Source organism: Mycobacterium sp. NPDC050441 (assembly GCF_040655355.1).
In the GTDB taxonomy this organism is placed as follows: domain Bacteria; phylum Actinomycetota; class Actinomycetes; order Mycobacteriales; family Mycobacteriaceae; genus Mycobacterium.
Genome location: NZ_JBFAJS010000011.1, coordinates 112251 through 169128 on the forward strand (window position 1 = coordinate 112251; position 56878 = coordinate 169128).

The 56878-nt window shown below is 67.7% G+C and carries 54 protein-coding genes (2 of these 54 only partly in view); 29 read left to right on the top strand and 25 right to left on the bottom strand.

All coding sequences use genetic code 11. The features are described 5' to 3' along the window. Positions 1-102, bottom strand: partial view of a helix-turn-helix domain-containing protein gene (locus tag AB0I14_RS27770; RefSeq protein WP_358029041.1) — the 5' end (the start) only. It extends 675 nt beyond the left edge of the window; 102 of the gene's 777 nt are visible here — the first part of the coding sequence; it begins with the start codon at positions 100-102; its stop codon lies beyond the left edge, outside the window. Between the two features lie 65 nt (positions 103-167). Here AB0I14_RS27770 and AB0I14_RS27775 point away from each other — a divergent pair, with 65 nt between their 5' ends. Genes AB0I14_RS27775 through AB0I14_RS27785 form a run of 3 tightly spaced genes read left to right on the top strand, consistent with a single transcriptional unit; the run spans position 168 to position 1539 of the window. Continuing rightward, positions 168-638: a VOC family protein gene (locus tag AB0I14_RS27775; RefSeq protein ID WP_358028773.1), complete on the top strand. Its 471-nt coding sequence runs from the start codon at positions 168-170 to the stop codon at positions 636-638. Positions 639-647: 9 nt separating this feature from the next. Further along, positions 648-1085: an HIT family protein gene (locus AB0I14_RS27780; RefSeq protein ID WP_358028776.1), complete on the top strand. Its 438-nt coding sequence runs from the start codon at positions 648-650 to the stop codon at positions 1083-1085. 4 nt (positions 1086-1089) lie between these two features. Beyond that, a complete protein-coding gene (locus AB0I14_RS27785) occupies positions 1090-1539 on the top strand; it encodes a nitroreductase family deazaflavin-dependent oxidoreductase (protein WP_358028778.1) in 450 nt (149 codons plus the stop codon). 10 nt (positions 1540-1549) lie between these two features. Here the strand turns inward: AB0I14_RS27785 and AB0I14_RS27790 are convergent, their stop codons facing one another. Further along, entirely contained in the window at positions 1550-2599 is a 1050-nt protein-coding gene (locus AB0I14_RS27790) for an LLM class flavin-dependent oxidoreductase (RefSeq protein ID WP_358028780.1), read from the bottom strand. Positions 2600-2612: 13 nt separating this feature from the next. Beyond that, positions 2613-3461: a uracil-DNA glycosylase gene (locus tag AB0I14_RS27795; protein WP_358028782.1), complete on the bottom strand. Its 849-nt coding sequence runs from the start codon at positions 3459-3461 to the stop codon at positions 2613-2615. 68 nt (positions 3462-3529) lie between these two features. Between AB0I14_RS27795 and AB0I14_RS27800 the strand changes: the two genes are divergently transcribed. Together AB0I14_RS27800 and AB0I14_RS27805 are read left to right on the top strand one after the other, a co-directional pair. Continuing rightward, positions 3530-4759 (top strand): MFS transporter, encoded by a 1230-nt coding sequence (locus AB0I14_RS27800; RefSeq protein ID WP_358028785.1) that lies wholly within the window; start codon positions 3530-3532, stop codon positions 4757-4759. A gap of 17 nt (positions 4760-4776) precedes the next feature. Continuing rightward, the gene (locus AB0I14_RS27805) at positions 4777-6123 is read left to right on the top strand and encodes an FAD-linked oxidase C-terminal domain-containing protein (protein WP_358029044.1); all 1347 of its coding nucleotides are present in this window, start codon (positions 4777-4779) and stop codon (positions 6121-6123) included. 7 nt (positions 6124-6130) lie between these two features. Here AB0I14_RS27805 and AB0I14_RS27810 read toward each other — a convergent pair whose 3' ends face one another. Further along, on the bottom strand, positions 6131-7003 hold the full coding sequence (locus AB0I14_RS27810) for a rhomboid family intramembrane serine protease (RefSeq protein ID WP_358028787.1): 873 nt from the start codon (positions 7001-7003) through the stop codon (positions 6131-6133). A gap of 94 nt (positions 7004-7097) precedes the next feature. Here AB0I14_RS27810 and AB0I14_RS27815 point away from each other — a divergent pair, with 94 nt between their 5' ends. From AB0I14_RS27815 to AB0I14_RS27825, 3 genes are read left to right on the top strand one after another with little or no spacing between them, the layout of a single operon-like run. After that, positions 7098-8336: a cytochrome P450 gene (locus AB0I14_RS27815; RefSeq protein WP_358028791.1), complete on the top strand. Its 1239-nt coding sequence runs from the start codon at positions 7098-7100 to the stop codon at positions 8334-8336. Continuing rightward, complete coding sequence (locus AB0I14_RS27820) at positions 8336-8926, top strand: TetR/AcrR family transcriptional regulator (RefSeq protein ID WP_358028792.1); 591 nt, start codon at positions 8336-8338, stop codon at positions 8924-8926. The genes AB0I14_RS27815 and AB0I14_RS27820 overlap by 1 nt, the downstream gene beginning before the upstream one ends. 45 nt (positions 8927-8971) lie before the next feature. Beyond that, positions 8972-9808 (top strand): DUF5995 family protein, encoded by an 837-nt coding sequence (locus AB0I14_RS27825; protein ID WP_358028795.1) that lies wholly within the window; start codon positions 8972-8974, stop codon positions 9806-9808. A gap of 19 nt (positions 9809-9827) precedes the next feature. Here the strand turns inward: AB0I14_RS27825 and AB0I14_RS27830 are convergent, their stop codons facing one another. From AB0I14_RS27830 to AB0I14_RS27840, 3 genes are read right to left on the bottom strand one after another with little or no spacing between them, the layout of a single operon-like run. Continuing rightward, on the bottom strand, positions 9828-10538 hold the full coding sequence (locus AB0I14_RS27830; RefSeq protein ID WP_358028798.1) for a siderophore-interacting protein: 711 nt from the start codon (positions 10536-10538) through the stop codon (positions 9828-9830). 49 nt (positions 10539-10587) lie between these two features. Beyond that, positions 10588-11757 (bottom strand): acyltransferase, encoded by a 1170-nt coding sequence (locus AB0I14_RS27835; RefSeq protein WP_358028801.1) that lies wholly within the window; start codon positions 11755-11757, stop codon positions 10588-10590. Next, positions 11754-13532, bottom strand: a complete 1779-nt coding sequence (locus AB0I14_RS27840; protein ID WP_358028804.1) for a DEAD/DEAH box helicase — start codon at positions 13530-13532, stop codon at positions 11754-11756. The genes AB0I14_RS27835 and AB0I14_RS27840 overlap by 4 nt, the downstream gene beginning before the upstream one ends. 156 nt (positions 13533-13688) lie before the next feature. Between AB0I14_RS27840 and AB0I14_RS27845 the strand changes: the two genes are divergently transcribed. Beyond that, complete coding sequence (locus AB0I14_RS27845; RefSeq protein WP_358029047.1) at positions 13689-14195, top strand: LppP/LprE family lipoprotein; 507 nt, start codon at positions 13689-13691, stop codon at positions 14193-14195. A 15-nt stretch (positions 14196-14210) separates the two neighbouring features. Here AB0I14_RS27845 and AB0I14_RS27850 read toward each other — a convergent pair whose 3' ends face one another. Further along, positions 14211-14948, bottom strand: coding sequence for an SDR family oxidoreductase (locus AB0I14_RS27850; RefSeq protein ID WP_358028807.1), 738 nt, complete (start codon positions 14946-14948; stop codon positions 14211-14213). A gap of 14 nt (positions 14949-14962) precedes the next feature. Then, a complete protein-coding gene (locus tag AB0I14_RS27855) occupies positions 14963-15703 on the bottom strand; it encodes an SDR family oxidoreductase (RefSeq protein WP_358028810.1) in 741 nt (246 codons plus the stop codon). A 118-nt stretch (positions 15704-15821) separates the two neighbouring features. On the opposite strand from AB0I14_RS27855, the gene AB0I14_RS27860 reads away from it, so the two are divergent. The 3 genes from AB0I14_RS27860 to AB0I14_RS27870 are packed head-to-tail and all read left to right on the top strand — an operon-like array spanning position 15822 to position 21563. Continuing rightward, complete coding sequence (locus AB0I14_RS27860) at positions 15822-16718, top strand: LysR substrate-binding domain-containing protein (RefSeq protein WP_358028813.1); 897 nt, start codon at positions 15822-15824, stop codon at positions 16716-16718. A 30-nt stretch (positions 16719-16748) separates the two neighbouring features. Continuing rightward, on the top strand, positions 16749-20183 hold the full coding sequence (locus AB0I14_RS27865; RefSeq protein WP_358028816.1) for a TM0106 family RecB-like putative nuclease: 3435 nt from the start codon (positions 16749-16751) through the stop codon (positions 20181-20183). 12 nt (positions 20184-20195) lie between these two features. Then, positions 20196-21563: an FAD-binding oxidoreductase gene (locus tag AB0I14_RS27870; RefSeq protein ID WP_358028819.1), complete on the top strand. Its 1368-nt coding sequence runs from the start codon at positions 20196-20198 to the stop codon at positions 21561-21563. Here AB0I14_RS27870 and AB0I14_RS27875 read toward each other — a convergent pair. Both AB0I14_RS27875 and AB0I14_RS27880 read right to left on the bottom strand, forming a co-directional pair. Then, complete coding sequence (locus AB0I14_RS27875) at positions 21523-23232, bottom strand: DHA2 family efflux MFS transporter permease subunit (protein ID WP_358028822.1); 1710 nt, start codon at positions 23230-23232, stop codon at positions 21523-21525. The two genes, AB0I14_RS27870 and AB0I14_RS27875, sit on opposite strands and share 41 nt — an antisense overlap. Before the next feature lie 80 nt (positions 23233-23312). Continuing rightward, positions 23313-24611, bottom strand: a complete 1299-nt coding sequence (locus AB0I14_RS27880) for a multidrug effflux MFS transporter (RefSeq protein ID WP_358028825.1) — start codon at positions 24609-24611, stop codon at positions 23313-23315. Positions 24612-24733: 122 nt separating this feature from the next. Here AB0I14_RS27880 and AB0I14_RS27885 point away from each other — a divergent pair, with 122 nt between their 5' ends. The 3 genes from AB0I14_RS27885 to AB0I14_RS27895 all read left to right on the top strand — a co-directional run bounded on the left by AB0I14_RS27885 (position 24734) and on the right by AB0I14_RS27895 (position 30853). Then, positions 24734-25504 (top strand): hypothetical protein, encoded by a 771-nt coding sequence (locus AB0I14_RS27885; protein ID WP_358028828.1) that lies wholly within the window; start codon positions 24734-24736, stop codon positions 25502-25504. A gap of 142 nt (positions 25505-25646) precedes the next feature. Continuing rightward, entirely contained in the window at positions 25647-29342 is a 3696-nt protein-coding gene (locus AB0I14_RS27890) for a multifunctional oxoglutarate decarboxylase/oxoglutarate dehydrogenase thiamine pyrophosphate-binding subunit/dihydrolipoyllysine-residue succinyltransferase subunit (protein WP_358028831.1), read from the top strand. Positions 29343-29533: 191 nt separating this feature from the next. After that, positions 29534-30853 carry an MFS transporter gene (locus AB0I14_RS27895; protein ID WP_358028834.1) on the top strand — a complete coding sequence of 440 codons (1320 nt, stop codon included), beginning with the start codon at positions 29534-29536 and terminating at the stop codon, positions 30851-30853. 16 nt (positions 30854-30869) lie between these two features. On the opposite strand, the gene map is transcribed toward AB0I14_RS27895, so the two are convergent. Further along, positions 30870-31631 carry a type I methionyl aminopeptidase gene (map, locus tag AB0I14_RS27900; protein WP_358028837.1) on the bottom strand — a complete coding sequence of 254 codons (762 nt, stop codon included), beginning with the start codon at positions 31629-31631 and terminating at the stop codon, positions 30870-30872. Between the two features lie 69 nt (positions 31632-31700). Here map and AB0I14_RS27905 point away from each other — a divergent pair, with 69 nt between their 5' ends. From AB0I14_RS27905 to AB0I14_RS27915, 3 genes are read left to right on the top strand one after another with little or no spacing between them, the layout of a single operon-like run. Beyond that, complete coding sequence (locus AB0I14_RS27905; protein WP_358028840.1) at positions 31701-31961, top strand: helix-turn-helix transcriptional regulator; 261 nt, start codon at positions 31701-31703, stop codon at positions 31959-31961. 38 nt (positions 31962-31999) lie between these two features. After that, positions 32000-32770, top strand: coding sequence for a class I SAM-dependent methyltransferase (locus tag AB0I14_RS27910; RefSeq protein WP_358028843.1), 771 nt, complete (start codon positions 32000-32002; stop codon positions 32768-32770). Positions 32771-32806: 36 nt separating this feature from the next. Continuing rightward, the gene (locus AB0I14_RS27915) at positions 32807-33631 is read left to right on the top strand and encodes an SDR family NAD(P)-dependent oxidoreductase (RefSeq protein ID WP_358028846.1); all 825 of its coding nucleotides are present in this window, start codon (positions 32807-32809) and stop codon (positions 33629-33631) included. A 7-nt stretch (positions 33632-33638) separates the two neighbouring features. Here the strand turns inward: AB0I14_RS27915 and AB0I14_RS27920 are convergent, their stop codons facing one another. Further along, positions 33639-34490, bottom strand: coding sequence for a glycine betaine ABC transporter substrate-binding protein (locus AB0I14_RS27920; RefSeq protein WP_358028849.1), 852 nt, complete (start codon positions 34488-34490; stop codon positions 33639-33641). An 8-nt stretch (positions 34491-34498) separates the two neighbouring features. Further along, positions 34499-35710 carry an NADP-dependent malic enzyme gene (locus AB0I14_RS27925; RefSeq protein WP_358028851.1) on the bottom strand — a complete coding sequence of 404 codons (1212 nt, stop codon included), beginning with the start codon at positions 35708-35710 and terminating at the stop codon, positions 34499-34501. Positions 35711-35843: 133 nt separating this feature from the next. On the opposite strand from AB0I14_RS27925, the gene corA reads away from it, so the two are divergent. Next, positions 35844-36947, top strand: coding sequence for a magnesium/cobalt transporter CorA (gene corA / locus AB0I14_RS27930; RefSeq protein WP_358028854.1), 1104 nt, complete (start codon positions 35844-35846; stop codon positions 36945-36947). Here the strand turns inward: corA and AB0I14_RS27935 are convergent. The 6 genes from AB0I14_RS27935 to AB0I14_RS27960 form a co-directional block, all read right to left on the bottom strand. Further along, a complete protein-coding gene (locus AB0I14_RS27935) occupies positions 36944-37555 on the bottom strand; it encodes a suppressor of fused domain protein (protein ID WP_358028857.1) in 612 nt (203 codons plus the stop codon). The genes corA and AB0I14_RS27935 overlap by 4 nt on opposite strands. Then, positions 37552-38823 carry a sn-glycerol-3-phosphate ABC transporter ATP-binding protein UgpC gene (gene ugpC / locus AB0I14_RS27940; RefSeq protein ID WP_358028859.1) on the bottom strand — a complete coding sequence of 424 codons (1272 nt, stop codon included), beginning with the start codon at positions 38821-38823 and terminating at the stop codon, positions 37552-37554. Before ugpC ends, AB0I14_RS27935 begins: the two co-directional genes overlap by 4 nt. Before the next feature lie 4 nt (positions 38824-38827). Then, positions 38828-39652: a carbohydrate ABC transporter permease gene (locus tag AB0I14_RS27945; RefSeq protein WP_358029050.1), complete on the bottom strand. Its 825-nt coding sequence runs from the start codon at positions 39650-39652 to the stop codon at positions 38828-38830. Between the two features lie 37 nt (positions 39653-39689). Then, entirely contained in the window at positions 39690-40586 is an 897-nt protein-coding gene (locus tag AB0I14_RS27950; protein WP_358028861.1) for a sugar ABC transporter permease, read from the bottom strand. Then, positions 40583-41980, bottom strand: a complete 1398-nt coding sequence (locus AB0I14_RS27955; RefSeq protein ID WP_358028864.1) for an ABC transporter substrate-binding protein — start codon at positions 41978-41980, stop codon at positions 40583-40585. Before AB0I14_RS27955 ends, AB0I14_RS27950 begins: the two co-directional genes overlap by 4 nt. A gap of 181 nt (positions 41981-42161) precedes the next feature. Beyond that, positions 42162-42668 carry a general stress protein gene (locus AB0I14_RS27960; protein ID WP_358028866.1) on the bottom strand — a complete coding sequence of 169 codons (507 nt, stop codon included), beginning with the start codon at positions 42666-42668 and terminating at the stop codon, positions 42162-42164. 127 nt (positions 42669-42795) lie between these two features. On the opposite strand from AB0I14_RS27960, the gene AB0I14_RS27965 reads away from it, so the two are divergent. Next, the gene (locus AB0I14_RS27965) at positions 42796-43491 is read left to right on the top strand and encodes a DUF4190 domain-containing protein (RefSeq protein ID WP_358028868.1); all 696 of its coding nucleotides are present in this window, start codon (positions 42796-42798) and stop codon (positions 43489-43491) included. A 43-nt stretch (positions 43492-43534) separates the two neighbouring features. On the opposite strand, the gene AB0I14_RS27970 is transcribed toward AB0I14_RS27965, so the two are convergent. Further along, complete coding sequence (locus tag AB0I14_RS27970) at positions 43535-44491, bottom strand: CoA ester lyase (protein ID WP_358028872.1); 957 nt, start codon at positions 44489-44491, stop codon at positions 43535-43537. A 25-nt stretch (positions 44492-44516) separates the two neighbouring features. Here AB0I14_RS27970 and AB0I14_RS27975 point away from each other — a divergent pair, with 25 nt between their 5' ends. The 4 genes from AB0I14_RS27975 to AB0I14_RS27990 all read left to right on the top strand — a co-directional run bounded on the left by AB0I14_RS27975 (position 44517) and on the right by AB0I14_RS27990 (position 48970). Further along, positions 44517-45803: a CBS domain-containing protein gene (locus tag AB0I14_RS27975; RefSeq protein ID WP_358028874.1), complete on the top strand. Its 1287-nt coding sequence runs from the start codon at positions 44517-44519 to the stop codon at positions 45801-45803. Further along, a complete protein-coding gene (locus AB0I14_RS27980) occupies positions 45800-46345 on the top strand; it encodes a DUF1003 domain-containing protein (protein WP_358028877.1) in 546 nt (181 codons plus the stop codon). Before AB0I14_RS27975 ends, AB0I14_RS27980 begins: the two co-directional genes overlap by 4 nt. A 146-nt stretch (positions 46346-46491) precedes the next feature. After that, entirely contained in the window at positions 46492-47778 is a 1287-nt protein-coding gene (locus AB0I14_RS27985) for a lytic murein transglycosylase (protein WP_358029053.1), read from the top strand. A 49-nt stretch (positions 47779-47827) separates the two neighbouring features. Next, positions 47828-48970 carry a P-loop NTPase gene (locus AB0I14_RS27990; protein WP_358028880.1) on the top strand — a complete coding sequence of 381 codons (1143 nt, stop codon included), beginning with the start codon at positions 47828-47830 and terminating at the stop codon, positions 48968-48970. Positions 48971-48974: 4 nt separating this feature from the next. On the opposite strand, the gene tatB is transcribed toward AB0I14_RS27990, so the two are convergent. From tatB to sigE, 4 genes are all read right to left on the bottom strand, one after another. Further along, complete coding sequence (gene tatB, locus AB0I14_RS27995) at positions 48975-49379, bottom strand: Sec-independent protein translocase protein TatB (RefSeq protein ID WP_358028883.1); 405 nt, start codon at positions 49377-49379, stop codon at positions 48975-48977. A gap of 2 nt (positions 49380-49381) precedes the next feature. Continuing rightward, entirely contained in the window at positions 49382-50878 is a 1497-nt protein-coding gene (locus tag AB0I14_RS28000) for a trypsin-like peptidase domain-containing protein (RefSeq protein ID WP_358028885.1), read from the bottom strand. Between the two features lie 78 nt (positions 50879-50956). Continuing rightward, a complete protein-coding gene (gene rseA, locus AB0I14_RS28005; protein ID WP_166905835.1) occupies positions 50957-51355 on the bottom strand; it encodes an anti-sigma E factor RseA in 399 nt (132 codons plus the stop codon). A gap of 77 nt (positions 51356-51432) precedes the next feature. Continuing rightward, positions 51433-52212, bottom strand: coding sequence for an RNA polymerase sigma factor SigE (sigE, locus tag AB0I14_RS28010; protein WP_358028889.1), 780 nt, complete (start codon positions 52210-52212; stop codon positions 51433-51435). Between the two features lie 174 nt (positions 52213-52386). Here sigE and AB0I14_RS28015 point away from each other — a divergent pair, with 174 nt between their 5' ends. The 5 genes from AB0I14_RS28015 to AB0I14_RS28035 form a co-directional block, all read left to right on the top strand. Then, positions 52387-53031 (top strand): O-methyltransferase, encoded by a 645-nt coding sequence (locus AB0I14_RS28015; RefSeq protein WP_358028892.1) that lies wholly within the window; start codon positions 52387-52389, stop codon positions 53029-53031. Positions 53032-53148: 117 nt separating this feature from the next. Continuing rightward, positions 53149-53835, top strand: a complete 687-nt coding sequence (locus AB0I14_RS28020) for a TetR family transcriptional regulator (protein WP_358028894.1) — start codon at positions 53149-53151, stop codon at positions 53833-53835. Next, on the top strand, positions 53832-54725 hold the full coding sequence (locus AB0I14_RS28025; protein WP_358028896.1) for an ABC transporter ATP-binding protein: 894 nt from the start codon (positions 53832-53834) through the stop codon (positions 54723-54725). The genes AB0I14_RS28020 and AB0I14_RS28025 overlap by 4 nt, the downstream gene beginning before the upstream one ends. Beyond that, positions 54722-56341 (top strand): ABC transporter, encoded by a 1620-nt coding sequence (locus AB0I14_RS28030; protein WP_358028899.1) that lies wholly within the window; start codon positions 54722-54724, stop codon positions 56339-56341. The genes AB0I14_RS28025 and AB0I14_RS28030 overlap by 4 nt, the downstream gene beginning before the upstream one ends. 19 nt (positions 56342-56360) lie before the next feature. After that, positions 56361-56878 carry the 5' portion of an isoprenylcysteine carboxylmethyltransferase family protein gene (locus AB0I14_RS28035; protein ID WP_358028901.1) on the top strand. The gene runs 157 nt beyond the window's last position, so only the first 518 of its 675 coding nucleotides appear in the window; its start codon is at positions 56361-56363; the stop codon falls past the right edge of the window.

Here is a 56878-nt window from a genome sequence, read left to right on the forward strand (position 1 = left end):
CGACCAGAAGTGCTCGACGAAGGTCGCGGCCTCCTCCGACGGCGCCCACCGGTGGAGGTCGAACGCCGCGGCACTGCCTGCACGGCCGACCACTCCGCGCATCGGCGCGTTCTGCTCTGGCGCGTTTTTACAAGCGGCCACGACCCCAGCCTACGAAACTGGCAGATATGAATGTCACACCGATTCCGGAGGGCTACACCAGCCTGACCCCGTTCATCTGCGTCGACGGCGCTGCCGAGGCGATCGCCTTCTACCAGAACGTGTTCGGTGCCACGGTCATCGAGCGGATGGACGGCGCGAACGGCACCGTCTCGCACGCCGAGCTGGATTTCGGCAACGGCCGGCTGCAACTCGGAGATCCGCAGGAAGCGTTTCAGATCGCCGCTCCCCCGCCAGGCGCCCCGGCGACGTATTCGATGGGGCTGTACTGCCCCGATGTCGACGACGTGGTGGCCCGTGCGGAGAAGGCGGGTGCGACGATCCGCGAGCCCGCACAGACCTTCGTCACCGGTGATCGGTTCGCGTCCGTCCTCGACCCGTTCGGTCTGCGCTGGACAGTGATGACCCGCGTCGAGAACCTCACGCCGGCCGAACGTGAACGACGCGTCGCCGAATGGGCGGCCACCGCCGGCGGCTAACGTGGCGGGATGTCTTGCGTGTTCTGCGCCATCGTCGCAGGTGTTGCCCCCGCGATCCGCATCTACGAGGACGACGACTACCTGGGCATCCTCGACATCAGGCCGTTCACCCGCGGACACACGCTGGTGATCCCGAAGCGGCACAGTGTCGACCTGACCGACACGCCGCCGGAGACCGTGGCCGCGATGGCCGGCATCGGCCAGCGCATCGCGCGTGCGGCCCGGCAGTCCGGGCTGCACGCCGACGGCAACAACATCGTCATCAACGACGGCAAAGCCGCCTTCCAGAGCGTGTTCCACATCCATCTGCACGTGGTGCCGCGCCGCAGCGGCGACAAGTTGTCGTTCGCCAAGGGCATGGTGCTGCGCCGTGACCCGGACCGCGAGGAATCGGGACGTCTGTTACGTGCAGCGCTGGCGCAGCTCGACGAATCCGCGCAGGATTGACCCCATGAGCATGCCCTGGTGGGAGCGCTACATCGGCCTCCCGATGCTGTTGTTGCACGACAAGATCTACAAGGCCACCGACGGCCGGATCGGCCACACGATCCCCGGTGGCCCGTCGACGCTGATCCTGCATACCGTCGGCGCCAAAACCGGTCAGCAGCGCGCGAACTCGCTGGCCTATGCGAAGGACGGCGCCGACTACCTCGTGGTGGCATCCAAAGGTGGCGAGCCCACATCTCCGGGCTGGTACCACAATCTGAAGGCCAAACCGCAGGTCGAGATCAACGTCGGCCCCAAGCGGTTCGGCGTCACGGCCAAGCCGGTTCTACCCGGAGACCCCGACTACCCGCGGCTGTGGGACATCGTGAACGACATGAAGGGCAACAAGGACCGCTACATCGGCTACCAGAAGCGGACAACGCGCCCGATTCCGGTGGTCGTGCTGACGCCTTAGAACTGACGCCCTAGAACAACTCCTTGGCCAGCAGTTCCAGGGTGGTGTCGCGCGCCGTCGCGGTGGCCGGGTCGGCGCCGCGACGGGCCGAGGCCACCGGGTTGACCATGACCTCGTCGACGTCGAACTCTTCGGCCAGGGCCCGGACCTGGTCGGCCGCCTCGGTGGGCGAGCCGACCACTGCGCGCGCAAACCCGGAGGCCACGATGGCCTGGGCCTGCGGGGTGAGGGTCGTCGCCTCCGCATCCTCGACGAGATCGAGGGCACCGAGCGGCTGGCCGGTACGCAACCGGCCCATCATCTGCAGCTGGGGCAGGAGTAACGCCTTGGCCTCCTCGGTGGTCTCCGCCACCGAGGCGTTCACGGTCAGGAAGGTCACCGGCTCGGACGCCAGATCGCTGGGCTGGAACTCGTCGCGGTAGACGGCCAGCGCTTCAGCAGTGCCCTGCCCGGAGAAGTGGTGGGCGAACACGTACGGCAGCCCCTTGGCCGCGGCCAGGTGTGCCGAATACATCGACGAGCCGAGCAGCCACATCCGCGGTTCGCTGACCGCCGCCGGCGTCGCCTTGAGCACGTAGTTCTCCCGCATCAGATCGCGCGGCAACGGGACCCGCACGCCGCGCGCACCCATCAGCGCCACCACGTCGTCGAGGTACTGCGGGAACGCCTCGATATCGCGATCATCGCGCCCGGCGGCACCGCGCAGGGCCAGCGAGGTGACCGGATCCGAGCCCGGCGCCCGACCGATGCCGAGGTCGATGCGGCCGGGATGGGCGGCCTCCAGCAGCGCGAACTGCTCGGCCACCGCCAGCGGCGCATGGTTGGGCAGCATCACCCCGCCCGACCCCAGCCGCAGCTGCGTGGTGTGCGCGGCGAGATGCGCGATCAGCACCGGCGGGCTGGTGGCGGCCACCGCCGGCATGTTGTGGTGCTCGGCGAGCCAGTAGCGGGTGTATCCCAGCCGGTCGGCGGTCTGCGCCAGGTGAGTCGTGGCAGTCAGGGCATCGGCAGTGGACTGGTCGGTGCGTACCGGGACGAGGTCGAGGACAGAAAGCCGCATGACAGCGTCAACGTCACGAGCCGTCCAGTTCGTTCCCGCCCGACTCGGCCACCAGGTGCTTGGCGGTGGTGAAGATGTCGTCGAGCATGGCGTCGGTGAGCCGGCCGGTGAAGGTGTTCTGCTGGCTGGGGTGAAAGCAACCGAGCAGGGTGATCGGGCCGAACGCCGAGGTCAGCACCGCCGTCGCACCGTGGCCGAACTTGGGTGCCGGTTTGACGTTCGAGCCGATCAACTCCAGCGCGGCTCGCCACGCGAACCCACCCAACGCGATGACCACTCGTACCGACGACCCCACCAACCGCCATTCGGCCTGCAGCCAGGGCGCACACGTGGCCCGCTCGGCCGGGGTGGGCGCATTGGCCGGCGGTGCGCAGCGCACCGCCGCGGCCATCCGGGTGTCGATCAGCCGCATGCCGTCGGCGGCGTCGACGCACACCGCCTGGTTGGCCAGCCCGGCCCGGTGCAATGCGGCGAACAGGAAATCCCCGGACCGGTCCCCGGTGAACACGCGGCCCGTGCGGTTGGCGCCGTGGGCGGCCGGGGCCAGCCCGACGATCATGATGCCGGGGTGCTCTGCACCGAACCCAGCGGCCGGTCGACCCCAATACGGTTGATCGGCAAAGGATTTCCGCTTGGCCACCGCCACCTCTTCGCGCCAGGTGACCAGCCGCGGGCAGGCCCGGCACACCGAGACCAGCGCGTCCAGCTCGTCCACCGTGGCAGCCCGGGCCGCCAGCCGCCGGACCTGCGCGGCGGTCTTGGCCACGGGCGTCGTCGCATCCGCCGAATCACCGGGCCACCCCGACCCGGGCGGCACCGGCGAGGTGAACAACTCGCCGGTCCGCGGATGAGGTAATTCCATCGCCTCACTGTGCCGGAAATTTCGTCGCGGCGGGTATGGGCACGCTGTTAGATTCGGCCGCGATACCCATGACGAACACCAAGCGCGGCCCACTGCTGCTGATCCTGTTCTCCGCGCTGATGGCGGGGGCGGGCAACGGCATCACGATTGTCGCGTTCCCGTGGCTGGTGTTGCAACGCAACGGATCCGCGCTCGACGCATCGATCGTCGCGATGGCCGGCACACTGCCACTGTTGGTGGCCACTCTGATCGCCGGGGCGGCTGTCGACTATCTGGGCCGCCGACGCGTCTCGATGATCTCGGATCTGCTGTCGGCCCTGTCGGTCGCCGCGGTTCCGATGCTGGCCCTGATATTCGGGGTGGACGCGGTCAATGTCGCGGTGCTCGCGGGCCTGGCCGCGCTCGGTGCCTTCTTCGATCCGGCCGGGATGACCGCACGCGAAACCATGCTGCCCGAGGCCGCCGGCCGGGCCGGCTGGACGCTGGACCACGCGAACAGCGTGTACGAGGCGGTGTTCAACCTGGCCTACATCGTCGGGCCCGGCATCGGCGGCCTGTTGATCGCGACCCTCGGCGGGATCAACACCATGTGGGTGACGGCTGGGCTGTTCTGCTGCTCGATCCTCGCCATCTCGGTGCTGCGACTGGAAGGCGCGGGCACCCCGGACCGCTCGATGCTGACCGAGGGCGTCCTCGCGGGCATCGTCGAAGGGCTGCGATTCGTCTGGCACACACCGGTATTGCGCACGCTGGCGATCGTCGACCTGGTGGCCACCGGTCTATATATGCCCATGGAGTCGGTTCTTTTCCCGAAATACTTCACGGACCGCAACGAGCCCACCGAACTGGGCTGGGTGCTGATGGCGCTCAGCATCGGCGGGCTGCTGGGTGCGCTCGGCTACGCCGTGATGTCCAAGTACATGAGTCGGCGGGCCACCATGCTGACCGCGGTGATCACGCTCGGGGTGGCGATGACGGTGATCGCGTTCCTGCCGCCGCTGCCGCTGATCCTGGTGCTGTGCGCGATCGTCGGGTTCGTCTACGGACCGATTGCGCCGATCTACAACTACGTCATGCAGACGACCGCCCCGCCGCATCTGCGGGGGCGCGTGGTCGGGGTGATGGGGTCGCTGGCCTATGCGGCAGGACCGCTGGGTCTGATCCTGGCCGGGCCGCTCGCCGACGCCGCAGGCCTGCACGTGACGTTCCTGGCCCTGTCCCTGCCGATGCTGCTGCTCGGCCTGGTCGCGGTGTTCCTGTCGGCGCTGCGTGAGCTGGACCTAGCATCGAAGCCGTGAATGCCGCAGCGCTGCCGATGCTGATCAGCGAACTCCCCGAAGGTGTCGTCGTCACCGACCCTGACATCCTGGCCTCCTATCGCCAGGATCGGGCCGCCGATCCGGCAGCCGGCACCCCCCTGGCGGTGGTCCGTCCCACCCGCACCGAGGAAGTTCAGACCGTGCTGCGCTGGGCCGGCGAGCACCAGGTGGCCGTGGTACCCCGTGGCGCAGGGACCGGGTTGTCGGGCGGCGCGACCGCACTGAACGGCGGGATCGTGTTGTCCACCGAAAGGATGCGTGACATCACCGTCGACCCGGTCACCCGCACCGCAGTGGTGCAGCCCGGCCTGCTCAACGCCGAGGTGAAGAAAGCCGTTGCCGCACAAGGACTCTGGTACCCACCCGACCCGTCGTCGTATGAGATCTGCAGCATCGGCGGCAATGTCGCCACCAACGCGGGCGGGCTGTGCTGCGTCAAATACGGCGTCACCACCGACTACGTGCTCGGTCTGCAGGTGGTGCTGGCCGACGGCACCGCGGTACGGCTGGGCGGTCCGCGGTTGAAAGACGTTGCGGGCCTGAGCCTGACGAAGTTGTTCGTCGGCAGCGAGGGCACCCTGGGCGTGGTCACCGAGGCGACGCTGCGGTTGCTGCCGCCACAGCACGCGCCGTGCACCGTGGTTGCGACGTTCGACTCGGTAGAGGCCGCCTCGAATTCCGTCGTCAAGATCACCGGCAGGATCCGGCCGTCGATGCTGGAGTTCATGGACTCCGTGGCGATCAACGCCGTCGAGGACAAGCTCAAGATGGGCCTGGACCGCAACGCCGCGGCGATGATGGTGGCCGCCTCTGACGATCGCGGTGCCGCCGGTGCCGACGACGCGGCCTTCATGGCGCAGGTGTTCACCGAATGCGGTGCCACCGAAGTGTTTTCCACCGCTGATCCGGACGAGGGCGAGGCCTTCGTGGCGGCCCGCCGCTTCGCCATCCCGGCCGTCGAGGCCAAGGGCTCACTGCTGCTGGAGGATGTCGGTGTGCCGTTGCCCGCACTGGCCGAACTGGTCGGCGGGGTGGCCGAGATCGCGGCCCATCGAGATCTGCTGATCTCGGTGATCGCCCACGCCGGTGACGGCAACACCCACCCGCTGATCGTGTTCGACCCGGCCGACCCCGACGAGGCACAGCGGGCCCAGCTGGCGTTCGGCGAGATCATGGACCTGGCAATCGGCCTGGGCGGCACCATCACCGGCGAACACGGCGTGGGCCGGCTCAAGCAGCCGTGGCTGGCCGGTCAGATCGGTCCGGATGCAATGGAACTCAATCACCGGATCAAGCGGGCGCTGGATCCGCAGAACATCCTCAATCCCGGCGCGGCGATCTAGGCACGGCTCAGGCCATCCCCCACATGACCAGCAGATGGCTTGAGCGCCAGGCGATCAACGCAAGGAAGGCCAGCAGCACCGCCACCGAGACCCCGGCCTGGACGGCATTTCGACGCGCGCTCGGGGCATACACGTAAGCCGCGGCGATCCCCGCGCCGGTGATCAGGCCGCCGACGTGGCCCTGCCAGCTGATCGCCCCGGTTCCCAGCGCAGGCCCGGCGAACGTGAACACCAGGTTGATGACGACCACCGCAGCGATCATGCGGACGTCGAGGTTGAGTTTGCGGGCGACGACGAAGATCGCGCCGAACAGACCGAAGATCGCACCGGAGGCGCCGGCCGTCGCGCTGTTCAACGGGGACAGCAGATAGACCAGCACCGAGCCGCCGAGTCCGCTGAGCGCGTACAACGCCCCGAACCGCAGCCGGCCCAGCCACTGCTCCAGCGGCGGCCCCACGACGTAGAGCGCCCACATGTTGAACAGCAGATGCATGGCGCCGTAGTGCAGGAACATCGAGGTCACCAGGCGGTAGTACTGGTCGTGCGCGGCGATGCCCGGCGCCCACAGGGTGAGCTCCTGCTCCAGATTTCCCGAGACCATCTGCAGCACGAACATCACGACGTTCACCGCGATCAGTGCGTAGGTCAGGATCGGCGCCCCGGCACGGGCCACCCCGCCGAACTGGGTGCGCGGCGCCCGCACCGACTTGGCGCCCTCGTTGACACAGTCCAGGCACTGATGGCCCACCGCCGCCGAGCGCATGCACTCCGGACACACGGGGCGCTGGCAGCGAGTGCAGCGCACATAGGTGGGACGGTCCGGATGCCGGTAACACGTCGGCGTCTGGGCAGGTAGCTGCGGCGCGTCAGGGGTACTCATCACGCCCGAGCCTAATGCGGGGCCGCAGGTTGCCGGTCACAGCCCAGACAACCCGCCATTGACATAGGTGAGCCGAATGTCGTACGAATAAGACATGGCAGCGACTTTGTCTCACAGCCCCGCCCGGTTCCAGCCCGCCGACGCCGACACCTGGCCCAACCCTTGGCCGATGTATGCCGCGCTGCGCGACCACGATCCGGTGCACCACGTGGTGCCCGAAGAGTCTCCGGAGCACGACTACTACGTGCTGTCCCGGCACGCCGACATCTGGGCGGCCGCCCGTGACCACGGCACCTTCTCCTCCGCACAGGGCCTGACGATCACCTACGGCGAGCTGGACATGATCGGGCTGGCCGACAACCCGCCGTTTGTCATGCAGGACCCACCGGTGCACACCGAGTTCCGCAAGCTGGTCTCGCGCGGGTTCACCCCGCGCCAGGTGGAAGCCGTGGAACCGAAGGTGCGGGAGTTCGTCATCGAGCGCCTCGAGGGGTTGCGCTCGAATGGCGGCGGGGATATCGCCGCCGAGTTGTTCAAGCCACTGCCCTCGATGGTCGTCGCGCACTATCTCGGGGTGCCCGAGGCCGACCGGGACCAGTTCGACGGCTGGACCGACGCCATCGTCGCGGCCAACAGCTCGGCCGGCGGCATTACCGCGGCGATGGGCACCGCCGGCGCCGCAGTGGCGTCGATGATGGGCTACTTCTCCGAGCTCATCGAGCGGCGTCGCCGCGAGCCCGGGGACGACACCATCTCGCATCTGGTGGCTGCGGGTGTCGGCGCGGACGGCGACATCGCCGGCGTACTGTCGATCCTCGCGTTCACCTTCACCATGGTCACCGGCGGTAACGACACCACGACCGGAATGCTCGGCGGCACAGTGCAACTCCTACAGCAGCGGCCGGATCAGCGCCGGCTCCTGATCGACGATCCCGAGCTGATCCCGGAGGCGATCGACGAGTTCCTGCGGCTGACCTCCCCGGTCCAGGGCCTGGCCCGCACCACCACCCGCGACGTCACCATCGGCGACACCACCATTCCGGCCGGGCGCAAGACTCTGCTGCTGTACGGCTCGGGCAACCGCGACGAGCGTGAATTCGGCGACAACGCAGCCGAACTCGATGTGCGACGTGCGCCGCGCAATATCCTAACCTTCAGCCACGGCGCACACTTCTGCCTCGGCGCGGCCGCCGCCCGGATGCAGTCCCGGGTGGCGCTGACCGAATTGCTCTCGCGCTACCCCGATTTCGAGGTCGATCTGGACTCGGTGGAGTGGGCCGGCGGCAGCTACGTGCGGCGACCGTTGTCGGTGCCGTTCCGAGCAGGGACCTGATGCCCCGCGACTGGTTGTCGGCCCGGCGGTCCGAAGTGGCCGCCGACCACATCCTCGACGCCGCCGACTCACTGTTTACCCGGCAGGATGCGGCGACCGTCGGCATGCACGAGATCGCGGCGGCCGCAGGCTGTTCGCGCGCCACGGTGTACCGCTATTTCGAGAATCGCGATGCGCTCTACACCGCCTATGTGCACCGGGAGGCACGGCGACTGTACGAAGAGGTCAGCGAGCAGGTGGCCGCAGTCACCGATCCGGCGCAACGCCTGATCGAGGGGGTGGTCACCGCACTGAACGCAGTGCGCGACAGCCCGGCACTGTCCTCGTGGTTCGCCACCGCGCAGCGGCCGATCGGTGGCGAGATGGCCGAACACTCCGAGGTGATCAGCGCGCTGGTGGAGGGCTTCGTGCGTTCGCTGGCCGGCAACACGGCGCAAGCCGACGACCAGGTGGGCCGGCAAGCCCGGTGGCTGGTGCGGGTCATGGTGTCGCTGCTGGTCTTCCCCGGCGGCAACGAGGCCGACGAGCGCACCATGCTGGCCGAGTTCGTCGCCCCGCTGCTCATCCCGGCACAAACGCCCGTCGAGTAGCCGATTGCCGGGCGGGACGGGCTGACCTGCCCCATACTTTCGAGTATGGCCAGCCACCCGACGCCACTGCCGCCGCTACCGGCGGTCACCAGCATCGCCGAGGTTGTCTCGGCCATCGACACGATCACCGACTGGGCCGTGGAAAACTCAAGCCGGCTGGGCTATTTCGCCGCGCTGTACAAGCGGATCACCATCGCGGTCGGCACCGCCGTCGAGGACGGGGCATTCGAGGACGGGCCTCGGATGGACCGGCTCGACGCCGCGTTCGCGTCGCGGTACTTCGATGCGCTGAACGGCCACTTCCATCCCGACCGCTACCCGAAACCCACCCGATCCTGGCGGGCCACATTCGAGTGGGCCGACAAGCCCGCGCCGATCCTGGTGCAGCACATGCTCGCCGGGGTCACCGCCCACATCGTGCTCGACCTCGGCATCGCGGTGCAGGGCCTCGTCGGCGCGGGCCGACTCCCCTCGCTGCACAAGGATTTCGACACCATCAACGCGGTGCTGGCGAGCCAGATCGCCGGGGTGGTCAATGACATCAACGAACTCTCACCAGCGCTGGCCGATATCTATGCCGTGCTCCAACAGCATCAGATCTTCGTCCTCAATGAGGCGATCCGCTCCCTGCGCGACAGCGCATGGCGGTTCGCCACCGTGCTGGCCCTGGAACCGGGATTCACGCGGCCACCGACGATCTGGGCACGAGACCTACAGGTGAGCCAGCAGGCGCAGGCAGTGTTCGACCCACCCAGCCTGGTCGGCGCCTTCGATCTGGCGATCAAGGAGATCGCCGCGCGCGAGAGTCGCGATGTGGCCAGAAACGTCCAGGTGCTCGACGAGATCGCCGCGACGCCCGCCCCGATTCAGACCGTGCTTTGAGGCTGCGACGCCGGTGGGGTCAGGCCACCCAGTAGGCCTGCGCCTTGATGGATTTGCGCGGGATCCCGTACTCCTCGCGGAAGACGCGCGCCACCGCCCGGGTGGTGCGGTTGTTGCAGGCGACCCAGCCGAAGTGATCGGAGGCGTCGAACGCCGACGCGCTGACGGCCTCGAGCAGGCCCTCCTCGGTCCGGTCGACCCAGGTGACCTCGGCATCGCCGGTGACCGGGAGTTCACGGTCGTCGTCGTGCCCGGCTTCCAGGAAGACGCGGGCCCGAGCGTCGCCGATCGCGTCCAGCAGAGAGTTGATGGCCGGCAACGAAGCCGTGTCGCCGACGATGACGTATCCGGCCGGCGCCGGCTCGGGCAGTGTGAAGCTGCTGCCGAGGACCGTCACCTCCAGGACGTCGCCGGGCCGGGCCGCCGCGGCCCAGCCAGTGGCGATGCCGTCGTGCATGGCGAAATCGATATCGACGGTTCCGGCCTGCGGATCGGGGTTGACCAACGTGTAGCCCCGCTGATGAGCCTTGCCGCCGGCGGGAAACCAGCCCCGCACCCACATCGTCGGGTGCACCCGCTGCTCGGCCAGCAGGCGCTGAGCGCGGAAATGCACTCTCAGGTAGTTCGGCGTGAACTCGGAACAGCCGGTCACCGTCAGTTCGTAGTCGCCGCCGCGCCAGAGTTTGACCAGGGCTCCTTCCAGCCCGCGCGACGCCTTCTGCTCACTCATGCGCACCCCTTCATCATCTTTGTTAGGTAAGCATACCCTAACTAAATAATCAGGAGCGGACGCGCGTGAACCGGTGCAGCAGCCAGGCCGCCGGGATGGTGAACACCATGGTGAGGACGAACAGGTTGAACATCGACCCCGTGTAGACCGGGTCGCGCATCACCTCGACCATCACCAGTTCCATGACCATCAGGTGGATCAGGAAAATCTCGTAGGAAATCTCACCGAGGAAGACCATCGGCCGGGAAGCCAGGAACCGGTTGTACCAACCGCGGTCGCCCAGCGCCGGCGGCGCCACCAACAAGGCCGCGATCACCGCGTAGAAGAACGTCTTGACCAACGCCTCGCTCAACTTGGCCGGTGACGTGGTCGGCTCCCCCGCGAGCGGCGTCGAGGCGATGAAGTAACACACCACGGCCAACGGCACGCACACCATCCCGTAGCCGCGCACCTTGAGCTGGCCCAGCACGGTCAGCGCCATACCCGCCACGAACCACGCCATGTACGTGGGCAACCACAACCGGGCGCCGTCGGGCAGGCCGGTCGAAACGTGCACGATCGTCAGCCACACGGGCGACACGGCAGCCAGGAGCGCCAGGCCGAAGAACAACAGCCCCGGCCGCCAACGCCGCCGGCACAACACCACCAGCAGCAGGTAGGCCACCAGCGGCAACGCGACGTAGAACGCCGCCTCCACCGCCAGGCTCCACATCTGTGTCAGGCCCTGATGCAGATAGGAGAACAGGTAGTCGTCCGTATAGATCTGGGACAGCGTCAGATTGCGGAACAGGCCCATCCAGGTGTGGCCGGGATTCGGGCCCGCGGTACGGAAGTGGTAGAGCAGGTAGGCGAGCAGCACCGTGACCACGTACGCCGGCATGATCCGTCGGACCCGGTGCCAGGCGTAGCGGCGGACGGACGGCGCCTGTCCCTCTGTCGCCGCGGCCTTCACCCACGGCCGGAACAACAGGAAACCGCTGAGCACGAAGAAGATCGGCACACCGATCTCGGCCCGTGAATACACCAGCCCCAGATAGCCCTGCCCGTACTTGCCGGTCGTGTAGGCCGCGTGTGTCAGCACCACCAGAATGGCGGCCACCGCGCGGATCCCGGTCAGTGACGCGACCCGCGCGGACCCGGAAGCCCCCGAGGCCACTGCGTCTACCGACTCAAGGCCACCCTGATCCGACGGCCCCTTCACGCTTCTGGAGACCGTCACTTGGTCTTCCGGTGCGGCTTCCCCGAGCGGTCGCGGTAATCAGAACGGTCTTTGTTCTCGGAACGGCCCTTGTGATCGGACCGGCCCTTGTACTCGCGCCGCGGCCCACGGTCGGCGCGTTCAGTATGCTCCGGCTCCAGGTTGATCAGCATGCCCGAGATGCGGGTGTTCTCCAGCGCTTTGAGCGTCTTGCTGGGCAACTTCTCGGGCAGCTCGACCAGCGAGTAGTCACCGCGGATGGTGATGTGGCCGAACTCGTTGCGGTGCAGGCCGCCCTCGTTCGCGATCGCACCGACGATGTGGCCCGGCCCGACCTTGTGCCGCTTGCCGACCGAGATCCGATATGTCGCCAGGCCTTCACGCGGCGGGCGCTCCTTGCGCGGCGACCGCTCACCCCGATCATCACGATCGCGCTCCCGGCGCTTCTCCGGCGGCGGCTCGGTCATCAGGAACTCTTCGCCGTTGCGCGACTGCAGTGCGAGCGCCGCGGCGATATCGACCATCGGCACGTCGTTCTCGCGCTCGAAGTCCTCGATGATCCGGCGGAACAACTCCAGGCCGTCGCCGTTGAGCGAGTCGGTGATCGAGTCACGGAACTTGGAAACGCGCTGCGCGTTGACATCGTCGACGCTGGGCAGCTCGGCCTCGATCACCTTCGATCGGGTGTGCTTCTCGATCGACTTGAGCAGGTGCCGTTCGCGCGGGGTGACGAACAGCAGTGCATGCCCGGAGCGCCCGGCCCGGCCGGTGCGCCCGATGCGGTGCACGTAGGACTCGGTGTCGTGCGGGATGTCGTAGTTGACCACGTGGCTGATGCGCTCGACGTCGAGGCCGCGGGCCGCCACATCCGTGGCCACCAGGATGTCGATCGTGCCGTCCTTGAGTGCGGAGATCGTGCGCTCACGCTGGGCCTGGTTGATATCGCCGTTGATGGCGGCGGCCGCGAAACCGCGGGACTTGAGCCGCTCGGCAACCTCCTCGGTGGCCTGCTTGGTGCGGACGAACACGATCATCGCGTCGCCCTCTTCGACCTCGAGCACCCGCGTCAGCGCGTCCAACTTGCGCGCACCCGCGACCTGGATGAACCGCTGGGAGATGTTCTCGGCGGTGGCGGTCTTGGCTTTGACCGTGACCTCGACCGGATCGTGCAGGTACTTGGTGGTGATCTTGCGGATGGCCGGCGGCATGGTCGCCGAGAAAAGCGCCACCTGCTTGTACTCCGGGGTGTCGGCGAGGATCCGCTCGACCTCTTCGGCGAAGCCCATGGTGAGCATTTCGTCGGCCTCATCGAGTACCAGGTAGTCCAGGTTCGACAGGTCAAGCGTGCCGCGCTCGAGGTGGTCGATCACGCGGCCCGGGGTACCGACCACCACCTGTGCGCCGCGCCGCAGCCCGGACAGCTGCACCGTGTAGGACGCTCCGCCGTAGATGGGCAGCACATTGACCGCGGGCAGGTGCGCGCCGTACCGGCCGAACGCCTCCGCCACCTGCAATGCCAGCTCCCGAGTCGGCGCCAGCACCAGCGCCTGAGTGGCCCTGCTTGAGGTGTCGATCTTGGACAGGATCGGGATGGCAAAAGCGGCCGTCTTGCCGGTGCCGGTCTGAGCCAGCCCGACGACGTCGGAGCCCGCGAGCATGGCTGGAATGGTCGCGGCCTGGATCGCCGAGGGCGTCTCGTAGCCGACATCAGTGACTGCCTTCAACACTGCAGGGTCAATCTGCAGGTCGGCAAACGTTGGGGCGGTATCCCCCGAATCCGGGTCTGGCGAGGTCATCGGTTCAGAAGTCTAGTGCCAATCGACCGAAATCCCGGCCGCGCGCCTGCACAACCCCGCAGCGGGGTCACGGTAGGTTGCCCAACTGTGAAACGGGTCGCAGTGTTCGCGACGGCCGCCAGGACGATCACCGTGGCCGTCTCTGCTTCGGTGTTCATGCTCGCGGGGTGCGGATCGGGCGATTCGACGGTCTCAAAAACCCCCGAGGCCAGCGCCAATCCAGCGCCGGCCCCGGCGTCGCAACCTGCCACCAAGGCGGCCCCGACGTCGGCAGCACCGGCGGCCGACCCGTGTGCGGTGAACCTCGCCGCCCCTGAGATCGCCAAGGCCGTCTCCGAATTGCCCCGCGACCCCCGCAGCAATCAGGCCTGGAGCCCCGAGCCGCTGGCGGGCAACTACAACGAGTGCGCGCAGCTGTCGGCGGTGATCGTGCGGGCCAACACCAATTCCGAACACCCCAACACCCGTGCCGTGCTGTTCCACCTCGGCAAGTTCATCCCCACCGGTGTGCCCGACACCTATGGCTTCAACAGCATCGACAAGACGGCCAGCACCGGCGACACCGTGGCGCTGCAGTACTCCGGCGGATTTCACGGACTGGCCAGCACGGTGAAGTTCCGCTGGAACGGCGGCGGCGTGGAGTTGATGGGCAACACGGGCTGAGCGTTGCCCGTGACGTCACAGATCTGACGCGCCGCCATCGACGAGTAGTTCCGAACCGGTGGTGTACGTGGCGTCGAACCCCAGGAAGATGATCGCCTTCGCCACTTCCTCGGGGTTTCCGAATCTCCGCATCGGGTTCTCGGCCTTGATCTGATCGAGAAACTCCCGGGCCGCGTCAGCGGACATGGTGCGTTCGAGAATGCCGGTATCGATGGGCCCCGGGGAGACCGCGTTGACCCGGATTCCCCGGTCGATCAGTTCCCTGGCGAACGTCCGCGTCATGGACCGCAGCGCCGCCTTCGTCGCGGAGTAGACGCTCGTCGACGCGATGCCCTTGCCATTGCTGACCGAGGTCGTGAGCACCACGGCGCTGCCCGTGGGCAGCAGCGGCAGGAACTTCTGCAACGTGAAGAACGGAGCCTTGGCGTTGAGCGCAAAGAGGGTGTCGTACGTGGCTTCGCTGGTGTCGTCGACCATCGCGGTCGCGGTCGCGCCGGCATTGAGCACGAGCAGGTCGACGCCGCCGAACTCGGCGGCCGCTCGGGCGGCGAGCGTATCGATGTCGGACACCGCGTCACTGGCTTCCACGATCGCTGCCGGCCCCAGTGCGACCCGCGCCTTGTCCAGCGACGCCGGGGTGCGCCCCGTGACCAGGACGCGGGCACCACCGTCGAGCAGCGCCTTGGCGGTGGCAAGCCCGATGCCGCTGGTCCCGCCGGTGATGACCACTCGCTTACCCTGATATTCAGCCACTACCAAACCCCTTGTCACAGTTGCGATTCGCCGCCGTCGACCACCAGCTCGATCCCGGCGACATACGTCGCGTCGAACGCCAGAAACGCCACCGCAGGGGCGAATTCGTCCGGGTGGCCCCAGCGTTTCATCGGGCTGCTGGCGGTGAACTCGGCCTTGAGTTGCGCGGCCTTCTCCGGCGCTTCCTTCTCCAACTTGCCGGTGTCGATCGAGCCCGGGCTGATCGCATTGACCCGGATACCCCGGAGCAGCAATTCCCGGCTGAGGGTGCGGGCCATCGATCGCAACGCCGCCTTGCTGGCCGAGTACACACTCAGCGCATCCCAGCCGGTCCGGTTCGCGATCGACGTGGTCAGCACCACGCCACTGCCCTCGGAGAGCAGCGGCGCCAGCCTCTGCACGGTGAAGAACGGCCCCTTGCTGTTGATCGCGAAGACCTCGTCGAAGGTCTGCTCGGTCACCGCATCGAAGGGGTCGAAGCTACCGATGCCGGCGTTCACGACCAGAGCGTCGAGGGTGCCGAACTCGTCCTCGGCGCGACGGGCCAGCGCGTCGATATCCGGCAGCGAGGCCGCATCGCTGCGCACAGTGATCCCGTTGCCGCCGAGACGGCGGCCGGCATCGTCCAGCGTGTCCTGGCGCCGGCCGGTGACCAGGACGCGAGCGCCGTTGTCCACCAGGAACTCTGCGGCCGCCAGCCCCAGGCCGCTGCTTCCCCCGGTGATCACCACATTCTTGCCGTCGTATCTGCCCATGCCGTCGAGTCTTCGACAGTCTCCGGCGGGCGTCCAAGACCTGTTCGGCACCTCGTCATGCCGAAACGGAATACCCCGGAGCCCGGGCCGGGTTGAGTTCACTCATGGAGACAGCACGGTGAACGATTCCGGGGTGGACCTCGAGCTGCGGCTGGTGCGGTATTTCACGGTGCTGGCCGAGCAGCTGAACTTCAGTCGGGCAGCCACTGAGCTACGGGTGGCGCAGCCGTCGCTGAGCCGCCAGATTCAGCGCCTGGAGAAGCGTCTCGGCGTACGCCTGCTGGACCGCACACCGCAGGGCGCCCTGCTCACCGAGGCCGGCAAGGCGTTTCTGCCGCAGGCTCAGGCCCTGCTGCAGGCCGCTCGGCAGGCCACCCTCACCGCGCGGGCCTACGCGCCGGCCGGCAAGGTCATCATCGGCTACGTGGAGGACCTGGTCATCACCCCGGCGGTCCGGGAACTGCGCCGCCTCCACCCGGCAGCCGAGATCGGCACCCACCACCTGGAGTGCCACGAGGAGCGGGCCTTCACCGAGGGCCAGGTGGATGTCCTGGTGGCCCGAGCACCGCTGTTCGTCCCGACCGACGGGGCCCGGGTCACCGTGCTCTACGAGGAGCCGCGGATGCTGGTGGTGCCGGCGGACCACCACCTGGCCGGACGGAAGTCGGTGTCGCCCAACGATTTCGCCGGTGAGGAATTCATCTGCCCCCACGGCGGGGCCCGCGCGATCTACCCGACCGGCACCTACCAGGAGCGTGACCCCGGGCCGATCTCGATCGGTCCCGTCAGCGAGAGCTTCGAGGACCGGCTCGAACTCATCGCGGGCGGGCACGCGATCGCCGTGCTGCCCGTCGGTGATCGACGCGCCTCGCTGCGCGCCGACCTGGTCACCGTGCCGGTTGTCGGTTTCCCGGCCAGCAGGGTGGTGGTCGCCAGCCGGGTCGGCGATCCGAACCCACTGGTCGCCGAGTTCCTCCGCACCGCCAGTGCGCACCTGAGCGCGCAAGCGGCCTGACATGTCGGCGCGCTCGCCTACAGTGGCAGCGTGTTCGTCACCGACGAAGGCGGGTCGGGGCCGACGGTCATCTACAGCGCATCGGACCTCGCCGCAGCCGCCCGCTGTGAGTATGCTCTGCTGCGCTCGTTCGACGCGCGGCTGGGCCGAGGCCCGGCGGTGTCATCCGATGACGAATTGCTTGCCCGCACAGCAGAACTCGGCGATGAGCACGAGCAGCGCCATCTTGAACAGCTACGAGCCGACGCATCACTGTCCGAGGTGACGGTGACGGTGATCGGTCGGCCCTCCTACACGGTGGCCGGGCTGACATCGGCGGCCGCCGCCACCCTGGATGCGGCGCAACGCCGGGACGCGGTGATCTACCAGGCGGCGATGTTCGACGGGCGCTTCGCCGGATTCGCCGACTTCCTGATCTGGGACGGCGCCCGGTACCGCCTGCGGGATACCAAGCTGTCCCGGTCGGTGAAGGTCGAGGCGCTGCTGCAGCTGGCCGCCTACGCCGACGTGCTGGCCCGCGCCGGAGTCCCGGTGGCCGACGAGGTCGATCTGGTCCTCGGCGACGGCGGGGTATCGAGCTACCGCGTCGACGAGCTCCTGGCGGTGTACCGGCCGAGGCGCGGCGCGCTGCAGGCACTGCTCGACGGGCATCTCGCCGCCGGTAGCGCGGTGTCCTGGTCCGACGAAAGTGTGCGGGCATGTTTCGGCTGCCCGGAATGCGAGCAGCAGATCCGCACCACCGATGACCTCTTCCTGGTCGCCGGAATGCGGGCGAACCAGCGCGCCCGGCTCATCGACGCCGGCATCACCACCACCCATCAGCTGGCCGGCCACACCGGCGCGGTACCCGGGCTGGCCCAGCGCATGGTGACGGCGCTGACCGGTCAGGCGCGGTTGCAGGTGGCGCCGCGGGTCGAAGCCAAGCCGCCGTATGAAGTCGTTGATCAGCAACCGCTGATGCTGCTGCCGGATCCGGACAAGGGCGACCTGTTCTTCGACTACGAGGGCGACCCGTTGTGGACGGTCAACGGTCACGACTGGGGCCTGGAATACCTGTGGGGCGTCCTCGGTGCGGAGGGGAATTTCCAGGCATTGTGGGCACATGACCGGGCCAGTGAACGTCAGGTGCTCATCGATTTCCTGGACCTGGTTCGCAAGCGCCGCAAGCGTTTTCCCAAGATGCACATCTACCACTACGCACCCTATGAGCGCAGCACCCTGCTGCGGCTGGCCGGCCGCTACGGGGTCGGCGAGAACGACGTCGACGACCTGCTGCGTAACGGCATCCTCGTCGACCTTCTTCCATTGGTACGCAAGAGCATTCGTGTCGGCACCGAAAACTACAGCATCAAGTCGCTGGAGCCGTTGTACATGGGGACCGAACTGCGCGGCGGTGAAGTCACCAAGGCCACCGATTCGATCACCGAGTACGCGCGCTACTGCGCGCTGCGCGAAGCCGGTCAGCACGACGAGGCCGCCACGGTGCTCAAGGAGATCGAGGAGTACAACCGCTACGACTGCCGTTCCACGCACCGGCTGCGGGACTGGCTGATCACCCGGGCGTTCGAAGCCGGGGTCCCACCGCGCGGTCCGCAACCGGTACGCGCCGGGGCACCGATCGAGAAGGCCGACGCCACCGACCGCAAGCTGCTCAAATTCGCCGGCGACGGAGTCCAACCACGAAACGCCGAGCAGCAGGCGGTGGCGCTCGTCGCCGCGGCCCGCGGTTTCCACAAGCGTGAGGACAAGCCGTTCTGGTGGGGCCATTTCGACCGGCTCAACAATCCGGTCGACGAATGGGCGGACAGCACAGGTGTTTTCGTTGCCGAACGGGCGCAGGTCGTCACCGACTGGCACACTCCGCCGCGCGCCCGCAAACCGCAACGACAGGTCCTGCTGACCGGCGCCATCGACGCCGGGGAGCTGAACACCGAGGTGTACGCGCTGTACACCCCGCCGGCACCGGCAGGTCTGTCCGACGACCCGGACCGGCGCGGCTTCGGCAGCGCGACCGTCGTGGGCTGCGACAACCCGGAGGCACCCACCCAGGTGCTGATCACCGAACGCCAGCCCAAGGACGGCGACGCCTTCGCCCAGGTCCCGTTCGCACTGACCCCCGGGCCGCCGGTCAACACCCGGCCCCTGCAGGCATCCATCGACACCACCGCCACCACCGTCGCCGCCGGTCTGCCGAACCTGCCCGCCGACGCGGTGACCGACATCCTGCTGCGCCGCCCGCCACGCACCGTCAGCGGCCGGGCACTGCCCCGCAGCGGTGACACCGCTGCCGATATCACCGCGGCCCTGTTGGATCTGGACTGCTCCTATATCGCGGTGCACGGGCCGCCCGGCACCGGGAAGACCCATACGTCGGCACAGATCATCGCCCGGCTGGTCAACCAACACCATTGGCGCATCGGGATAGTCGCGCAGTCACACGCGGTGATCGAGCATCTGCTGGAGCAGGTGCTCGACGCCGGGGTGGACGCGGCGCAGGTGGCCAAGAAACGCAAGGGCGCCGACCCCCGGTGGACTGAGATCGGCGAAAACCACTACGCCGCGTTTATCGCCGACCATCCCGGCTGCGTGATCGGCGGTACCGCATGGGATTTCGCAAACGGGACGCGGGTGCCGCGGCAGTGCCTCGATCTGCTGGTGCTCGAGGAAGCCGGCCAGTTCAACCTCGCCAACACCATCGCGGTGGCCCCGGCCGCGCGCAATCTGCTGTTACTGGGCGACCCGCAGCAACTCCCTCAGGTCTGTCAGGGCACCCACCCGGCACCGGTCGACGATTCTGCCCTTGGCTGGTTGGTCGAGGGGGCGCACACGCTGCCGGCCGAACGCGGCTACTTCCTGGATAACTCGTTCCGGATGCATCCGGCGGTGTGCGGGCCGGTGTCGCGACTGTCCTACGACGGCCGGCTGCGCTCCCACGAAAAGGTCAGCGCGGCACGCAAACTCGACGGTGTCGCACCCGGCGTGCGGGTGCTTGAGGTGTCGCATCTGGGCAACTCGACCGACAGTCGGGAAGAGGCCGACGCGATCGTCACGGCCATCACCGGTCTGCTGGGCACCACCTGGACCGACGAGCACGGCAGCACACCACTGGGGCAGGACCACATCCTGGTGGTCACGCCCTACAACGCCCAGGTGACGACGGTGCGTCGAGCGCTCGACGCGGCCGGGCTGACCGAGGTGCAGGCCGGCACCGTGGATAAGTTCCAGGGCAGGCAGGCACCCGTGGTGTTCGTGTCGATGACCGCGTCCTCGGCCGCAGACGTACCCCGCGGAATCGGATTCCTGTTGAACCGCAACCGCCTCAACGTCGCGATCAGCCGGGCCAAGTACGTCGCCTTCATCGTGCGCACACCGCAGCTCACCGACTATCTGCCCGGACAGCCGGACAGCCTGATCGCACTCGGCGCGTTCCTCGCCCTGACCGATAACGGCGATCTGAGCCTGTGATACACCCAACCGGTGACTGAAACGCTTACCGAAACGCTTGCCGGAATCGTCGGTTCCGGCTATGTCACCACCGATCCCGACGTGCTGAACAGCCGCTGCGTCGACCACACCGGGCGTTACCGCGGACAGGCAGCGGCCCTGGTCCGGCCCGGCACGGCCGACGAAGTCGCCGCGGTGCTGCGCGCCTGCCGCGACGCGGGGGCGTGTGTCACGGTGCAGGGCGGCCGGACCTCACTGGTGGCCGGGACAGTGCCGGAGAACGACGACATCCTGCTGTCGACCGAGCGACTCACCGAGATCGGCGCAGTCGACACCGTCGAGCGACGGGTCAACGTCGGCGCCGGGACACCGCTGGCCGCAGTGCAGCGAGCCGCCGCGGCGGCCGGACTCGTGTTCGGTGTGGACCTGGCCGCACGTGAATCGGCGACGGTCGGGGGCATGGCCTCCACCAACGCCGGCGGCCTGCGGACCGTCCGCTACGGCAACATGGGCGAGCAGGTGCTGGGCCTGGACATCGCGCTGCCCGACGGGTCGGTGATACACCGGCACAGCCAGGTGCGCCGCGACAACACCGGCTACGACCTGGCCGCGCTGTTCGTCGGCGCCGAAGGCACCCTCGGGGTGATCACCGCGCTGGACCTGCGCCTGCACCCCACGCCCACCCACCGCGTCACCGCGATCTGCGGATTCGCCGACCTGGACACCCTGGTCGACGCCGGCCGCATCTTCCGCGATCTCGAGGGCATCGCCGCCCTGGAACTGATCGACGCCCGGGCGAGCAAGCTGACCGCCGAGCACCTCGGGGTGGGCGCCCCGGTCGAGGGCGCCTGGCAGTTGCTGATCGAACTGGCCGGAGACAGCGACCAGACCGAACGCCTGGCCGACGCGTTGGAGGGCACCGACATCTGCGGTGAGCCCGCGGTCGGCGTCGACACGGTTGCCCAACAGCGGTTGTGGCAGGTTCGCGAGTCGGTGGCCGAGGTGCTCGGATTGTTCGGCCCGCCACTGAAATTCGACGTCTCCCTGCCGTTGTCGGCGATCGGCGGGTTCGCCGACGCAGCCGCCGAACTGATCGCCGGCCACGCGCCGGACGCCATCCCGGTGCTGTTCGGCCACATCGGTGAGGGCAACCTGCACCTGAACGTGCTGCGCTGCTCCACCGACACCGAACCGGCGCTGTACGCCGCGATGATGCCGCTGATCGCCGATTGCGGCGGCAACGTCAGCTCCGAACACGGCGTGGGTTCACGCAAGCGCGACTATGTCGCGATGTCTCGCACCGAGGCCGACATCGCGGCCATGCGCACCGTCAAGGCCGCATTCGATCCGGGCGACTACCTCAATCGCGCTGTGCTGTTCGCTCGTCGCGCTCGGCCATGAACTCGGCGTAGATGTTCTCCCACTTCTCGGGGTCCTCAACCAGCGGCAGCGACCGGAACGAATCGGTCGCCGCATCGTCACCGTCGGCGTCCCCCTCGGCGCGGTGATGGCTCACGGTGAACTCGACATAGTCGTCGTCATCGTCGTCGCGGGGGTCGACGTAGGGTTCCGGGCCCGGCGGGAACGAGGGCTCGGCACCGAAACCGAGCAGGAACAACGCCGCCACCACACCGAACAGCGCGATGAACGCCGGCAGGAGCATGGACTGCGACATCGCCGCGGCGAACGGCGCGTGCAGAAACTCCGGCAGCACGGCCACCGCACCCTCGCCGCGGGGCGCGGCACTAGCCGCCCCCGGTAGTTCGGCGCCGATGCGCGACGTCATGTACGCCGCGATCCCGGCGCTGCCGAGCACCGACCCGACCTGACGGGTGGCGTTGTACACACCGGATCCGGCGCCGGCCAGATCCGGCGGCAGGTTTCGGGTCGCGGTGGCCGCCAACGGGGACCAGATGAACGCCATGCCGATGCCCATCACCAACTGCGGCAGCAACAGCCGCCAGATCGGCGTGGCCGGGGTCATCTCCATGGCCAGCCAGGTCAACCCGATCGCCATGGCCGAGAAGCCGAACCCGATCACCGGCGTCGGGTGGGCGCGATCGACGATGCGGCCCACCACCGGGGCCAGCACGCCACTGGCGATCGCGGTCGGAGCGGTCAGCAGCGCCGAACGGATCGGCGACAGCCCGCATACGGTCTGCGCGTAGAACATCAACGGCAGGATCATCGCGGTCACCGCGAACCCGATCGTCGCGACGCCGACATTGGCCAGACTGAAGTCGCGATCCTTGAAGATCCGTAGCGGGATCAGCGGCTCGCCGGTGTTGACCGCCTGCCAGCACACGAACGCCACCATCAGTGCGATACCGACCGCGCCGGTGGCCCACACCCACGGCGCCCAGTCCCGCGACTGCCCCTCCTGCAGCGCGAACACGATCAGGAACATGCCGACACCGGACAGCGCCACGCCCAGCACGTCGAACCGGTGGGGTTGGGTGGGCAGCACGGGCACCAGCCAGGCCGCCAGGCCGAGGCCGACGATCCCGATCGGCACGTTGACGAAGAAGATCCACTGCCAGCCCAGCCCCCCGACCAGCACGCCGCCGGCCAGCGGACCGACGAGGGTGGCCACCCCGGCCGTCGCGCCCCACACGCTCATCGCCACCCCGCGCCGCTCGGGCGGGAAGATACGGGTGATCGTCGACAACGTCTGCGGGGTCAGCAGGGCCGCACCGATGCCCTGCACCACGCGGGCCGCGATCAGCATCTCGATGCTGCCGGCCAGACCGCACCACAGCGAGGCCGCGGTGAACACGGCCAAGCCGGCCAGGTAGAGGTTCTTGGGCCCGTACACATCGCCCAACCGTCCCGCGACGAGCAACGGCACCGCGTAGGCCAGCAGATATGCGCTGGTCACCCAGATCACGCCGTCGTAGTCGGCGCCGAGCTGATCCATGATCGTCGGGTTCGCGACCGCGACGATGGTCGCGTCGACCAGGATCATGAAGAAGCCGACCATCATGGCCCACAGCGCGTTCCACGGATTCTCCGGACGCGCGGGCACGTTGCCCTGCGGGCTCGGGGTGCGGGCGTTCAGCGCTGAGGACATGTCGAATGTGGTGGGTTGGGCCTCGGGTCCGACCTGGTTGGGGTTGATGGCGGGCCCCGCCGACGCTACCCGGGACCGGGTCAGGCCGGCTCGACAACCGCCTCAGAAGCGATGTCGAGTGCGTCGCCTGGATATTCGCCGGCGTCGTCATCGTCGTTACGCCGACCGACCAGCAGCAAGGCCACCAAGGCGATCGCCATACCCGCCGTCATCACCCACGACAACGCCAGGGCACCGTTGCCCAGGGCACCGATCGCCGGCGCCACCGCGGCGCCGAGCCCGAACTGCGCCGCGCCCAGCAGCGCGGCCGCCGTTCCGGCAGCGTCGGGATGGCGCGACAGCGCGACCGCCGGGGCATTGGGAAGCACCAGGCCCATCCCGGCCAGGATCGCCAGCACCGGCGCCACGAACGCGGACAGCCCGCCCACCTGCGCGACGGTCAGCACGATGAACACCACTCCGGCAATTGCCGACCAACTGAGCGCCGCCACCGTGATGGCCTGCGGAGAGAACCGGCGCAGCAACACGACATTGAACTGTGTTGCGCCGATCAGCGCGATCGCGCCCGCGGCGAACACCAGCGCGAATGCCTGCTGGTCCAGGCCATAGTGGCCCTGCAGGACGAACGGCGCCGCCGAGATGTAGGCGAACAGCCCGGACATGCCCAGCGCCGCAACCAGCACCAGAATCACGAATCGCGAATCACGCAGCAACTCGATGTAGGTGCCGATGATGCCGCTCACCGCGAGCGGACGCCGGTGGGCAACCGGAAGCGTCTCGGGCAGGGCGAGCGCAGCCATCGCCAACAGGCCCCCGGCCACCACCACCAACGCGACGAAGACCCAGTGCCAGGACCCGTGCAACAGCACCGCCGCCCCCAACGACGGCGCAAGCACCGGGGCGACCCCGAGCACCAGCATCAACCGCGACATCACCGTGGCCGCCACCGTGCCGCTGAACAGATCACCGACAACGGCGATGGCCACTACCGAGGCCGCCGCCGCACCCATGCCCTGGAGACCACGCGCCACCCCGAGGGTCACGATGTCAGGCGCCAGCACACACAGCACCGAGGCCACCATGTGCAGCACGATGCCGGCCATCAACGGGCGCCTGCGTCCCAGCGAATCCGACAACGGACCGACGATCAGCTGCCCCAGGCCCAGACCCGCCAGAGTTCCGGTGAGTGTCAGCTGCGACACCGAAGACGAGACCGAGAGCTCATCGGCGATCCGCGGCAGCGCCGGCAGATACATGTCGATGGTGAGCGGGCCCAGCGCCACCAGGGCGCCCAGGACGAGAATCATCCGGATCCGGCCCGGCATCCGACTGTGCACAGTTACCGATGCTGCCTGCCTCACGTCGGGCGATGATGCCATGAAGGTGAACAGCCCCGCATTTCAGTTTTTTGTTCCCGTGACGGCTGTCACCCTCGGGCACCGGCAACGGGTCGCCGTTCGTTCACCCGGCATCAGGTCAGGCGTTAGCCTGGCAGTCAACGATGGGTTCACACCTGGGAGGCCCCGAAGTGCGTGCGCGGTCCAAAGCCCAACTGCCGGCGAAGGTCGAAGAGACCGAAGATCCCAGCACGGCTGCGAAGGTGCTGTCGGCCATCATCGAGCGCAGCTCACGCGTCCAGGCCCCAGCCGTCAAGGCGTATGTGGACCGGTTGCGCAGCCACCAAGCCGATGCCACCCCGGCCGAGATCGTCACCCGACTGGAGAAGCACTACCTGGCCGCGGTGATGGCCAGCGGCGCCGCCGTCGGTTCGGCCGCCGCGTTCCCGGGCATCGGAACCCTGGCCGCACTGTCGGCCGTGGCCGGCGAGACGGTGGTGTTCCTGGAGGCCACATCGGTGTTCGTGCTCGCGGTCGCCGAGGTGTACGGCATCCCCGCCGACCACCGCGAACGGCGCCGTGCGCTGGTACTTTCGGTCCTCGTCGGCGAGGACAGCAAACGCGCCGTCGCCGACCTGTTGGGCAGCGGACGTACCAGCGGCGCGTGGCTGTCCGACGGTGCGGCAACGCTGCCGTTGCCCGCGGTCTCGCAGCTCAACTCCCGGCTGGTCAAGTACTTCGTCAAGCGGTATACGCTCAAGCGCGGCGCGATGGCTGTCGGCAAGATGTTGCCGGTGGGCATCGGCGCTGTCATCGGCGGTGTCGGCAACCGGCTGATGGGTAAGAAGATCGTTGCCAACGCCCGCCAGGCGTTCGGCGCGCCCCCGCCGCGGTGGCCCGCAACGTTGCATGTGCTGCCGTCCGCTAACCCCTAGGCCCATGGTGACCTCAGGTGGCGCTGAAAGGCGATAGCCTTTATGCGGCGGTCCAGCGGGGTCGACCGCCTACAGAAGAACACAAGCGGCAAGCCTCCTTGTGACGGCGAGCCGGACACAAGAATCGAGGCGAGTGTCTGCCGTGAGCAGTTCACCTTCACCATTCGGGCAGAACGAGTGGTTGGTCGAGGAGATGTATCGCAAGTTCCGCGAGGATCCCTCTTCGGTGGATCCGAGTTGGCACGAATTTCTGGTCGACTACTCCCCTGAGCCCACCACCGACAACACTGTCGCCAACGGTCAGACGACCGCACCGGCAGCGCCTGCCCCTGCGCCGCCAGCAACTCCCGCCGCGCCTGCGGCGGCCGCTCCGGCATCGGCCCCCGCCAAGGCCGCACCGGCGGCCCCGGCCAAGCCGGCGAAGTCGGGTCCCGCTGTTGCCGAGGGCGACGAGTCACAGGTGCTGCGCGGCGCCGCGGCGGCCGTCGTCAAGAACATGAACGCCTCGCTGGAGGTGCCCACCGCGACGAGCGTGCGGGCCATCCCGGCCAAGGCGATGATCGACAACCGCGTCGTCATCAACAACCACCTCAAGCGCACCCGCGGCGGCAAGATCAGCTTCACCCACCTGCTCGGCTACGCCATCGTGCAGGCGGTCAAGAAGTTCCCGAACATGAACCGGCATTTCGCCGAGGTCAACGGCAAGCCCAACGCGGTGACGCCGGCCCACACCAACCTGGGCCTGGCCATCGACCTGCCCGGCAAGGACGGCAGCCGCTCACTGGTCGTCGCTGCGATCAAACGTTGCGAGACAATGCATTTCGGCCAGTTCATCGCGGCCTACGAGGACATCGTGCGGCGGGCCCGCGACGGCAAGCTGACCGCCGAGGACTTCTCCGGGGTCACGATCTCGCTGACCAACCCGGGCACCATCGGCACTGTGCACTCGGTGCCGCGGCTCATGCAGGGCCAGGGCGCCATCATCGGCGCCGGCGCGATGGAATTCCCGGCCGAGTTCCAGGGCGCCAGCGAGGAACGCATCGCCGAACTGGGTATCGGCAAGCTGATCACCCTGACCTCGACCTACGACCACCGGATCATCCAGGGTGCGGAGTCCGGTGACTTCCTGCGCACCATCCACACCCTGCTGCTCGACGACGAGTTCTTCGACGAGATCTTCCGCGAACTCGGCATCCCGTATGAGCCCGTGCGCTGGCGCGTCGACAACCCGGACTCCATCCAGCACAAGAACGCCCGCGTCATCGAGCTGATCGCCGCGTACCGCAACCGCGGACACCTGATGGCCGACATCGACCCGCTGCGGCTGGACAACACCCGCTTCCGCAGCCACCCCGACCTCGACGTCAACACCCACGGGCTGACCCTGTGGGACCTGGACCGCGAGTTCAAGGTCGACGGGTTCGCCGGCAAGGAATACAAGAAGCTGCGCGACGTGCTCTCGGTGTTGCGCGATGCCTACTGCCGCCACGTCGGTGTCGAGTACACCCACATCCTCGAACCCGAGCAGCAGCGCTGGATCCAGGAACGTGTCGAGGTCAAGCACGACAAGCCGACCGTCGCGGAGCAGAAGTACATTCTGTCCAAGCTCAACGCCGCCGAGGCGTTCGAGACGTTCCTGCAGACCAAATACGTTGGACAGAAGCGTTTCTCGTTGGAAGGCGCGGAGACCGTCATCCCCATGATGGACGCCGTGATCGACCAGTGCGCCGAGCATGCCCTCGATGAGGTCGTCATCGGTATGCCGCACCGCGGCCGGCTCAACGTGCTGGCCAACATCGTCGGCAAGCCCTACAGCCAGATCTTCACCGAGTTCGAGGGCAACCTCAACCCGTCGCAGGCGCACGGCTCCGGCGATGTGAAGTACCACCTCGGCGCATCCGGCAACTACATCCAGATGTTCGGCGAGAACGACATTCAGGTGTCGCTGACCGCCAACCCCTCGCATCTGGAAGCCGTCGACCCGGTGCTCGAAGGCCTGGTCCGGGCCAAGCAGGATCTCCTGGACCCCGGCAAGGATGCCGACGGCTCCGGCGAGTACCCCGTGGTCCCGCTGATGCTGCACGGCGACGCGGCGTTCGCCGGACAGGGCGTCGTCGCCGAAACCCTGAACCTGGCGCTGCTCAACGGCTACCGGACCGGCGGCACGATCCACATCGTGGTCAACAACCAGATCGGGTTCACCACGGCGCCAACGGATTCGCGCTCCAGCGAGTACTGCACCGACGTCGCCAAGATGATCGGCGCACCGATCTTCCACGTCAACGGCGACGACCCGGAGGCCTGCGCCTGGGTGGCGCGGCTGGCAGTGGACTTCCGCCAGGCGTTCAAGAAGGACGTCATCATCGACATGCTGTGCTACCGCCGCCGCGGACACAACGAGGGCGACGATCCGTCGATGACCCAGCCGTACATGTACGACGTCATCGACACCAAGCGTGGCTCCCGCAAGGCCTACACCGAATCACTGATCGGCCGCGGCGACATCTCGATGAAAGAGGCCGAGGACGCCCTGCGCGACTACCAGGGTCAGCTGGAGCGGGTGTTCAACGAGGTCCGCGAGTTGGAGAAGCACGCGGCCGAGCCAAGCGAATCGGTCGAGGCCGACCAGCAGATCCCGCAGCGCCTCGCGACTGCGGTGGACAAGTCACTGCTCGCCCGCATCGGCGACGCGCATCTGGCCCTGCCGGACGGGTTCACCGTGCACCCGCGCGTCAAGCCGGTGCTGGAGAAGCGCCGCGAGATGGCCTACGAGGGCAAGGTCGACTGGGCATTCGCCGAGTTGCTCGCCCTCGGTTCGCTGATCGCCGACGGCAAGCTGGTCCGGCTGTCGGGCCAGGACACCCAGCGCGGCACCTTCACCCAGCGGCACTCGGTGATCGTCGACCGCAAGACCGGCGAGGAGTTCACCCCGCTGCAGCTGCTGGCCACCAGCACCGACGGCACCCCGACCGGCGGCAAGTTCCTGGTCTACAACTCGGCGCTGTCCGAATACGCCGCAGTGGGCTTCGAGTACGGCTACTCGGTGGGCAATCCCGACGCAATGGTGTTGTGGGAGGCGCAGTTCGGCGACTTCGTCAACGGCGCTCAGTCGATCATCGACGAGTTCATCTCCTCCGGTGAGGCCAAGTGGGGCCAGCTTTCCGACGTCGTGCTGCTGCTGCCGCACGGCCACGAAGGACAGGGTCCCGACCACACCTCGGGCCGCATCGAGCGCTTCCTGCAGCTGTGGGCCGAGGGTTCGATGACCATCGCGGTGCCGTCGACGCCGGCGAACTACTTCCACCTCTTGCGCCGGCACGGCATGGACGGCATCCAGCGTCCGCTGATCGTCTTCACCCCGAAGTCGATGCTGCGCAACAAGGCCGCCGTCAGCGATATCCGCGACTTCACCGAGAACAAGTTCCGCTCGGTACTGGAGGAACCGGCCTACACCGACGGTGAGGGCGACCGCGAGAAGGTCCGTCGCATCGTGCTCTGCAGCGGCAAGATCTACTACGACCTCGCCGCACGCAAGGCCAAGGACAACCGCGACGACGTGGCGATCGTGCGGCTCGAGCAGCTCGCCCCGCTGCCGCGGCGCCGGCTGGCCGAGACGCTGGACCGCTACCCGAATGTCACCGAGAAGTTCTGGGTGCAGGAGGAGCCGGCCAACCAGGGTGCCTGGCCGTCACTCGGCCTGACGCTGCCCGAGGTACTGCCGGACTACTTCACCCCGATCAAGCGGATCTCGCGGCGTGCGATGTCGGCTCCGTCCTCGGGGTCGTCGAAGGTGCATGCTGTCGAACAGCAGGAGATCATCGACGAGGCGTTCGGCTGAGCTTGCGAAGCGAACGGCGAGGAGTATCCAGCCAGCACGAGGCGTTCGGCTGAGCTTGCACGCCTGATCCAGATCAACGAAATGGTCGCTGCCGTATACCGGCAGCGACCATTTCGCTTATGGCGATCCGGGTTTCGATCAGCGTGCGCACAACGGTGGGCGTGCCACCGGGCGGTGGCTAGACAACTAGGGTGACTCTGACCCCCGTCGCCGTACCCGAGGCGACCCCCACACCGGACCACAGCCAGGACCGCAACCCGGTCCGTACCGCGGTTCTGGCCAGCGTGCTCGGGACAACGATCGAGTGGTACGACTTCTTCCTGTATGCCACGGCCGCGAGCCTGGTCTTCAATCACACCTTCTTCCCGGACCAGAGCTCATTCGTCGGCACGATGCTGGCGTTCGCCACGTTTGCGGTGGGGTTCGTCGTCCGGCCCATCGGCGGCTTCGTGTTCGGCCACATCGGCGACCGGATCGGTCGCAAACGCACGCTGGCACTGACCATGCTGTTGATGGGCGCGGCCACCGCGCTGATGGGTGTGCTGCCCACCGCGGCGCAGATCGGCGTCCTGGCCCCGATCCTGCTGCTGGTGCTGCGCGTGGTGCAGGGATTCGCCCTCGGCGGTGAGTGGGCCGGCGCGGTGCTGTTGGCCGTCGAGCACAGCCCTCGGCATCGCCGCGGGCTGTTCGGCAGCATCCCGCAGGTCGGGCTGGCGCTGGGCCTGGCCCTGGGCACCGGGGTGTTCGTGCTGCTGCAGCTGTGGCTGTCGGCCGAGGCGTTCCAGGCCTACGGGTGGCGGATCGCGTTCCTGTTCAGCGTCGTGCTGGTGATCTTCGGCGTGGTGGTGCGGTTCCGGGTGGCCGAGACGCCGGCGTTCGAGAAGCTGCGCCGCGAGGACGATCGCTCGACGGTCCCCGTGAAGGAGATTTTCCGGCCGCCGGCGCTGCGGTCGACCGTGCTCGGCCTGCTGTCACGCTGGGGCGAGGGCGCGGCCTTCAACACCTGGGGCGTGTTCACCATCGCCTACGCCACCTCCACGCTGCACCTGGGCAAGGTGCCGGTATTGATCGTGGTGACCGCTGCGGCGCTGGTGATGGCGGTGCTGCTACCGGTGTCGGGGCTGCTGGCCGACCGGTTCAGCCCGAAGGCGGTCTACGCCTCGGGCATCGCCGCCTACGCGGTGGTGGTGTTCCCCGCGTTCGCATTGTTCAACACCGGCAGCATCGCGGCCTATGCGGTGGGAATGTTGCTGGCGTTCGGCGTCATCCACGCCTGGTTCTACGGCGCCCAGGGCACGCTCTACGCCTCGTTGTTCCCGACGCGCACCCGCTACACCGGGCTGTCGACGGTGTATCAGCTCTCCGGCGTCTACGCCTCGGGTCTGACGCCGCTGATCCTCACGGGGCTCATCGCCGCGGGCGGCGGGAGCCCGTGGCTGGCGTGCGGGTATCTGGTGGCCACCGCGGTGATCAGCGTCATCGCCACCCTGCTGCTGCGTCCCGCGCATTAGAACGGTTCAGCAGGGCTCAGCAAGTCAACACCAGCGGGCCCGATTCGGTGATCGCGACGGTGTTCTCGGTGTGGGCGGTGCGGGAACCGTCGGCGGATCGGATGGTCCAGCCGTCGCGGTCGAAAACGATGCGGTTGGTGCCCGCGGCGAACCACGGTTCCAGCGCCAGCGTCATCCCGGCCCGCAGCTTCATGCCGCGGCCGGGGTTGCCGCGATTCGGCACATGCGGGTCCTCGTGCATGGTCCGGCCCAGCCCGTGCCCGCCGAATTCGAGGTTGACCGGGTAGCCGTATGCGTCGGCGACGGCGCCGATGGCGGCCGAGATGTCGCCGAGCCGGTTGCCTGGCCGCGCGGCGGCAGTGCCGGCGGCCAACGCCTCCTCGGTGGCCCGTACCAGCCGTACGTCGGCCGCCGCGGGCGTCCCGACGATGACGGTGCGGGCCGCGTCGGTGACCCAGCCGTCGATGGACACCGCGAAGTCCATGGTGAGCACGTCGCCGTCGCCGAGCCGGTAATCGTGTGGAAGGCCGTGCAGCACAGCATCGTTGACCGACAGGCAGATGACGTTACGAAACGGGCCACGGCCGAATGAAGGGTCGTAGTCCCAGTAACACGACTCGGCACCGCGGCGCTTGACCATGTCGCGGGCGTGGAGTTCGAGGTCGAGGAGGTTGACCCCGACATCGGCGAGCCCGCTCAACTCGGCGAGCACCTCGGCCACGAAGCGCCCGGTGACCCGCATCCGCTCAATTTCGTCGGCGGTTTTCAACTCGATCATGTCCGCACCTTTCTCGGTATTTAAATACCAACCCTAGCGGTATACAAATACCGGCGCTACCGTGGTGGCGTGGTTCGCACCCCGCTGAGTCCCGAGCAAGTCGCCGCAGGCCGCCGACTCGGCGCTGCATTGCGCACCGCCCGCGGCGCCCGCACACTCGACGATGTCGCCAGGTCCGCAGGCATCTCCCCCGAGACTCTGCGCAAGATCGAGACGGGCCGTCTCCCCTCCCCGGCGTTCGGCACCATCATCGGACTGAGCGACGCCCTCGGAGTCCCGCTGGAGACCCTGGCCGAGGTATGGCGGCCGATGGCCGCGGCAGCGTCGTAGCCCTTCCGGTTTCAGCCGAGCTCGCTACCGTGGGAGAAATGGACTCCCCGGATTACGGATTCGACGGCGATTACAACGCGGTGTCCGCGCCCGCGCAGGCCACGATCGCCGGCGGTGCGTTCACCGCCCTGCTGGCCTGGACGGTCGTCAACATCGCCCGCGGTCGACGCGGAACCGCCTGTCTCACAGGCGCTTCCGCCGCCCTTGTGGCGAGCACCGTTTCATTGTTCGTGCATGCCACCCGCCGCGGGAAGTTCGCGGTGTGGCGCGACATCCTCGATGACCTGGCCCTGCGCGGCGATGAGACGCTACTCGATCTCGGCTGCGGCCGGGGCGCGGTGCTGCATGCCGCGGCCAATCGACTGCCACGCGGACGCGCCCTCGGCGTCGATCTGTGGCGCGCCGATCAGACCGGCAACTCGCCGGAGCAGACGCTGGCCAACGCCGGGGCCGAGGGCGTCGCCGACCGCGTCGAGGTGCACACCGGCGACATGACCGCCCTGCCCTTCGACGATGCCAGCGTCGACGTCATCGTCAGCAGCCTGGCCATCCACAACATCCCCGATCGCGCCGGGCGATCCCGTGCCCTCGACGAGGCCGCCAGGGTGCTGCGCCCGGGCGGCCGGCTGGCCATCGCCGACATCTGGGAAACCCGGCGCCATGCCGAGCGGTTGCGCGCCAACGGCTGGCAGCATGTGCAGCGACGGAATCTGGGCTGGCGGATGTGGTGGGGCGGCCCCTACGTCGGAACCCACCTGGTGACGGCGACCAAGCCAGCCGACACAGACGGGACCCCGGGTACCGGGTAATCTCGACGCAAGTCGAACGACACAAGGGAGTGTTCTATGGAGGGCTTCGCCGGAAAGGTCGCCGTCGTGACCGGCGCCGGATCAGGCATCGGACAGGCGCTGGCCATCGAGCTCGGCCGTTCCGGGGCCAAGTTGGCGATCAGCGACGTCGACACCGAGGGCCTGGCGGTCACGGAGGAACGCCTCAAGGCGATCGGCGCCGAGGTGAAGACCGACCGGATCGACGTCACCGAGCGTGAGGCCTTCCTGCTCTACGCCGACGCGGTCAAGGAGCACTTCGGCAAGGTCAATCAGATCTACAACAACGCGGGCATCGCGTTCACCGGCGATGTCGAGATCAGTCAGTTCAAGGACATCGAGCGGGTGATGGACGTCGACTACTGGGGCGTCGTCAACGGCACCAAGGCGTTCCTGCCGCACCTGATCGCCTCCGGCGACGGGCACGTGGTCAACGTCTCCAGCCTGTTCGGCATCTTCTCGGTTCCGGGCCAGGCCGCCTACAACTCGGCCAAGTTCGCGGTGCGCGGCTTCACCGAAGCCCTGCGTCAGGAGATGGCCCTGGCCAAGCACCCGGTCAAGGTGACGTGCGTGCACCCCGGCGGGATCAAGACCGCCATCGCGCGCAACTCCACTGCCGCCGAAGGCCTGGATCAGAAGGCGCTCGCCGAGACGTTCGACCGGAAGCTCGCCAACACCACCCCGCAGCGCGCGGCCAAGATCATCCTCGAGGCCGTGCGCAAGGACAAGGCACGCGTGCTGGTCGGGCCCGACGCCAAGGTCCTCGACGTCATCGTGCGAATCACCGGGGCGGGCTACCAGAAGCTGTTCGCCTCCGCGATGGGACGCATGATCCCGCGCTGACGCGGGGTCAGTGGCCGAGCGGGTTGGCCTGAAGGAACTCGGCGGCCACCGCACCGGGGTCTTTCCCTTCGGCGACCTGCCTGCGCATATCGGCCAGCGACCCGGTGTCGAGGACACCGGCGATCTCGTTGAGCGCCAGGATCTGCCGTTCGTTGAGCGTGTTGCGGCGATAGAGCGGCACCACGTTCTCGCCACGGATCAACGCCGTCTTGTCGGCAAGCACGGTCAGGTCCGACGGAATTGCCGGATCGGCCGTCGTCGACCAGGCCGCATTGATCTTCCCGGCGCGCAGTGCCGCGAAGAGGCTCTTGTCGTCGGGGAACACCAGCGCCTTGGGCAGCGTGCACGAGCCGATGGCGGTTGGCACATGCCACTTGCCCACCACACCCGGTCGGGCCTGGGCACAGTTACGGCGCAACGCGCCGAGATCAGTTCCGCCCCACGCCGTGGCAGTGGCCTCGGTGACCACCAGCGCGGGCTTGTCCTGCGCCGACATGGTGTAGTCGCCGGCCGCGACGCCCTCGGGCAACGCCGACACCAGATCGCGGTAGACCTGCTCATCCGCGCGGGCCGTGGCGGCCGGATTGAGCTCGGCGAGGAACCGGCCGGTGAACCCCGGCTGCACCGTCACCGACCCGGAATCCAACACACCGGGGGCGCCGTCGGTCTCGGTCACCGCCGCCGGGGTGCCGTAATAGCGCAGCGCCGCCGCATAGAGGTGACCGAGCAGTGCCGACTCGGGCGCCGGCCCCGCCCCGACCGCGAGAGCGGCCGGGGCCGAGTTGGCCGCGCATCCCCCCAACGCCGGTGCCAACAGCGTCGACATTGTCAACAGCGCCAACGCCAGAGTGCGGCGCATTCGTGAACTCAGGACTCTGTGTGGTCAACCGCCGCCGCGACCGCGGCCGCAACCGCAGGACCGACCCGCGGATCGAGTGCGCTCGGCACGATGTGGTCGACCGCCAGATCGTCGCCCACCACCGAGAAGATCGCCTCGGCAGCCGCCACCTTCATCTTCTCGGTGATGCGGCGGGCACCGGCATCGAGCGCCCCGCGGAACACGCCGGGGAAGGCCAGCACGTTGTTGATCTGGTTCGGGAAGTCGCTGCGACCGGTCGCCACGACGGCCGCGTACTTGCGGGCGGCGTCCGGGTGGATCTCCGGGTCCGGGTTGGACAGCGCGAACACGATGCAGTTGGGGGCCATCGTCGCGATGAGCTCCTCGGGCACGACACCGGCCGACACTCCGAGGAAGACGTCGGCGCCCTCGAGCGCCTCGGCCACACCACCGGTGAGCTTGCGCGGGTTGGTGCGCCCGGCCAATTCCGCCTTGAAGGTGTTGAGGTTCTCGCGGCCCGCGTGCACGATGCCCTGCGAATCGAGCACGACGACGTCCTTGATGCCCTTGGCCAACATGATGTTGGAGCAGGCCACGCCGGCGGCACCGGCCCCGGACACCACGACCTTCAGCTCGTGCATGTCACGCTCGAGCACCTTCGTGGCACCCAGCAGCGCGGCCAGTACCACGATCGCCGTGCCGTGCTGGTCGTCGTGCATGACCGGGCAATCCAGCGCCTCGATGACCCGGCGCTCGATCTCGAAGCACCGCGGCGCCGAGATGTCCTCCAGGTTCACCGCACCGAACGTCGGCCGCAGCCTGATCAGGGTTTCGACGATCTCGTCGGGATCCTTGGTGTCGAGCACGATCGGGATCGAGTTCAGCCCGCCGAAGGTCTTGAACAGCGCGCTCTTGCCCTCCATCACCGGCAGCGACGCCGCGGGGCCGATATCGCCGAGACCCAGCACCGCGGTGCCGTCGCTGACCACGGCGACGAGGCGGTTGGCCCAGGTGTACTTGGCTGCGAGCGTGTGATCCGTGGCGATCGCCCGGCTCACCTGCGCAACGCCAGGGGTATAGGCGATCGACAGCGCACGCTGGGTATCCAACGGCGACTTCAACTCGACCGAGAGCTTTCCCCCTTCATGAGCATCGAAGATCTCGGCGTCTTCGATGACAACTTGCGGGGTGCGCTCCGCTGAAGGGCGCTCTGGCGAGGACGCGACTGTACTTTCCGACACGGCGCAAGGGTACTTCAATGCCAAATCTCACATGGGCGGGTTCCCCGCTGGTGAGCGTTACTTAACAGTAACTGCGCGTAGCATTCGGTGTGCTGATCAGGTTGCTGCACACCGCGCAGGAAGGTCGCAGTTCATGCCCTCATTCCGCGCCTTGCCGCCGGCCCTGCGCTCGACCGCAAGGACCCGGCCCGCTGACCCCGACGCCAAGACGATCCACGTTCCGGTCGCCCGGGCGATGGTCGATTGCGGTGTCTACTGCGGCGGTGACCGGTTACCCGGCAAGTACACCCACGCAGCGGCGCTGAACAAGGTCCGTGAGCTGCAGGAGGCCGGCCAGAAGGCGTTCGTCTGGATCGGGCTGCACGAACCCGACCAATTCCAGATGCAGTCGGTGGCAGACGTTTTCGGATTGCATGAGCTGGCCGTGGAGGACGCGGTGCACGCCCACCAGCGTCCCAAGCTCGAGCGCTACGACAAGACGTTGTTCCTGGTGCTCAAGACGATCAACTATGTCGAGCACGAGTCGGTGGCACTGGCGCGCGAGATCGTCGAGACCGGCGAGATCATGATCTTCGTCGGGCCGGACTTCGTCGTCACCGTCCGTCACGGCGAACACGGCGGCCTGGCCGGCGTGCGTAAACGGCTCGAATCCTCGCCTGCCATCCTCAAACTCGGACCGTTCGCGGTCATGCACGCGATCGCCGACCACGTGGTGGACAGCTACCTCGACGTGACCGATCTGATGGAGACCGACATCGACGCCATGGAGGAGGACATCTTCTCCCCCGGCACGCACACCAACATCGAATGTATCTACCTGCTCAAGCGGGAGGTCGTCGAAATGCGCCGCGCCGTGGCGCCGTTGACTCTTGCCCTGGCCCGGTTGCTCACCGACCACAACGACCTGATCTCGGTCGAGGTACGCAGGTACATGCGCGACGTGCACGACCACAATGTGCAGGCCTCCGACCGCGTCACGAGCTACGACGAGATGCTGAGCTCGTTGGTGCAGGCCGCACTCGGCAAGGTCGCCATGCAGCAGAACGTGGACATGCGCAAGATCTCGGCGTGGGTGGCAATCGCCGCGGTGCCGACCGCCATGGCCGGCATCTACGGGATGAACTTCGAGCACATGCCCGAATTACAGTGGACCTGGGGCTATCCCGCCGTTCTTCTCGCGATGGCCACCATCTGCTTCGTACTGCACCGCACGTTCCGCCACAACGACTGGCTCTAGCTGGGGCTCGCTGCCCTTCTGGTCGGATCCAGCACGTCCACCCCGTCGGTCTGCCACGCCTCGCGCATCGCGTCCGCACCCTTCAGGCGCACCCAGGCCGCCTCGGTGGCGGTGATCGGGGTGGCCGAGAGCACCGTCACCGCGGACAGTGGATCGGTCAGGGCCACCTCGCCGATATCGCTGGGGCCCAGCAGGAATGCGCTGAACGGTGCGGAGTCGAACAGCTGCGTCTCCAGGTCGACGAGTGCGTCCGCCTCCAGGACCAGTCCCTCCACCGCGGGCGCGGCGGCCAGGACCGCCAGCGACCGCGCCAGCCCGCCCGGGGTCGGCCCCCGCAGCGAGAGCACCACCTCGGCCCGGGGGCCGTGGATCGGATCGGAGACCAGCTCGGTCGGGTCGAACATAGGGTGACGCGAACAACCCAGCGTCACATAGTGATACAGATCCTGTCCGTTACCGCCCCCGCGCAGGTCCGGGCCGAACCGCAGGACGTCGATGCGCTCGGTACCCAGGAAGGTGACGCTGGCGCTGACGGGTTCTGCGGTAATGCCTGCCGCACCGAAGTATTCACCCACCCGGGCGCGAACGGCAGCCAGGACGTCGATCACTCTGCTGCCTCGGACTCCTCGGGTTCCTCCGGCGCCACGGCCTCGGTGGGCGCCACGGCCTCCGGCTCCTCCGCTTCCACTGGCTCCCGCGGCTCGGTGCGGGTCAGGTTCACCCCGGTCTCGGCGTCGAAGATCGCCAACTTCGAGGTATCGAAAGCCAATTGGATCTGCTGACCGCCCGCCGCCGTGGACTCGGCCGACACCCGGGCCACGAACTCATTGGCACCGGCGCCCGAATCGGCGGCCAACTCGGCAAGCTGCGCCGCCTCGGCGCCGGCGCCCTCGATCGTGAAGTGAACGTACTTGTCGGCACCGAGCGACTCGACGATGTCGGCGCGCACGGGGAAGCTCAGCGCCCGGATCCGGGCGTACCCGTCGAGCAGCGACGCGTCCTCCAGGTGCTCGGGGCGGATCCCGACGATGATGTTGTCCGGCTTGGGCTGACGCTCCAACAGGTCATGCACTTGCTGGGTCAGGGTGACGTCGCCGAACGGCAGCCGCACCCCGACGTCGGTGAAGGTTGCCGGGAAGAAATTCATCGCCGGTGATCCGATGAAGCCGGCCACGAACAGGTTCGCCGGGTTGTTGTACAGCTCGTCGGGCGTGCCGATCTGCTGGATCTCCCCGGCCAGCAACACGACAACCCGGTCACCCAGGGTCATCGCCTCGGTCTGATCGTGGGTGACATACACCGTGGTGGTGCCCAGCCGGCTCTGCAGCCGCGAGATCTCGGCGCGCATCTGCACACGCAGCTTGGCGTCCAGGTTGCTCAGCGGCTCATCCATCAGGAATGCCTTGGGGCGGCGCACGATTGCCCGACCCATCGCCACCCGCTGACGCTGTCCGCCCGACAACTGTGCCGGCTTGCGGTCGAGCAGTTCGGTCAGGTCGAGGATCTTGGCAGTCTCGGCGACCTTGGCCTCGATCTCGTCCTTCTTGAGCTTGGCCAGGGTCAGCGGGAAGGCGATGTTCTGGCGCACGGTCATGTGCGGGTACAGCGCATAGGACTGGAACACCATGGCGATGTCGCGGTCCTTGGGCGCCTTCTCGTTGACCCGCTCACCGCCGATACGCAGCTCGCCCGACGAGATGTCCTCAAGCCCGGCAATCATGTTCAGGGTGGTGGACTTACCGCAGCCCGACGGCCCCACCAGGATGATGAACTCGCCGTCGGCGATCGTCATCGAGAATTCTTTGACGGCCTCCCTGGCACCGCCAGCACCGTCGGGGTAACTCTTGGTGACCCGGTCCAACACAATTTCGGCCATCCAATTACCCCTTTACCGCACCGGACGTCAGGCCAGCGACGATGCGCCGCTGGAAGATGAGAACAAAGATAATGATCGGGATGGTGATGACCATCGCGCCGGCCGCGATCGAGCCGGTCGGTTCCTCGAATTGGGAGCTACCGGTGAAGTTCGCGATCGCCACCGGCGCGGTGATCGCCCGCTGGGTCGCGGTCAGCGACAGCGCCAACAGCAGGTCGTTCCACGCGAAGATGAACACCAGGATGGCCGCGGTGACGATGCCCGGGGCCGCCAACGGAGCGATCACCTTGCGGAAAGCCTGCGCCGGGGTGGCCCCGTCCATCTTGGCGGCCTTCTCCAGATCCCATGGGATCTCCCGGAAGAACGCCGAGAGCGTGTAAATCGCCAGCGGCAGCGCGAAGGTGATGTAGGGAACGATCAGTCCGGGCCAGGTGTCGAACAGGCCGATACTGCGCCACAGATTGAAAATCGGTGTCACCAAAGAGATCTGCGGGAACATCGCGATCAGCAGGGCCACCCCCACCAGCAACTTCTTGCCGGGGAAGTTCAGCCGCGCCACCGCGTAGGCGGCCATGCCGCCGATGGTCACGGCGATCACCGTGGTGATCAGGCCGATGCCGATCGAGTTGATCAACGCCGAGGTGAAGATGTTCCCGGTGAAGATGCCCTTGTAGTTGTCGAACGTGATCTGCGACGGAATCAGCTTGCCGTCCTTGACACTCGACGTCGGCTTCAACGACAGCGACAGGATCCACAACACCGGTACCAACGCGTAGAGCACCACCAGGATGTTCACGACCGTCCACCCGGTCGCCCGCCGCGCACCCACCTGCTGACTCATCGCCCTCCGCTCTTCACGCAAGCGCTCATCGGTGCCCCTCCGCTTCTGCACCAGGCGCCGACGCACCGAACAACTTGATGAAGACGAACGCGATGACCGCCACCGACAGGAAGATCAACACACTGATGGCAGAGCCCAATCCGAGGTTGAACGCCTTGAACAGGTTGTCATATCCCAGGATCGACACCGACCCGGTGCTGTTGGCTCCCCCGGTCAACACATAGATGTTGTCGAAGATCCGGAACGCGTCGAGGGTGCGGAACAGCAGCGCCACCAGGATGGCCGGTTTGATCAGCGGCAGAATCACTTTCACCAACCGCGTCCACGCTCCGGCCCCGTCGACCTCGGCGGCATTGAGCAGATCCTGCGGCACCAGGGCCAGCCCGGCCAGCAGCAACAGCGCCATGAACGGCGTGGTCTTCCACACCTCGGCCAGCACGATGATGGCCAGCGAGGGCAACTGTTCGGTCAACGGGGCACTGCCGTCGGGCAGGAGGTTGGCCAGGTATCCGGTGCCCGGCGTCCAGGCGTAGTACCAGCTGTAGGAGGCCGCCACGGTCACGATGCCGTACGGGATCAGCACCGCGGTACGGACCACGCCCTTGCCGAAGATGGTGCGGTGCATGACCAGTGCCAGTGCCATACCGAGGACGAACTCGATCGTCACCGAGACGACGGTGATCGCCAGCGTCACCGCGAACGCCGTCCACCAGTACCGGTCGGTGAGGATCGTCTGGTAGTTGGCGAACCCGACGAAGGCGGTGTCGTCGGGGGCGGCCAGGTTGTAACGCTGCAGGCTCAGCCACACCGCGTAACAGATCGGGTACGCGGTCACCGCGATCATCAGGATCACCGCGGGCGCGATCAGCGCGAACGCAAGCTTGCGCTCGGAGGCGCGGTTGTCAGTCTTGGTGGCGCTCACGGGATCAACCCTTTGCCGTCGATGGCCTTCTGCACCTGTTCGGTCAGCTCATCGGCGGTGTGCTCCGGATCGATGTCGGTGATCGGGGCCAGGGTGGCCGAGATGCGGGTGGACACAGCCTGATAGACCGGGGTCGCGGGGCGGACCGCGGCGTTGGTCAACTGCTCGCGAATGATCGCGTACTGCGGGTACTTGGCCTGGAATGCCGGATCGTCGTATAGCGACTCACGTACCGCGGGCAGGCCGCCCTCGACCGAGGTGTAACGCTGGTTCTCGACGTTGCGCAAGCAGCGGATGGCCTCGAACGCCTCGGCCTTGTGCTGGCTGGTCTTGGCCACCGCGAGGTTCAGCCCACCGATCGTCACCCTCGCCGGCTCGCCCTCGGAGACCCCTGGGTAGTTCGCGAAGCCGAACACACCCTTGCTGGCCTCGTAGGCCGACTCGAACTGCTCGTCCGTCGGCGAGAAGGTGCCCAGATCGTTGATGGCATCGACGAGGTCGGCTCGTTCGTCGAGCGGAAGGAAGTTCACCCCGCCCTTGACGGCGTTCTCCAGCAGAGAGGGCAGCACAAACGGCCAGTTGACCTCGAGCGCCGCCTTGCCCTGCTCGAGTGCGAGCCGGGCGGTGGCCTCATCGGTCTGGGTCACCGACGGATCGGCGCCGGGCGCGGTGGCTACCGACTTGATGATCTGCAGCGCCTTGACGGTGGCCGCGCGATGCTCCGGTGTGTCGGTCAGCGTGACGGTCTTGCCGTCCTCGGAGAGCACCTGCCCGCCCGCACTGGTCAGCAGGGTGTTGAACCACACCACCAGGCCCTCGTACTGCTTGGCCTGCACCGCAATCCAACTGGGCTTGCCTGCCGCGTGCAGACGCGTCGCCTCGGCGACCATGCCGTCCCAGGTGGACGGTGGCTCATTCATCAAATCAGCGCGATACCACAGCAATTGGGTGTTGGTGGTGATCGGAGATGCGTACAGCTTGCCTTGCCACCGGGCCGTCTCCAACGGTCCGGGCAGGGTGTTGGATTCTGCGTCGGACTCGGCTTCGCCGGCCGGATCCTCGGACAGTGGCACGGCCCAGCCGGCCTCGGCGAACTCGGCGGTCCAGACCACGTCGAGCGCCATGATGTCGAGCGTCTTGTCGTTGCCGGTCAGCCGCCGGGCCAGCTGCAACCGTTGGTCGTCAGCGCCTTTCGGCAAACTCACCTGTTTGATGGTGAAACGGTCGCCGAATTCGGCGTTGCAGCGTTTGGCCACGGCGGTGAAAGTCGCCATCTCGTTGGCCGGGGTGTAGTAGTTGATGACGATCCCGTCGTCGCCCTTACCGCAAGCCGACACCACCGAGGCCGTCGTCAACGCGGCCACTGCCGCAGCACATAGCCGCCGAGCACGCACCGCTCTGTCTCCCGTCCGAGTCATCTCTCGCCGCCGGAGCGGCCCCCACGACGCCGGAGCGGCTCCCGCGCGCAAACCGTAGAGCCATGCGGAGCGTATGTCCAACAGTTTCGGCGTGCCGCGTCACAATCGTGACCTGCGGAACTTTGCCGCCGCAGCCCGCCCGTGGTGGCGTGACAGGTCAGATCGTCAAGCGCGCCAGCAGATCTCGACCCTGCTCGGCGCCCTGCGGGTCGCACAGGACGTCATAGCGGCCGGCGACCAGCTGCATCGTCGAACTGAAATCTCTTGTGCCGCGAGCCATCGCATACGGGATCGCCGAGGTGATCAAGCCGAAGAAGACACCGGCGACCAGGCCGGTGAGCAGCGCGCTCCACGGGTTGGGGCTGAAGAAACCGAGGATCAACCCGATGAACAGGCCGAGCCAGGCGCCGGACAGCACGCCGCCACCGAGCACTTTGGGCCAGCTCAGCCGACCGGTGACCCGCTCGACCTGCATGAGATCCACCCCGACGATCGTCACCTGCTGCACCGGGAACTGTTGGTCGGACAGGTAGTCGACGGCACGCTGGGCCTCTGCGTACGTCGGGTAGGAGCCGATCGGCCAGCCTTTGGGCGGCGTCGGCAACGCACCACGCGCACTGGGCGCGGCGCCCGGTGTCTGACCGGACTGAAACGGGCTCGTCATCGAACTTCACTCTCCTCCGCACCGCCTGCCCGGCGGCTGCTCTCGTTACAGCAACGCCCTCACACCGGAATTGGTGCCGGAATCACGCCCCCCTTGGCGTCATTGTCCGTGCGCTAGGTTGATCAGCATGACAAACGCGGACGGCAACGCGGGCGAAACGCCGCCATCCGACCCCGCTTCCCAGCCGTCTGAACCGTTGTCCAGCGGCTTCGAAGCACCTTCCATCGAGCACACCCAGGATCGACCGGATACCGGCGCGGCGCAACCGTCGTACGAGTTCGCGCCGCCGAACTCCGAAATCGGCGGGCCGTACCCGCCTGCGATCGACTACCCCGCCGACATTCCGTATGACTATCCGCCGCCGCAAGGTCTGCCGCCGTCGTTCCCCGGTGCCTCCAGCTATCCCCCGCCGCTGCCCGGGTATCCGCCGCCGCCCGGCTACGCGCCGCCGCCGCCGGGTTACGGCATGTCCGGGTACCCCGGATATCCCGGTGGTTATGGGATGCGACCGTCCAACCCCACCAACAGCATGGCGATCGGATCGCTGGTCGCGGCGATCCTCTCGTTGCCCCTGTTCGCCGCGTGCGGGATCGGGCTGCTACCCGCACTCGTCGGTATCGGTCTCGGGATCGTCGCGCTCAACCAGATCAAGCAGAGTGCACAGCCGGGCTTCGGTCCGCGGAGCGGACAATCAGGCTACGGCCCGCAGGTCGAGCAGCCGGGCCGCGGCCTGGCGATCGCCGGCATCGCGCTCGGCGTATTCGGCACCCTGATCAACGGAGTCTGGGTACTGCTCTTCCTGGGCGCCATACTCAACGGGTAGCACGGCGCCGCACCAAACCTGGTGCGGCACAGCATGACCCGACCTAGCTCGGCGGGCGGAACGGTTCGGCCAGCCGGCTCATCCCGGCCGCACGGCCCTTGCCCGCGATCACCAGTGCCATCTTGCGGCTGGCCTCGTCGATCATCTCGTCGCCCAGCATCACCGCTCCCCTGGACCCACCGGCCTGCGAGGTGTGCCACTCGTAGGCGTCCAGGATCAGCTCGGCGTGATCGTAATCGGCTTGGCGCGGGCTGAAGATCTCGTTGCCCGCCTCGATCTGGTCCGGATGCAGCACCCACTTGCCGTCATAACCTAGGGCAGCCGAGCGTCCGGCCACCCGGCGGAACCCGTCCACATCGCGCACCTTGACGTACGGCCCGTCGATCGCGCTGATGCCGCGGCTGCGCGCGGCGATCAGGATCCGCATCAGCACGTGGTGATGGGCATCGCCGATGTCATACCCGTCGGGCTGCCCGCCGACCTCCAGGGTGCGCATGTTGAGGCTGGCCGCCATGTCCCCGGGCCCGAGCACCAGCGCCTGCACCCGTGGGCCGGCCGCGATCGCGTCGACGTTGGTCAGTCCCTGCGCGTTCTCGATCTGTGCCTCGATGCCGATCCGGCCGGGTTCCAGGCCGTGGGTGCTCTCCAGCTGAGACAGCAGCAGATCGAGTGCCTGGACATGCGCCACCTCGGTCACCTTGGGCAGCACGATCAGGTCCAGCACCGCCCCGGCAGTGGAAACCACCTCGATCACGTCGGCGTAGGTCCACGGTGTGGTCCAGTCGTTGACCCGTACCCCGCGCAGCTGTCCTGCCCAGCCGTCGTCGGCCAACGCCGCCGCGACCTGTGTGCGGGCCGATGCCTTGGCCTCGGGGGCAACCGCGTCCTCAAGGTCGAGGAACACCTCGTCAGCAGGCAGACTCCTGGCCTTCTCGATCATCTTCAGGCTGCTACCCGGAACCGAGAGGCACGTTCTGCGGGGTCGATACGTGTTCTCCACGACCACAGTCTCTACCCTTTGACTCATGGCGGCGGTGAACAGGGTCTACGCGGCCCGGCTTGCGGGGATGGTGGTGCTGGGCCCCGACGGGGAGTCCATCGGCCGTGTCCGCGATGTGGTGATCAGCATCAGCATCGTCCGTCAGCAACCGCGAGTTCTCGGCCTGGTGGTCGAATTGCTCACCCGACGAAGGATTTTCGTTCCCATTCTGCGGGTCACCGCGATCGAGCCGGGCTCGGTGACACTGGCCACCGGCAGCGTGTCGCTACGCCGCTTCGCCCAACGACCCGGCGAGGTGCTGGTTCTGGGCCAGGTGCTGGAAACCCGGGTGCGCGTCGACGATCCCGACCTGGAGCAGCTGGCCGGAATCGACGTCGTGGTAGTCGATCTGGGCATCGAGCAGACCCGGACCCGTGACTGGGTGGTGACCCGGGTGGCGGTGCGCCCACAACGACGCCTGGGGCGGCGCACCAACATCCACGTCGTGGAGTGGCAGAACGTGCACGGCCTGACTCCGTCCGGCCTGGCGATGCCCGACCAGGGAGTGGCCTCACTGCTCGAGCAGTTCGAGGGACAACGACCGGTCGAGGTGGCCGAGGCCCTGCGCGAACTGCCGGTCAAGCGGCGCTACGAGTTGTACCGGGCGTTCGACGACGAGCGGCTGGCCGACGTGCTGCAGGAGCTGCCCGAGGACGAGCAGGCCGCGGTGCTGCGCCAGCTGAACACCGAGCGCGCCGCCGACGTCCTGGAGGCGATGGATCCCGACGACGCCGCCGACGTGCTGGGGTCGATGACCCCGGCCGATGCCGAGACCCTGCTGCGCAAGATGGACCCCGAGGATTCCGAGGATGTGCGACGGCTGCTGGCCCACTCGCCGGACACCGCGGGCGGCCTGATGACCAGTGAGCCGGTGGTACTCGCTCCCGACACCACCGTCGCCGAGGCGCTGGCGCGGATCCGCGACCCCGACCTCACCCCGGCGCTGGCCTCGATGGTCTTCGTCACGCGGCCCCCCAGCGCCACCCCGACCGGGCGGTACCTGGGCTGCGTCCACCTGCAGCGGTTGCTCCGCGAACCACCTGCGGCACTGGTCAGCGGCATCGCCGACACCGATCTGCCCAGCCTGAGCCCGGCCGACTCGCTAGCCGCGGTGACCCGCTACTTCGCCGCATACAACCTGGTGTGCGGCCCGGTGGTCGATGAAGAGAACCACCTGCTGGGTGCGGTTTCGGTCGACGACGTGCTCGACCACATGCTGCCCGACGACTGGCGAGAACGCGACGAGCCCGAGCTCCCGGTGGCAGGCTCATGAGCGAATCCTCCGCGCGTCAGCGGCTGGACACTCCGCGCACGAACCGCGGCTTCGGGCTGCACGTCGACATCGAGGCAGTGGGCGCGTTCAGCGAGTCGATCGCCCGCTTCCTCGGCACCGGGCGCTACCTGGCCATTCAGACGTTCGTGGTGATTGTCTGGATCGCCCTCAACATCGGTGTCTTTGCGTTCCAGTGGGATCCGTACCCGTTCATCCTGCTCAACCTGGCCTTCTCGACCCAGGCCGCCTATGCCGCCCCGCTCATCCTGCTGGCCCAGAACAGGCAGGAGAACCGGGACCGGGTCTCGCTCGAGGAGGACCGGCGCCGGGCCGAACAGACCAAGGCCGACACCGAGTACCTGGCCCGCGAGCTGGCGTCGCTGCGGCTGGCGGTGGGCGAGGTCGTCACCCGCGACTACCTGCGCCGCGAGTTGGAAGAACTGCGTGACCTGATCACCGACCTCACCTTGCCGGCCGATACCGAACGGGCGAACGCGAGCAAAGCCGACGGAGCTGAGCGCCGGTCCAAACGCGGTGGTTGATCTCGCTGTCGACCATTGTCGTAACAACGGAAACCGGGACTATGTATGGTGACTTGGTTCACAACATGGTATTTGGCCAAAGCTGACCGAAGGACGGGTAAGTGCGCGTAGGGGGAGGAGCGGTGATCGCAACCGCTCGGCGCCGTATGAGCCAGCTCGTGCGCTCGCCCGCGCTCGGCGTGGCCGTCCTGGCTCCCATCGTGCTGGTCGCCGGTGCCGGGTCTTCCGCTTCGGACGTCGACATGTCCAACGCCGCGGTCACGCCGCTGGCCGCCGTGGAACCCCACGTCGACCGCTCGGGTCCGGCAGTGGTCGCCGCGGCCAGGCCGCCGACGAACTTCCGGATCAAGGCGATGAACACGATCTCGGCTCCCCCGCCTGCGTTCGTCGTCAATAGTCCTGGTGCCCTTGGCATTCCGGGAACGTCACTGAAGGCGTACCGCAATGCCGAACGGATGATGGCCGCTGCCTACCCCGGCTGCGGGATCAGCTGGAATCTGCTGGCCGGTATCGGACGGATCGAGTCGGGGCACGCCAACGGCGGCGCCACCGACGCCCGCGGCACCGCGGTGCGCCCGATCTACGGCCCTGCTCTCGACGGCACCCTGCCGGGCAACGAGGTCATCATCCAGAGCGCGCAGGCCGGACGGGTCTCCTACGTCCGGGCCATGGGACCGATGCAGTTCCTGCCCGGAACCTGGGCCCGGTACGCCTCCGACGGCGACGGCGACGGCAAGGCCGACGTACAGAACGTGTTCGACTCGGCGCTCGCGGCGGCCCGCTACCTGTGTAGTGGCGGGCTCAACCTGCGCGACCAGTCCCAGGTCATGTCGGCCATCCTCCGGTACAACAATTCGGTGGCTTACGCCCGAAACGTGCTGGGCTGGGCCGCGGCGTACGCCACCGGTGTGGTGCCCGTCGACCTGCCTGAGATCACCGGGTCGATTCCCCCGATCGGCGATTCCCATCTGGACCATGCCGAAGGCCTCGGCCCGGGCCTACCGGCCGATGCCACCGGACTGCCCGCGGGCGATCCGCTGGCCCTGATCCCGCTGCTCAACCGCAACGAGACCGGCACGCAGAACGTCCCCGGATTCGCACCGGGCCAGGTGCTCGGCCCGCTGCCGGGTCCGGCGCAGGCCGTCCCGTCGGAGACGCCGGCCGCCCCGCCGCCATGGGTCCCGCCGTGGGAGCAACCGCCACGCCAGCCTGCGTGCGTGGTGTTCTGCCTGAGTGAACAGACTCCCCCGCCGGCTCCCGCTTCGCCGCTGGGGCCACCACCCCCTGCCCCTGGACCGGCACCGCAGCAGGCTCCGCCGCCGGGACCGTTGCCCGCCGCCCCGGTTGGCCCGCCGATCGAGGCCGCGCCTGCGGCTCCGGCACTTGGGCCGATGCCCGGCCCCGCCCCGGGACCGGCCCCAGGCCCTGCCTGATGCTGGCCTGAATCCAGCTCGCGGCGCCGTCGCCGTAGACTCGACGGTGATGTCCGAATCTGCCACTGAGCTGCAATCCGCGGTTCGCGCCGCGCTCGCCAAGGTGATCGACCCCGAATTGCGGAAGCCGATCACCGAACTCGGCATGGTCAAGAACATCTCGATCGAGGCCGACCACGGCGTGCATGTCGAGATCTACCTGACCACCGCGGCCTGCCCGAAGAAGACCGAGATCGCCGACCTGGTGACGGCCGCCGTCACCGACGTGCCCGGCACCGGCGCCGTCAAGGTGAGCCTGGATGTGATGAACGACGAGCAGCGCGCCGAACTGCGCACGCTGCTGCGTGGCGATTCCCGCGAACCGGTGATCCCGTTCGCCCAGCCCAACTCCCTCACCCGGGTCTACGCCGTGGCCTCCGGCAAGGGCGGCGTGGGCAAGTCCAGTGTGACCGTCAACCTGGCCGCCGCGATGGCAGCCCGCGGGCTGTCCGTCGGCCTGTTGGACGCCGACATCTACGGCCACTCGGTGCCGCGCATGATGGGCACCAACGATCGGCCGACCCAGGTCGACTCGATGATCCTGCCGCCCATCGCCCATGACGTGAAGGTCATCTCGATCGCCATGTTCACGCAGGGCAACACGCCTGTCGTGTGGCGCGGGCCGATGCTGCACCGGGCCCTGCAGCAGTTCCTGGCCGACGTGTACTGGGGCGATCTGGACGTGCTGCTGCTCGATCTGCCGCCCGGTACGGGCGATATCGCCATCTCGGTGGCCCAACTGATCCCGGGTGCCGAGATCCTGGTCGTGACCACTCCGCAGATGGCTGCCGCCGAAGTGGCCGAGCGCGCCGGTGCGATCGCATTGCAGACCCGTCAGCGCATCGCCGGCGTGGTGGAGAACATGGCAGGACTGCAGCTGCCCGACGGCACCGTCATGCAACTGTTCGGTGAGGGCGGCGGCCGTCAGGTGGCCGAGTCGTTGACCCGTTCAGTGGGCGCCGAGGTGCCGCTGCTGGGCCAGGTACCGCTGGATCCGGCGCTGGTGGCGGCCGGCGACTCCGGCGTGCCGCTGGTGTTGTCGGCACCCGAATCAGCGGCAGGCGCCGAGCTGCGCAAGATCGCCGATGGATTGTCGGCCCGCAAGCGCGGACTGGCCGGGATGTCGCTGGGTCTGGATACCGCGCGGCGCTAAGGCCCTACGTGGCGTCAGGGTCGAAGGTGGGGCCGGCCGACTTGTCTGTCGGGGTGGCCTCGATCTCGCTGGCGGGCTTGTCGCCCGGTACTGACGGCTGCTGATTCTTGCGGTCGTCGAAAGTGCCGGTCAGGAACGAATCGTCACCATCGAGCAGATGCTTGGTGATCGCTGCCCGAGGGGTCATGCCGCGTAGCTTCTGCAGTTCGGCAAGGGGTTCGCGAAGATCATCGAATTCCGGGCCGAGGTCCTGGCGCAATTGGCTGGTCGCTCCGCTGACGTAGTCGCGTGCCTGCTTCAAGGCACCGGAGGTCCAGCGGATCGCACCGGGCAGGCGTTCCGGCCCCAGGATCACCAGACCGGCGATCACCAGGACCAGCATCTCCCCCCACCCGATGTTGGCGAACACCGCTACTGCGCTTTTTGATCGTCGCCGATCGGCGTGACCATGAAGGTCATGGGCCGACCATCGCGGAGCACCTCGATCGGGGCCTCTTGCCCGATCTTGAGCTGACGTACGGCGACCACCATCTCATCGGCATCGGCGACCTTGCGGTCCCCGACCTTGACCACCACGTCGTTCTCCAGGATGCCGGCCCTGTCGGCCGGACCACCGCCGTTGACATTGCGGACCTGCGCGCCCGAGGCCACGCTGTTGCTGACTGTGACGGCGCTCAGCAGCAACGTCGGATGCGCGACCTTGCCCTCCTTGATCAGCGCCTCGACGGTTTCTTTGACCTCGTTGACCGGGATTGCGAAGCCCAGGCCGCTCGCGCTGTCCGACAAGGACTTTCCGGCCGTGTTGATCCCGATGACCTCGGAGGACATGTTGATCAGCGGGCCGCCGGAGTTGCCGTGGTTGATCGACGCATCGGTCTGCACGCCGTCGATCACGGTGTCGGTGTCAGAGCCTTCGCCCGAGAGCGGCACCGGCCGGTGCAGCGCGCTGATGATGCCGTGGGTGACGGTGCTGCGCAGGCCCAGCGGGGCGCCGGCCGCAATGACTTCCTCACCGACACGCAACTTCTCGGAGTCGCCGAGCCGCGCCACGACGAGGTTGTCGACGTTGTCGACCTTGAGCACGGCCAGATCGGTCTTGGGATCGCGGCCGACGAGGTTGGCCGGCACTTCCTTGCCGTCGTTGAACACGACGGTGATCTGGTAGTCGGCGGGCTTGCTCGCCGCATCGGAGATCACGTGGTTGTTGGTGACGATGTAGCCCTTGCCGTCGACCACGACGCCGGAGCCCTGTGAGCCCTCGGTCTTGCTCTTGGCCTCGATGGTCACCACCGAATCCTCGACCGCTGCGGCCACCGTGGCGAACCGGCCGGCGTCCGGGGACGGGAGGTCACCGGTCTCCAGCGTCACCTTCGAGGTGGTGAAGGCCTGCACGGTACCGGCGGTCTTCTGTCCGACCCAGCCACCGATCGCGCCGACCACGAGCGTGATCAGGAGCAACACGACCAGCGCGAGCCACGACACGCGGCCACCGAACAGCACCTCGCGGGCGCCCAGCTTGCCGATAGGGGCCGGTACGACCACCGGCGCGACGGGCGCCTGTGCGGGGGTGCCCAGCGCCGGGACGGCACCCGGATTGCGCCAGGGATCATCGATGTCGTCGTCACCGGCGTTCCGCTCGGCCTCGAGCGCCCCGGCATCGGTGGGATGACGCTGTAGTGAGTCACCGCCGTCGGAGGGACGGCTGAACGCCTCGGCCAGCACGGGATCCGGCGGTAGGTCCTTGGGGGCGTACTCGCCCTGGTCCTGGTACTTCTCCGCACCGAGGAACGAGCCGTCGACACCGGCGGGCCGACCGAACGTGCGCTGGGACAACTGGTCGACGGGTGGCCGCTCGACAGGGCGCGGTTCCAGACGGCCGCTCTCGTCGGACTGGTCCTGATTGGTCACCGGTGTATCACTCTCTATCGGAGCGCCCGCCCCAGCCGGATAGGCCGACGCCGGTCACTGATCGCCTTGTGGTCCAGCCTACCGGCGCTTACGCCGACTCCGCGTCGGGTCATCAGCAAACTGAGGCTGTTCACCGACGTCAGCCGAGGGCTGCGGACTGTGGTGCGGTATCTGCGACAACAGTCCCAACAGGGAATTCGGAATGGCTATCGGACAAGAGTCCCGCAATGCGGCCCGGGCCTGCCCCTGGGCATCGACCTCGGCCGCGCAGTCCGGGCAGAGGGACAGGTGGTGCGCGGCCCGCAGATGCGCGCTCATCCGCAGCTCACCGTCGACGAAGGCCGCGATGGCCTCCGTGGAAAGGTGCTCGGTGGAACCGAACTGCCGAGGTGCGCCTACCGGTGCGTCGCTCTGCGAGGCGAACTGCGCAGGCAACCAGGAGAATGCGCGACGGAACACGTGTCCCGGGTCGACCATCGCCCAGCTCCTCTCGCCACGACCAAATGTCCTGACCCGAATGTAGCGCGACCTGGCGCGCCGAACACCAACCACCACTAGGCGGATTTGGCGGTTTCCGGCGAGTGCTTCGCCAGGTACTCGCGCAAGGCCTGCCGACCGCGGTGAATGCGGCTGCGCACGGTGCCGAGCTTCACGCCCAGCGTGGCGCCGATTTCTTCGTAGGACAGACCCTCGATGTCACACAGGACCACGGCGGCGCGGAACTCCGGCGCCAGCGAGTCCAGGGCGGCCTGGAGGTCGGCCCCCAACCGCGAGTCGTGGTAGATCTGCTCAGGGTTCGGGTCGTCGGCGGGCACCCGGTCGTAATCCTCGGGCAGCGCTTCCATGCGGATGCGGCCGCGGCGACGGACCATGTCCAGGAACAGGTTGGTGGTGATGCGGTGCAACCAGCCCTCGAAGGTTCCCGGCTGGTAGTTCTGCACGGAGCGGAACACCCGGATGAACGTTTCCTGGGTCAGGTCCTCGGCGTCGTGCTGGTTACCCGAGAGGCGGTAGGCCAGCCGGTACACCCGGTCCGCGTGTTGGCGCACCAGCTCGTCCCATGAGGGCATGGCGGCCTGATCACCGGTGGCGTCGAAGACGGCGGTGCCGGTCAACTCATCGGACGGCTCTACCCATTCACCTGCGGTGAATTGCTCCAGATGTGCCATTGTCACCGGGGCGGCCTGGGTGGCAGGGTTCGAGGTAACAGCGTTCGCGCTCGTCGGATCCTCCTGATCACAGTTTTCACTCAGCTCAACACGACTGACGACGTCGCTATTCCAATTGCTGTCCTGGTTGTGCTGGGCGGTGCGCCAGCGGGCGCCGTGTTCCATGCGGATACCGTTCCTGATCCCGGTGTGGCAGGCATATGAGCAATCTGAACTTTCCCTGAGAAAGCCGACGACACGTCCGGTTACCTGCGTGAACCAGCGAATTTTCGTGGGTGATACCCGCCACCCGCGGGCGTGTCGCGACGACGCCCCCGGCCTCTGGCCTACGCTGCGGGCATGGTCAGCTCCAACCCCGGTCGCGCCGAGGCGATCGTCACGCATGCCGAACGGTCGATCTCCGAAGACGAGATCGTCGCGGCTGCGCGTGAGCGGGCCGAAGAACTCGGCGCGGGCGCGGTGACTCCTGCGGTGGGAGCGTTGCTCAGCGTGCTCGCGCGGCTCACCGGGGGCCGGGCCGTCGTCGAAGTCGGCACGGGCGCCGGCGTCAGCGGGTTATGGCTGTTGTCCGGCATGAGCGACGACGGCGTGCTGACCACCATCGACGTCGAGCCCGAGCATCAGCGCATCGCCAAGCAGGGGTTCAGCGAGGCCGGAGTCGGCCCGGGACGAACGCGACTTATCAGCGGTCGCGCCCAGGAGGTGCTCACCCGCCTGGCCGACGAGTCCTACGACCTGGTGTTCATCGACGCCGAGCCGATCGACCAACCGCAGTTCGTCGCCGAGGGGGTGCGCCTCCTGCGTTCCGGCGGCGCGATCGTGCTGCACCGAGCCGCGCTGGGCGGCCGGGCCGGCGACGCCTCGGCCAACGATGCCGAGGTCAGCGCCGTACGCGAAGCGGCCCGGCTGATCGCAGAGGACGAGCGGCTCACTCCAGTGTTGATCCCGTTGGGCGACGGCCTGCTCGCCGCCGCTCGCGACTGACCTCTCCCCCGCGGTTTTCGGGTACTAGGCGACTGCTCGCCGAACTTTCTTTCTTTACGGATTTCTGACGCACCACCCCCTTGACTCCGCACTGAACGCGCGTTTAGCGTACTAAACATGCGTTCAGTCGATGATCGAACAGCTATGGCCCGGATCCGTGACGCCGCGATCGAGCAGTACGGGCAACACGGATTCAGCGTGGGACTGCGCAGCATCGCCGAGGCCGCCGGCGTCAGCGCCGCCCTGGTGATCCACCACTTCGGCTCGAAGGAAGGGCTACGCAAGGCGTGCGACGCCTATGTGGCCGAGGTGGTGCGCGAGGCCAAGACCGAGTCGATGCAGAACAGTGACCCTGCGACCTGGCTGGCCCAGATGTCCGAGATCGAGTCCTATGCGCCGCTGATGGCATACCTGGTCCGCAGCATGCAGTCCGGGAGCGATCTGGCGAAGACGTTCTGGCGCACCATGGTCGACAACGCCGAGCAGTATCTGGAGGAGGGCGTGCGGACCGGGGTGCTCAAACCCAGCCGCGACCCTCGGGGGCGGGCGAGGTTCATGGCGATCTGCAGTGGCGGCGGGTTTCTGCTGTACCTGCAGATGCATGACGACCCAACAGATCTGGGCCGAGTGCTGCGCGATTACGGCGAGGACATGATGCTGCCCGCCCTGGAGCTCTACTCCGAGGGCCTGATGACCGACTCCACGATGTACGACGCCTTCCTACAACAGCGCGAGCAGGGCATCCCCTTCAGCTCAGCTTCCGGCACCGATACCCAGACCACCGACACCAAGGAGCCAGCGTGAACCACTCCGTCGAAATCCGCGGATTGACAAAGTCTTTCGGGCACACCAAGGCGCTCGATGGACTGAACCTGACCGTGTCCCCCGGCGACGTCACCGGCTTCCTCGGACCCAACGGGGCAGGTAAGTCCACCACGATCCGGGTGCTGCTGGGTCTGCTGCGCGCCGACGGCGGCACCGTCCGGCTCCTCGGCGGCGACCCGTGGCGCGACGCGGTCGCCCTGCACCGCCGCATCGCCTACGTTCCCGGGGATGTCACGTTGTGGCCCAACTTGACCGGTATGCAGGCCATCGACTTCCTGTGCCGGTTGCGTGGCAACGGCGTCGACACCCGGCGCCGTGACGAACTGATCGAGCGGTTCGAACTCGACCCGCACAAGAAGGCCCGCACCTACTCGAAGGGCAACCGGCAGAAGGTCGCCATCGTCGCGGCGTTCAGCTGCCATTCCGAGCTCTACATTCTCGATGAGCCGACTTCGGGGCTGGACCCGTTGATGGAACGGGCATTCCAGCAATGTGTAGCCGAGGTGGCGGGGCAGGGCGCCGCGGTCCTGCTGTCCAGTCACATCCTGGCCGAGGTCGAAAAGCTCTGCGACAACGTGACGATCATCCGGTCCGGACGCACGGTGCGTTCCGGCACCCTGGCCGAGCTGCGGCACCTGATGCGCACCAAGGTCACCGCGCGCACCCGCTCGGACGGCCGGGCACTGCAGAACACCCCCTACGTGCACGACTTCGCCAGTAACGAAGGCACGGTGACCTTCTCGGTGGACCGTGCCGACCTGGAGTTCACCCTGGAGCACCTGACCGACCTCGGCATCGAGGATCTGACCGTGACACCGGCCTCGCTGGAGGACATGTTCCTGCGCGAGTACCAGGGGGCGACCCGGTGACCACCGCAACCGCCCCGGCCCGGCCTGCCGGCCCGACCCGCGCGAGCACGTCCCCGTTGACCGGCATCGGAACGCTGCTGCGGCTGGCACTGCGCCGCGACCGGGTGCGGCTGAGCGTGTGGGTCGCCGCGCTCACCTTGATGATGGTGTACGCCCCCAACGCAATTCGCCTGGCCTACCCCGGCGAGGAACAACGCCTGGCCCGGGTCAACCTGCTCAAGACACCCGCCGGGATGATGCTCGGCGGGCCGATGTTCGGCGTCAACGAGACCGACCTCGGCGTGATGATGGCCAACGAACTGACCCTCACCCTGACCATCGCCACCTCGATCCTGGCCATTCTCACCGTGATTCGTCATACCCGGGCCGAGGAGGAGAACGGCAGCGCCGAGTTGGTGTTGTCCTCGGTGGTCGGCCGCTACGCACGTACCGCCGCGGCCCTGGCCCTGGTCGGCGGAGTCAACGCAGTGCTGGCAGTCACGATGACGCTGGCGATGGCCTCTACCGGCTTCGCAATCGTCGACACCGCCGCCATGAGCCTGGGCATCACCGGGGTCGCGATGGTGTTCGCTGCGGTCGCCGCCGTCACCGCCCAGCTCTGGCGCCAGTCTCGTACCGCGTCGGGCGCGGCGATGGCCACGCTGGCGGTCGCCGCGCTGGTTCGTGGGGCCGGTGACGTCATCGACAACTCCGGCAGCACCCTGAGCTGGTTCTCCCCCATCGCCTGGGCACAGCAGATGCGTCCGTTCGTCGATCTACGCTGGTGGCCGTTCGGGTTGTTGGTCATTCTGACGCTCGGATCGATGGCAGTCGCCGCCGTGCTCGAGAGCCGTCGCCAGTACGACGCGGGCACCATCGCATCCACGGGCGAGAAACCCGACGCCCCCGTCCTCACCGGCCCGCTGCGGCTGCACCTGACGCTGCAGCGCGGCCAGACCATCGGCTGGGCTGCGGGACTGTTCGTGGCCGGGCTGGTGTTCGGCTCGATGACGAAAGCGCTGTTGGATGCGGCCAAGACCAACGAGTTGATCGCGAGATTGCTGTCCACAACGGGCAATGACGGCATCTACACCACCATGACCCAGTTCCTCGCCGCGGCGGCCAGCGCGTACGTCGCGTCGGTGGTGCTGCGGGTGTACACCGACGAGCAGAACGGGCTGGGCGAGCCGGTGCTGGCCGGTGCGGTGTCACGCTGGCGCTGGCTGCTGGGCGCGGTCGGCTGCGCGTTGGTGGGGGCCGCAGTGCTGATGTTCTGCGGCGGCCTGGGCAACGGCCTCGGTGCCGGGCTGACGCTCGGCGAGCCGGGCACCGTCGTCCGCCTCACCCTGGCCGCACTGGCGTATCTACCGGCACTGGCGGTGGTGGCCTCGATCGCGGCCCTGGCCGTGGCCCTGCGTTCACCTTGGATCGCCTGGCTGGCAGTCACATTCGTGATCACCGCGTTGTACCTCGGGGCGCTGCTACGGCTCCCGCGCTGGTTGATCGAACTGTCCCCGGTGGGCCGGACCACCGTGCCGAGTCAGTTCCCCGCCACCGCACTGGTGGTGATGCTCGTCGTCGCAACGGTTTTGGCGGCCGTCGCGGGCTGGATCTATCGCAACCGCGACGCGGTGTGAACCGAAAAGGAGACAGTTGATGAAACTCGCATTTCAGACCATCGCATCGGGCCTGTTGGGCCTGGCGTTCTTCGTCGCCGCGCTGTTCTGGCCGGCCGGCACGTTCCACTATTGGCAGGCCTGGGTTTTCATCGCGGTGTTCATGGCCACCACCATGGTCCCGAGCATCTACCTCGCGGTCAGAGACCCCGCCGCCCTGCAACGACGCCTACACGGTGGGCCGACGGCGGAAACGCGGATCGTGCAGAAGATCGTCATTTGGGCGGTTACCGGCTCGGCCTTCGCGGCGTTCGTCCTCAGCGCTCTCGACCACCGGTTCGGCTGGTCGAGCGTGTCGATCGCGGTGGTCGTCCTCGGCAACGTCCTGGTCGCGGTCGGGCTCGTCCTTGCGCAAGCGGTGGTCTTCCAGAACAGCTTTGCCGGCGCCAGCATCCGAGTGGAGGACGAGCAACCACTCGTCTCGACAGGTCTGTACGGTCTGGTCCGTCACCCGATGTACTTCGGCGCCGTGCTGATGATGTTCGGCACTCCGCTGGC

What these genes read in the sequence shown, in the direction of transcription:
- AB0I14_RS27965 (WP_358028868.1), top strand. Translation starts at nt 42,796, where the DNA reads ATGACAAACGCGGACGGCAACGCGGGCGAAACGCCGCCATCCGACCCC.
- AB0I14_RS27975 (WP_358028874.1), top strand. Translation starts at nt 44,517, where the DNA reads ATGGCGGCGGTGAACAGGGTCTACGCGGCCCGGCTTGCGGGGATGGTG.
- map (WP_358028837.1), bottom strand. Translation starts at nt 31,631, where the DNA reads ATGATCGAGTTGAAAACCGCCGACGAAATTGAGCGGATGCGGGTCACC.
- AB0I14_RS27990 (WP_358028880.1), top strand. Translation starts at nt 47,828, where the DNA reads ATGTCCGAATCTGCCACTGAGCTGCAATCCGCGGTTCGCGCCGCGCTC.
- AB0I14_RS27875 (WP_358028822.1), bottom strand. Translation starts at nt 23,232, where the DNA reads ATGTCCTCAGCGCTGAACGCCCGCACCCCGAGCCCGCAGGGCAACGTG.
- AB0I14_RS27985 (WP_358029053.1), top strand. Translation starts at nt 46,492, where the DNA reads ATGAGCCAGCTCGTGCGCTCGCCCGCGCTCGGCGTGGCCGTCCTGGCT.
- AB0I14_RS27855 (WP_358028810.1), bottom strand. Translation starts at nt 15,703, where the DNA reads ATGGGCAGATACGACGGCAAGAATGTGGTGATCACCGGGGGAAGCAGC.
- AB0I14_RS27790 (WP_358028780.1), bottom strand. Translation starts at nt 2,599, where the DNA reads ATGCGGCTTTCTGTCCTCGACCTCGTCCCGGTACGCACCGACCAGTCC.
- AB0I14_RS27825 (WP_358028795.1), top strand. Translation starts at nt 8,972, where the DNA reads ATGGCCAGCCACCCGACGCCACTGCCGCCGCTACCGGCGGTCACCAGC.
- AB0I14_RS27885 (WP_358028828.1), top strand. Translation starts at nt 24,734, where the DNA reads ATGGGTTCACACCTGGGAGGCCCCGAAGTGCGTGCGCGGTCCAAAGCC.
- ugpC (WP_358028859.1), bottom strand. Translation starts at nt 38,823, where the DNA reads ATGGCCGAAATTGTGTTGGACCGGGTCACCAAGAGTTACCCCGACGGT.
- AB0I14_RS28020 (WP_358028894.1), top strand. Translation starts at nt 53,149, where the DNA reads ATGCGTTCAGTCGATGATCGAACAGCTATGGCCCGGATCCGTGACGCC.
- AB0I14_RS27840 (WP_358028804.1), bottom strand. Translation starts at nt 13,532, where the DNA reads ATGACCTCGCCAGACCCGGATTCGGGGGATACCGCCCCAACGTTTGCC.
- AB0I14_RS27800 (WP_358028785.1), top strand. Translation starts at nt 3,530, where the DNA reads ATGACGAACACCAAGCGCGGCCCACTGCTGCTGATCCTGTTCTCCGCG.
- AB0I14_RS27960 (WP_358028866.1), bottom strand. Translation starts at nt 42,668, where the DNA reads ATGACGAGCCCGTTTCAGTCCGGTCAGACACCGGGCGCCGCGCCCAGT.
- AB0I14_RS27920 (WP_358028849.1), bottom strand. Translation starts at nt 34,490, where the DNA reads ATGCGCCGCACTCTGGCGTTGGCGCTGTTGACAATGTCGACGCTGTTG.
- AB0I14_RS27795 (WP_358028782.1), bottom strand. Translation starts at nt 3,461, where the DNA reads ATGGAATTACCTCATCCGCGGACCGGCGAGTTGTTCACCTCGCCGGTG.
- sigE (WP_358028889.1), bottom strand. Translation starts at nt 52,212, where the DNA reads ATGGAACACGGCGCCCGCTGGCGCACCGCCCAGCACAACCAGGACAGC.
- AB0I14_RS27820 (WP_358028792.1), top strand. Translation starts at nt 8,336, where the DNA reads ATGCCCCGCGACTGGTTGTCGGCCCGGCGGTCCGAAGTGGCCGCCGAC.
- rseA (WP_166905835.1), bottom strand. Translation starts at nt 51,355, where the DNA reads ATGGTCGACCCGGGACACGTGTTCCGTCGCGCATTCTCCTGGTTGCCT.
- AB0I14_RS27980 (WP_358028877.1), top strand. Translation starts at nt 45,800, where the DNA reads ATGAGCGAATCCTCCGCGCGTCAGCGGCTGGACACTCCGCGCACGAAC.
- AB0I14_RS27915 (WP_358028846.1), top strand. Translation starts at nt 32,807, where the DNA reads ATGGAGGGCTTCGCCGGAAAGGTCGCCGTCGTGACCGGCGCCGGATCA.
- AB0I14_RS27910 (WP_358028843.1), top strand. Translation starts at nt 32,000, where the DNA reads ATGGACTCCCCGGATTACGGATTCGACGGCGATTACAACGCGGTGTCC.
- AB0I14_RS27810 (WP_358028787.1), bottom strand. Translation starts at nt 7,003, where the DNA reads ATGAGTACCCCTGACGCGCCGCAGCTACCTGCCCAGACGCCGACGTGT.
- AB0I14_RS27845 (WP_358029047.1), top strand. Translation starts at nt 13,689, where the DNA reads ATGCTCGCGGGGTGCGGATCGGGCGATTCGACGGTCTCAAAAACCCCC.
- AB0I14_RS27780 (WP_358028776.1), top strand. Translation starts at nt 648, where the DNA reads ATGTCTTGCGTGTTCTGCGCCATCGTCGCAGGTGTTGCCCCCGCGATC.
- AB0I14_RS27830 (WP_358028798.1), bottom strand. Translation starts at nt 10,538, where the DNA reads ATGAGTGAGCAGAAGGCGTCGCGCGGGCTGGAAGGAGCCCTGGTCAAA.
- AB0I14_RS27880 (WP_358028825.1), bottom strand. Translation starts at nt 24,611, where the DNA reads ATGGCATCATCGCCCGACGTGAGGCAGGCAGCATCGGTAACTGTGCAC.
- AB0I14_RS27815 (WP_358028791.1), top strand. Translation starts at nt 7,098, where the DNA reads ATGGCAGCGACTTTGTCTCACAGCCCCGCCCGGTTCCAGCCCGCCGAC.
- AB0I14_RS27785 (WP_358028778.1), top strand. Translation starts at nt 1,090, where the DNA reads ATGAGCATGCCCTGGTGGGAGCGCTACATCGGCCTCCCGATGCTGTTG.
- AB0I14_RS27805 (WP_358029044.1), top strand. Translation starts at nt 4,777, where the DNA reads ATGCTGATCAGCGAACTCCCCGAAGGTGTCGTCGTCACCGACCCTGAC.
- AB0I14_RS28015 (WP_358028892.1), top strand. Translation starts at nt 52,387, where the DNA reads ATGGTCAGCTCCAACCCCGGTCGCGCCGAGGCGATCGTCACGCATGCC.
- AB0I14_RS27775 (WP_358028773.1), top strand. Translation starts at nt 168, where the DNA reads ATGAATGTCACACCGATTCCGGAGGGCTACACCAGCCTGACCCCGTTC.
- corA (WP_358028854.1), top strand. Translation starts at nt 35,844, where the DNA reads ATGCCCTCATTCCGCGCCTTGCCGCCGGCCCTGCGCTCGACCGCAAGG.